This is a genomic window from Amycolatopsis sp. NPDC004747 (assembly GCF_053601335.1).
In genome coordinates this window covers 1-41,910 of the sequence record NZ_JBSGBQ010000055.1, presented here as the reverse complement: position 1 = coordinate 41,910, position 41,910 = coordinate 1, and the positions used below count along the sequence as shown (strand labels likewise).

General features: G+C 71.0%; 46 protein-coding genes, 1 rRNA gene and 1 pseudogene. 20 read left to right on the top strand and 28 right to left on the bottom strand.

Going from position 1 to position 41,910, the window contains the following annotated elements:
- Positions 1 to 92 (top strand): 5S ribosomal RNA (gene rrf, locus ACWEGE_RS45215); the annotation flags it as partial.
- A gap of 483 nt (positions 93 to 575) precedes the next feature.
- Here rrf and ACWEGE_RS45210 read toward each other — a convergent pair.
- From ACWEGE_RS45210 to ACWEGE_RS45185, 6 genes are all read right to left on the bottom strand, one after another.
- A complete protein-coding gene (locus ACWEGE_RS45210) occupies positions 576 to 1,787 on the bottom strand; it encodes a L,D-transpeptidase (protein ID WP_449666690.1) in 1,212 nt (403 codons plus the stop codon).
- Positions 1,788 to 1,890: 103 nt separating this feature from the next.
- The gene (locus ACWEGE_RS45205; protein WP_449666689.1) at positions 1,891 to 2,760 is read right to left on the bottom strand and encodes a patatin-like phospholipase family protein; all 870 of its coding nucleotides are present in this window, start codon (positions 2,758 to 2,760) and stop codon (positions 1,891 to 1,893) included.
- Between the two features lie 16 nt (positions 2,761 to 2,776).
- Entirely contained in the window at positions 2,777 to 3,424 is a 648-nt protein-coding gene (locus ACWEGE_RS45200) for a DedA family protein (protein ID WP_449666688.1), read from the bottom strand.
- A gap of 44 nt (positions 3,425 to 3,468) precedes the next feature.
- Positions 3,469 to 4,470, bottom strand: a complete 1,002-nt coding sequence (gene lipA / locus ACWEGE_RS45195; RefSeq protein WP_449666687.1) for a lipoyl synthase — start codon at positions 4,468 to 4,470, stop codon at positions 3,469 to 3,471.
- 25 nt (positions 4,471 to 4,495) lie between these two features.
- Positions 4,496 to 5,446 (bottom strand): oxidoreductase, encoded by a 951-nt coding sequence (locus ACWEGE_RS45190; protein WP_449666686.1) that lies wholly within the window; start codon positions 5,444 to 5,446, stop codon positions 4,496 to 4,498.
- A gap of 73 nt (positions 5,447 to 5,519) precedes the next feature.
- Positions 5,520 to 6,041, bottom strand: a complete 522-nt coding sequence (locus tag ACWEGE_RS45185) for a hypothetical protein (RefSeq protein WP_449666685.1) — start codon at positions 6,039 to 6,041, stop codon at positions 5,520 to 5,522.
- Positions 6,042 to 6,171: 130 nt separating this feature from the next.
- Here ACWEGE_RS45185 and ACWEGE_RS45180 point away from each other — a divergent pair, with 130 nt between their 5' ends.
- Positions 6,172 to 6,783, top strand: coding sequence for a TetR/AcrR family transcriptional regulator (locus ACWEGE_RS45180; protein ID WP_449666684.1), 612 nt, complete (start codon positions 6,172 to 6,174; stop codon positions 6,781 to 6,783).
- 5 nt (positions 6,784 to 6,788) lie between these two features.
- The gene (locus ACWEGE_RS45175) at positions 6,789 to 7,724 is read left to right on the top strand and encodes an LLM class F420-dependent oxidoreductase (protein WP_449666683.1); all 936 of its coding nucleotides are present in this window, start codon (positions 6,789 to 6,791) and stop codon (positions 7,722 to 7,724) included.
- 115 nt (positions 7,725 to 7,839) lie between these two features.
- On the opposite strand, the gene lipB is transcribed toward ACWEGE_RS45175, so the two are convergent.
- From lipB to lpdA, 6 genes are all read right to left on the bottom strand, one after another.
- On the bottom strand, positions 7,840 to 8,583 hold the full coding sequence (lipB, locus tag ACWEGE_RS45170) for a lipoyl(octanoyl) transferase LipB (RefSeq protein WP_449666682.1): 744 nt from the start codon (positions 8,581 to 8,583) through the stop codon (positions 7,840 to 7,842).
- Positions 8,580 to 9,203 carry a phosphatase PAP2 family protein gene (locus ACWEGE_RS45165; protein WP_449666681.1) on the bottom strand — a complete coding sequence of 208 codons (624 nt, stop codon included), beginning with the start codon at positions 9,201 to 9,203 and terminating at the stop codon, positions 8,580 to 8,582. The genes lipB and ACWEGE_RS45165 overlap by 4 nt, the downstream gene beginning before the upstream one ends.
- Positions 9,200 to 10,075, bottom strand: coding sequence for a TIGR01777 family oxidoreductase (locus ACWEGE_RS45160; RefSeq protein WP_449666680.1), 876 nt, complete (start codon positions 10,073 to 10,075; stop codon positions 9,200 to 9,202). The genes ACWEGE_RS45165 and ACWEGE_RS45160 overlap by 4 nt, the downstream gene beginning before the upstream one ends.
- Entirely contained in the window at positions 10,063 to 10,209 is a 147-nt protein-coding gene (locus ACWEGE_RS45155) for a hypothetical protein (RefSeq protein WP_449666679.1), read from the bottom strand. Before ACWEGE_RS45155 ends, ACWEGE_RS45160 begins: the two co-directional genes overlap by 13 nt.
- A 67-nt stretch (positions 10,210 to 10,276) precedes the next feature.
- Positions 10,277 to 12,022, bottom strand: a complete 1,746-nt coding sequence (sucB, locus tag ACWEGE_RS45150; protein ID WP_449666678.1) for a 2-oxoglutarate dehydrogenase, E2 component, dihydrolipoamide succinyltransferase — start codon at positions 12,020 to 12,022, stop codon at positions 10,277 to 10,279.
- A gap of 55 nt (positions 12,023 to 12,077) precedes the next feature.
- Positions 12,078 to 13,451: a dihydrolipoyl dehydrogenase gene (gene lpdA, locus ACWEGE_RS45145; RefSeq protein WP_449666677.1), complete on the bottom strand. Its 1,374-nt coding sequence runs from the start codon at positions 13,449 to 13,451 to the stop codon at positions 12,078 to 12,080.
- Between the two features lie 183 nt (positions 13,452 to 13,634).
- On the opposite strand from lpdA, the gene ACWEGE_RS45140 reads away from it, so the two are divergent.
- Positions 13,635 to 13,979, top strand: a complete 345-nt coding sequence (locus ACWEGE_RS45140) for a hypothetical protein (protein WP_003071911.1) — start codon at positions 13,635 to 13,637, stop codon at positions 13,977 to 13,979.
- Here ACWEGE_RS45140 and ACWEGE_RS45135 read toward each other — a convergent pair.
- The 5 genes from ACWEGE_RS45135 to ACWEGE_RS45115 form a co-directional block, all read right to left on the bottom strand.
- Positions 13,976 to 14,428, bottom strand: coding sequence for a GNAT family N-acetyltransferase (locus ACWEGE_RS45135; RefSeq protein ID WP_449666676.1), 453 nt, complete (start codon positions 14,426 to 14,428; stop codon positions 13,976 to 13,978). The two genes, ACWEGE_RS45140 and ACWEGE_RS45135, sit on opposite strands and share 4 nt — an antisense overlap.
- Before the next feature lie 10 nt (positions 14,429 to 14,438).
- Positions 14,439 to 15,548, bottom strand: a complete 1,110-nt coding sequence (locus tag ACWEGE_RS45130; protein ID WP_449666675.1) for an SMI1/KNR4 family protein — start codon at positions 15,546 to 15,548, stop codon at positions 14,439 to 14,441.
- Positions 15,549 to 15,558: 10 nt separating this feature from the next.
- Positions 15,559 to 16,536 carry a TAXI family TRAP transporter solute-binding subunit gene (locus ACWEGE_RS45125; protein WP_449666674.1) on the bottom strand — a complete coding sequence of 326 codons (978 nt, stop codon included), beginning with the start codon at positions 16,534 to 16,536 and terminating at the stop codon, positions 15,559 to 15,561.
- On the bottom strand, positions 16,533 to 18,494 hold the full coding sequence (locus ACWEGE_RS45120) for a TRAP transporter permease (protein WP_449666673.1): 1,962 nt from the start codon (positions 18,492 to 18,494) through the stop codon (positions 16,533 to 16,535). Before ACWEGE_RS45120 ends, ACWEGE_RS45125 begins: the two co-directional genes overlap by 4 nt.
- Before the next feature lie 124 nt (positions 18,495 to 18,618).
- Positions 18,619 to 20,118: a leucyl aminopeptidase gene (locus tag ACWEGE_RS45115; RefSeq protein ID WP_449666672.1), complete on the bottom strand. Its 1,500-nt coding sequence runs from the start codon at positions 20,116 to 20,118 to the stop codon at positions 18,619 to 18,621.
- Positions 20,119 to 20,229: 111 nt separating this feature from the next.
- Between ACWEGE_RS45115 and ACWEGE_RS45110 the strand changes: the two genes are divergently transcribed.
- A complete protein-coding gene (locus ACWEGE_RS45110; protein ID WP_449666671.1) occupies positions 20,230 to 21,078 on the top strand; it encodes a hypothetical protein in 849 nt (282 codons plus the stop codon).
- Complete coding sequence (locus ACWEGE_RS45105) at positions 21,071 to 21,733, top strand: DUF402 domain-containing protein (protein WP_449666670.1); 663 nt, start codon at positions 21,071 to 21,073, stop codon at positions 21,731 to 21,733. Before ACWEGE_RS45110 ends, ACWEGE_RS45105 begins: the two co-directional genes overlap by 8 nt.
- Here ACWEGE_RS45105 and ACWEGE_RS45100 read toward each other — a convergent pair.
- On the bottom strand, positions 21,690 to 21,989 hold the full coding sequence (locus ACWEGE_RS45100) for a hypothetical protein (RefSeq protein WP_449666669.1): 300 nt from the start codon (positions 21,987 to 21,989) through the stop codon (positions 21,690 to 21,692). The two genes, ACWEGE_RS45105 and ACWEGE_RS45100, sit on opposite strands and share 44 nt — an antisense overlap.
- 96 nt (positions 21,990 to 22,085) lie before the next feature.
- On the opposite strand from ACWEGE_RS45100, the gene ACWEGE_RS45095 reads away from it, so the two are divergent.
- Entirely contained in the window at positions 22,086 to 23,189 is a 1,104-nt protein-coding gene (locus ACWEGE_RS45095) for a branched-chain amino acid aminotransferase (protein ID WP_449666668.1), read from the top strand.
- A 48-nt stretch (positions 23,190 to 23,237) separates the two neighbouring features.
- On the opposite strand, the gene cobT is transcribed toward ACWEGE_RS45095, so the two are convergent.
- Positions 23,238 to 24,314 carry a nicotinate-nucleotide--dimethylbenzimidazole phosphoribosyltransferase gene (gene cobT, locus ACWEGE_RS45090; protein WP_449666667.1) on the bottom strand — a complete coding sequence of 359 codons (1,077 nt, stop codon included), beginning with the start codon at positions 24,312 to 24,314 and terminating at the stop codon, positions 23,238 to 23,240.
- A gap of 74 nt (positions 24,315 to 24,388) precedes the next feature.
- Between cobT and ACWEGE_RS45085 the strand changes: the two genes are divergently transcribed.
- A complete protein-coding gene (locus ACWEGE_RS45085) occupies positions 24,389 to 25,066 on the top strand; it encodes an IspD/TarI family cytidylyltransferase (protein WP_449666666.1) in 678 nt (225 codons plus the stop codon).
- 3 nt (positions 25,067 to 25,069) lie between these two features.
- Here the strand turns inward: ACWEGE_RS45085 and ACWEGE_RS45080 are convergent, their stop codons facing one another.
- Positions 25,070 to 25,519 carry a hypothetical protein gene (locus tag ACWEGE_RS45080; RefSeq protein WP_449666665.1) on the bottom strand — a complete coding sequence of 150 codons (450 nt, stop codon included), beginning with the start codon at positions 25,517 to 25,519 and terminating at the stop codon, positions 25,070 to 25,072.
- Positions 25,520 to 25,658: 139 nt separating this feature from the next.
- On the opposite strand from ACWEGE_RS45080, the gene ACWEGE_RS45075 reads away from it, so the two are divergent.
- From ACWEGE_RS45075 to ACWEGE_RS45065, 3 genes are read left to right on the top strand one after another with little or no spacing between them, the layout of a single operon-like run.
- Entirely contained in the window at positions 25,659 to 26,408 is a 750-nt protein-coding gene (locus ACWEGE_RS45075; RefSeq protein WP_449666664.1) for a GntR family transcriptional regulator, read from the top strand.
- On the top strand, positions 26,405 to 27,247 hold the full coding sequence (locus ACWEGE_RS45070; RefSeq protein ID WP_449666663.1) for a phosphoribosylaminoimidazolesuccinocarboxamide synthase: 843 nt from the start codon (positions 26,405 to 26,407) through the stop codon (positions 27,245 to 27,247). The genes ACWEGE_RS45075 and ACWEGE_RS45070 overlap by 4 nt, the downstream gene beginning before the upstream one ends.
- Complete coding sequence (locus tag ACWEGE_RS45065) at positions 27,240 to 27,467, top strand: hypothetical protein (RefSeq protein WP_449666662.1); 228 nt, start codon at positions 27,240 to 27,242, stop codon at positions 27,465 to 27,467. Before ACWEGE_RS45070 ends, ACWEGE_RS45065 begins: the two co-directional genes overlap by 8 nt.
- Here ACWEGE_RS45065 and ACWEGE_RS45060 read toward each other — a convergent pair.
- Positions 27,464 to 28,453 (bottom strand): aldo/keto reductase family protein, encoded by a 990-nt coding sequence (locus ACWEGE_RS45060; protein WP_449666661.1) that lies wholly within the window; start codon positions 28,451 to 28,453, stop codon positions 27,464 to 27,466. The genes ACWEGE_RS45065 and ACWEGE_RS45060 overlap by 4 nt on opposite strands.
- A gap of 127 nt (positions 28,454 to 28,580) precedes the next feature.
- The gene (locus tag ACWEGE_RS45055; RefSeq protein ID WP_449666660.1) at positions 28,581 to 29,228 is read right to left on the bottom strand and encodes a DUF3043 domain-containing protein; all 648 of its coding nucleotides are present in this window, start codon (positions 29,226 to 29,228) and stop codon (positions 28,581 to 28,583) included.
- A 146-nt stretch (positions 29,229 to 29,374) separates the two neighbouring features.
- Here ACWEGE_RS45055 and ACWEGE_RS45050 point away from each other — a divergent pair, with 146 nt between their 5' ends.
- Positions 29,375 to 29,752 carry a HesB/IscA family protein gene (locus tag ACWEGE_RS45050; RefSeq protein WP_449666659.1) on the top strand — a complete coding sequence of 126 codons (378 nt, stop codon included), beginning with the start codon at positions 29,375 to 29,377 and terminating at the stop codon, positions 29,750 to 29,752.
- A gap of 77 nt (positions 29,753 to 29,829) precedes the next feature.
- Here the strand turns inward: ACWEGE_RS45050 and ACWEGE_RS45045 are convergent, their stop codons facing one another.
- Entirely contained in the window at positions 29,830 to 30,000 is a 171-nt protein-coding gene (locus ACWEGE_RS45045; protein ID WP_449666658.1) for a hypothetical protein, read from the bottom strand.
- 151 nt (positions 30,001 to 30,151) lie between these two features.
- On the opposite strand from ACWEGE_RS45045, the gene ACWEGE_RS45040 reads away from it, so the two are divergent.
- The gene (locus ACWEGE_RS45040) at positions 30,152 to 31,144 is read left to right on the top strand and encodes a carbohydrate kinase family protein (protein ID WP_449666657.1); all 993 of its coding nucleotides are present in this window, start codon (positions 30,152 to 30,154) and stop codon (positions 31,142 to 31,144) included.
- 58 nt (positions 31,145 to 31,202) lie between these two features.
- On the opposite strand, the gene asnB is transcribed toward ACWEGE_RS45040, so the two are convergent.
- Complete coding sequence (gene asnB, locus ACWEGE_RS45035; protein ID WP_449666656.1) at positions 31,203 to 33,137, bottom strand: asparagine synthase (glutamine-hydrolyzing); 1,935 nt, start codon at positions 33,135 to 33,137, stop codon at positions 31,203 to 31,205.
- Positions 33,138 to 33,322: 185 nt separating this feature from the next.
- Here asnB and ctaC point away from each other — a divergent pair, with 185 nt between their 5' ends.
- Both ctaC and ACWEGE_RS45025 read left to right on the top strand, forming a co-directional pair.
- Positions 33,323 to 34,264, top strand: coding sequence for an aa3-type cytochrome oxidase subunit II (ctaC, locus tag ACWEGE_RS45030; RefSeq protein WP_449666655.1), 942 nt, complete (start codon positions 33,323 to 33,325; stop codon positions 34,262 to 34,264).
- 32 nt (positions 34,265 to 34,296) lie between these two features.
- The gene (locus ACWEGE_RS45025) at positions 34,297 to 34,716 is read left to right on the top strand and encodes a cytochrome c oxidase subunit 4 (RefSeq protein WP_449666654.1); all 420 of its coding nucleotides are present in this window, start codon (positions 34,297 to 34,299) and stop codon (positions 34,714 to 34,716) included.
- A 51-nt stretch (positions 34,717 to 34,767) separates the two neighbouring features.
- On the opposite strand, the gene ACWEGE_RS45020 is transcribed toward ACWEGE_RS45025, so the two are convergent.
- On the bottom strand, positions 34,768 to 35,727 hold the full coding sequence (locus ACWEGE_RS45020) for a GlxA family transcriptional regulator (protein ID WP_449666653.1): 960 nt from the start codon (positions 35,725 to 35,727) through the stop codon (positions 34,768 to 34,770).
- Positions 35,728 to 35,810: 83 nt separating this feature from the next.
- Between ACWEGE_RS45020 and ACWEGE_RS45015 the strand changes: the two genes are divergently transcribed.
- A complete protein-coding gene (locus ACWEGE_RS45015; protein WP_449666652.1) occupies positions 35,811 to 36,758 on the top strand; it encodes a DMT family transporter in 948 nt (315 codons plus the stop codon).
- 131 nt (positions 36,759 to 36,889) lie between these two features.
- Here ACWEGE_RS45015 and trpD read toward each other — a convergent pair whose 3' ends face one another.
- The 3 genes from trpD to ACWEGE_RS45000 form a co-directional block, all read right to left on the bottom strand.
- A complete protein-coding gene (gene trpD, locus ACWEGE_RS45010; protein ID WP_449666651.1) occupies positions 36,890 to 37,924 on the bottom strand; it encodes an anthranilate phosphoribosyltransferase in 1,035 nt (344 codons plus the stop codon).
- A gap of 5 nt (positions 37,925 to 37,929) precedes the next feature.
- Entirely contained in the window at positions 37,930 to 38,340 is a 411-nt protein-coding gene (locus ACWEGE_RS45005) for a hypothetical protein (protein WP_449666650.1), read from the bottom strand.
- A 62-nt stretch (positions 38,341 to 38,402) separates the two neighbouring features.
- On the bottom strand, positions 38,403 to 38,816 hold the full coding sequence (locus tag ACWEGE_RS45000; RefSeq protein WP_449666649.1) for a hypothetical protein: 414 nt from the start codon (positions 38,814 to 38,816) through the stop codon (positions 38,403 to 38,405).
- Positions 38,817 to 38,911: 95 nt separating this feature from the next.
- On the opposite strand from ACWEGE_RS45000, the gene ctaE reads away from it, so the two are divergent.
- From ctaE to ACWEGE_RS44980, 4 genes and pseudogenes are all read left to right on the top strand, one after another.
- Positions 38,912 to 39,535: an aa3-type cytochrome oxidase subunit III gene (ctaE, locus tag ACWEGE_RS44995; RefSeq protein ID WP_364582535.1), complete on the top strand. Its 624-nt coding sequence runs from the start codon at positions 38,912 to 38,914 to the stop codon at positions 39,533 to 39,535.
- Positions 39,536 to 39,597: 62 nt separating this feature from the next.
- Positions 39,598 to 40,416, top strand: coding sequence for a cytochrome bc1 complex diheme cytochrome c subunit (gene qcrC / locus ACWEGE_RS44990; RefSeq protein WP_449666648.1), 819 nt, complete (start codon positions 39,598 to 39,600; stop codon positions 40,414 to 40,416).
- Positions 40,413 to 41,579, top strand: coding sequence for a cytochrome bc1 complex Rieske iron-sulfur subunit (gene qcrA / locus ACWEGE_RS44985; protein WP_449666647.1), 1,167 nt, complete (start codon positions 40,413 to 40,415; stop codon positions 41,577 to 41,579). Before qcrC ends, qcrA begins: the two co-directional genes overlap by 4 nt.
- Positions 41,576 to 41,910, top strand: a pseudogene (locus tag ACWEGE_RS44980) (cytochrome b); the annotation flags it as partial. The gene qcrA and the pseudogene ACWEGE_RS44980, both read left to right, overlap by 4 nt.

The window sequence follows — 41,910 nt, the reverse complement described above, 5'->3', positions numbered from 1 at the left end:
CGCCCGGTCCCATTCCGAACCCGGAAGCTAAGCCTGACAGCGCCGATGGTACTGCAACCGAAGGGTTGTGGGAGAGTAGGACACCGCCGAACTTAACCAAGGGAAGGCCCCGGTCGAGAACCTCACGGTTCTCCCGGGGCCTTTTCGCATGCCCGAAACCCTGCTTCCGCCTCTGATCACACGAGATCCGGCCCCAGTCACGCGGATCCCGCCCCGGGTCACGCGGGTCCCGCCGAGCCGGCCGCCGTGATGCCTCCCCAATCACGCGAGATGCCCCGCCAGACACGCATGATGCCCCTCGGATCACCCGTGAGCCTCCCGTCGCACGCCGTCACCGGAGCCGGGGGACTGTCCCTGACGCGGGCCGGACTCGAATGATCAGACCCACATCTCGCGTGATTGGAGGCGGAACTCGCGTGATGGGAAGGGCATCTTGGGTGATTGGAGGGGCATCTCGTGTGTCTGGCGGGGCATCACGCGTGCCGGGACCGTCGGGTGGCGTGGCTGGAGGGGTGGGTGGGCATGAAGAAGGGGGTCAGGAGCGGAGCTCCTGACCCCCTTCGAGGTGTGGCGGGTTACTTGATGGCGGAGCCGGCCTGCCAGTCGGCCCAGGACTTGGACCAGTCGCCGTACAGATCCCAGACCGGGAGCTGGGGGCCTCCGGAATTGGTGACCTCCACGACGTCGCCCAGGCCCATGTTCTGGAAGAACCACTGGGCGTTCGCGTCGTTCAGGTTGATGCACCCGTGCGACACGTTCGAACTACCCTGCTGGCCCACGCTGTTCGGGTTCTCGTGGACGAATTCGCCGTCGTTGGAAATGCGCTCCGACCACTTCTCGTTCGAGCGGTACGCCTTCGGGTCCGGCGGGCAGACGCCGTACGTGCAGGAATCCATCGTGTAGTTGGCCTGCTTGTCCGAAATCACGTGCGCGCCCAGGTGGGTCGGCGTGGCGTCCTTGCCCATCGAAATCGGCATCGACTTCACCATCTCGCCGTTGTGGAAGATCTGCATCTGCTCGCTGTTCCCATCCGCCTTGGCGATCCAGGAATCGTGCACCTTGTACGTTTCCGTGCGGTCTTCCGCGCCGAACACGCCGCCGCCGAAATCGACGCCGTAGATCTTCGCCGTCACCTTCAGCGTTGTTCCGGCCTTCCAGTACTCCTTCGGCCGGTAGTGGACGTTCGAGTCGTCGATCCAGTACCAGCCGCCGTCCTGCTTCGGGGTCGACTCCACCGTCAGCGCCTTCTCGACCGCCGCCTTGTTCTTGACCGCGACCTTGCCGAAGCTGAACACGATCGGCTGGCCGACGCCGACACCCGTGCTCGCCACCGCGGACGGCGCCGGGATCAGGTTGGCGTTCGCCTGCTTCTTCGGCGACAGCGTCGTGATCTGGTTGTCCTGCTCGACCGGCTTCCCGTTGCTGCCCTGGGCGTGCGCGACGATTTTGTACGTCGACCCGTAGCCGAGCGGCTCGCTCGACGTCCAGCTCGACCCGTCGGGCGCCAGCTTGCCCGCGACCGTCTTTCCCTTGGCCGCGTTGGTCACCGTGACGTCGAGCAGTTTCCCGTTGGCCGCCTTGACGACGATCGGCGTCGCCGGGTTCACCGATGTGCCGCCCGCGGGATCGAACGTCACCGCGACCGACGTGTCGGACGCCGAGGGGGATCCCGACGCCGGCGCCCCACCGGCGGGCGACCCACCGTCGTCACCGGACGAGCAGGCGGAAAGCAGCAGTGCTCCGGCGAGGATTCCGGCCACCGAAAGTAAAATCTTCTTGGGGAGCATATTGTCTCTTTTTGGGAATCGGGATCGGCGGGCATTCGTCATCAAAAGTACGCGATATCGATGACGTTCTTACCAGCGGATCGGTGCATCGGCGTGACGTGGATCACGTGATGACGAGCCCGGGTGCGCCGTAAAGCCCCGGCCCCGACACCGTGAGCGCGCCGAGGTACTCGCGCGCCGCCGTGTACGCCTCTTCCGCCAGTGCTTCCGTGTGCCCGAAATCCAAGGGGTTCACTCGTACGGGAGCCGGACCGGGCAGATAAACCACCGGTACCGACGCCGCGGCCAGCGGTGCCTCCAGCACGGCCTGGTTCCGCATGCTGATCATCGCGGTGAACATCATCACCTCGGCGAACGTCCGCGGCGCGCCCGGCAGCTTCCCGGGGAACGCGCAGTCGAGCACCACCAGCGACTTCGCACCCATGGCCAGCGCCTGCCGCATCGGCACGTTCGCGACGAGCCCGCCGTCGTACAGCAGCTGCCCGTCGTGCTCCACCGGCGGGAAGATGCCGGGGATCGCGCAGCTCGCCAGCAGCGGCTCGAGCAGGCGCCCGGACCGGATCAGCAGCGGCTCGGCCGTGTCGACCTGCGTGGTGACGACGCCGAGCGGCAGCGCCAGGTCCTCGAAGCGGGTCGAAGCGCCGAGGTGGTCGGCGATGATGCCGGCCAGCCCGGTGTTGGGGAACAGGTGCGTCTTGCTCTGCGTCAGCGTCCGGACGCGGCTCAGCACGCCGCCGGGGAACGCCTCGGCGCGCGTCATGTGCGCCCAGATTTCGTGCAGCCGCGCGAGCGCGTCCTCACCCGAGCGGGCCAGCACGGCCGCGTTGAGCGAACCGACCGACGTCCCGGTCACGACGTCCGGCGCCAGCCCGGCCTCGGTCAGGGCGCGCAGCATGCCCACCTGCATGGCGCCGAGGCTGCCGCCCCCGCCGAGCACGAACCCGATCGGCCGGGGAAGATCCGCGAGACTCATACGCCGAATGTAGTACTCAGGGCACGCGTTCGGGCTCCGGCTCCGGCGTGGCCAGTACCTTGCGCTTCTTCAACCGCAGCAAGAAGAACACCGCGACGGCGGCGAGCACGGCGACCACGATCAGGCCGCCGGTGTTCAGGGCGCCTTCGATGCGCTTGGCGGCCTCGCCGAGGGCCGCGCCGATGCCGATGTGGACCAGCGACCAGCAGAACGCGCCCGCCGCGGCCGCCGGCAGGAACTTGCGGAACGGCAGGCCGGACGTCCCGGCCGCGGCCGGGGTCAGCGTCCGGATCACCGGCAGGAACCGGGCGAAGAACACGGCCCAGGCGCCCCGGCGCTCGAGCACGCCGGTGGCCTTGTCCCAGGCCTCCAGGCCGTACTTGCGGATCAGCTTCGTCTCACGCAGGCGCGGCCCGAACCGGCGGCCGATGACGTAGCCGAGCGCGTCGCCCGCCGTCGCGCAGACGGTGACGACCAGCCACAGGGACAGGAACCTCGGCACGGTGTTCGCCGTCGTCGCGGCGATGAGCAGCCCCGATTCGCCGGGGGCCAGGAAGCCCAGCCCGATCGTGCACTCGGCGAACACCAGGCCGCCGGTCGCGGCGACGAGCCCCGGTTCCGGGAGGCCTTGCAACCAGCTGAGGAGGTCCGAAACCAGGGCCATGCCGCCACTTTACCGATCCTTTAAGGATGGTGGGGTGACGTGCGTCACCGCGCGAGGAGCGACGCGGCTTCCTGAGCTGCGGGTCCTTCGGCGGCGAGGTGCTGCAGGTTCTCGGGCAGCTCCTCGCCGCGGTGCGCCTTGGTCTGGGCGTAAAGCCGTCCCGCGCGATACGACGAGCGCACCAGCGGCCCGGCCATGACACCGGCGAAGCCCATCGCCTCCGCCGCCTTCGAATGCTCGACGAACTCCTCCGGCTTCACCCACCGATCCACCGGGTGGTGCCGCGGCGACGGACGCAGGTACTGCGTGATCGTCAAGATCTCACACCCCGCATCGACCAGGTCCTGCATTGCGGGGGCGACCTCTTCCGGAGTTTCGCCCATACCCAGGATCAGATTCGACTTCGTCACCAAACCGGCCTCACGCGCCGCCGTGATGACGTCCAAAGAGCGCGCATACCGGAACCCAGGGCGGATCCGCTTGAAGATCCGCGGAACAGTTTCCACGTTGTGCGCCAGCACCTCCGGCCGCGACCCGAACACCTCAGCCAGCTGAGCCGGATCCGCGTTGAAATCCGGGATCAGCAACTCCACCCCGGTACCCGGGTTCAACGCGTGGATCTGCCGCACGGTTTCGGCGTACAGCCACGCGCCGCCATCATCCAAGTCATCGCGAGCGACGCCCGTGACCGTCGAGTACCGCAGCCCCATCGCCTGAACCGACTCCGCGACCTTCCGCGGCTCAGTCCGATCCAAAGCAGCGGGCTTACCCGTGTCGATCTGACAGAAATCACACCGACGCGTGCACTGATCGCCGCCGATCAGGAACGTCGCTTCACGGTCTTCCCAGCACTCGTAGATGTTGGGACAACCAGCCTCCTCGCACACCGTGTGGAGGCCTTCGCGACGAACCAGACCCTTGAGCTCGGTGAACTCCGGCCCCATCCGCACCCGCGTCTTGATCCACGACGGCTTCTTCTCGATCGGCGTCTCACTGTTGCGAACCTCGAGACGCAGCAGCTTCCGGCCTTCTGGCGCAGCACTCACACCCTCAACCGTACGCCCGTCCGGGCTACGCGGGATCCGGGGTGACGCCGGTCAGCTTCGCGGTGACGTCCCACAACGCGGCCCCCAGCGACTCGCTGCGCGCGGCGGTCAGGGGACGTCCCTTGACCGGATAGCCGCGCGTGCCGCCGAGGCCGCCGGGGACGATGTAGTCGCCGCCTTCGACGCCGTCCGCCGTGGCCGCGTACAGCTGCGGCAGCGCGCCCTGGCGGACGTTCTGCGCGAAGAGGGCCTCACCGATCTTGTGGCCGCCGGCGATCACCGAGCGGACGATGGGGTTGCGGTACGAGCGCGCCATGCCGCTACCCAGGCCGGTCGCGGTGTAGCCGGGGTGGGCGGCGACGCCGATGACGTCGTCGCCCGCCGCGCGCAGCCGCCGGTCGAGTTCCATGGCGAACACCTGGTTGGCCAGCTTCGACTGCCCGTACGCGGTCGCCGGGTTGTAGCGGCGGTGCTCGAAGTTGGGGTCTTCGACGTCGATGCGGGCGCCGACGGCGGCGATGCTCGACAGCGCGACGACGCGGGCGTGCCGTCCGCCGCGCAAAGCGGGCAGCAGCAGCCAGGTCAGCGCCGCGTGCCCGAGGTGGTTGGTGCCGAACTGCAGCTCGAAGCCGTCGGCCGTGCGGCCGCGGGCGGTCGCCATCACGCCGGCGTTGTTGACCAGCACGTCGAGGGCGTCGCCGGTGCGCTCCCGCACCGACACGGCCGCCGCGCGCACCGACGCGAGCTCGCTCAGGTCCAATGGGACGAGCTCGGGTTCGGCGCCCGCGGCGGCCGTTTTCACGAGGTCGAGTGCCTTCGCGCCGCGCTCGGCGGAGCGGCAGGCGAGGAGCACGCGGGCCCCCTTGCCCGCGAGCACCTGTGACGTGCGCAGCCCGAGCCCGGAGTTCGCTCCGGTGACCAGGACGGTCCGGCCGCTCTGATCGGCGATGTCGGCTTCGGTCCAGCGCTGTGTCATGGGTGACACTTAACTCCATCCATGCCCCCGCCGCCGCCCTCAACGGAGGCGCTGCGCGCCGCTGGTTGAATTGTTACGCACTCGGCGCGAGCAGTCGCCTCAGGTGTCCGATCATCGGACGGCGACGCGTGGTCTCCGAGCGGTTCGCGCGCAGCAGCGCCTCGAACGCGTGCCCCACCTTGACGATCTCGGCGGCGGGCTCGCGCGGGTCGGCCAGCCCGGCCGTGACGGCGAGCATCCGCAGCTCGCCTTCGTGCATCCGGCGCAGCGACGCGTGCCGCTCGTAGGCGCCGTCGAGGACCGCACGCAGCTCGGCGTGCTCGTCGACGGCGGCGCGCCAGGCGCGGGTGACCGCGTCGACGTGGTCACCGAGGCCGTCGGCGTCGTCCGGGTCGATGACCTCGGAGCGCAGCCGGCCGCTCAGCGTGCGCGTCCACTGGTACTGCAGGGCGGTGAGGACGTTTTCCTCGGTGCCGAAGTGCTCTTCGGCACCGGGCACCTCCTCGAGCGGCAGCGGCTCGCCCGGGTTCCGGGCGGCCAGGCGGACGGTCGCTTCGAGGATTTCCTGACGTCGGTAGAAGTCGGTCCAGCTCATCTGTGGCTCCCCTTCCGTGGCCCGGGTCATACCGCGGGTCTGCGGCATACTCCCGGTACGGACCTGACGCGCCGAACATACCATGAGTATGGAGAGCCGTTCCCGGCGTAAAGTTGTGAAGGTGGCGACAATGAGGTCCAGACGACTCGACTACTCCGAGTCGACGCGGTCCGCGCTGGTCGACAGCGCGGTCGAACTGTTCACCAAACGCGGATACGCGGGTACCTCGCTCGACGAGATCGCCAAACGCGCTCGGGTGACCAAGGGAGCGCTGTACCACCACTTCAGCGGTAAGCAGGCGCTGTTCGAAGCCGCGTTCGACCAGGTCGAAAGCCTCGTCTACGACCGGCTCGACAAGATCATGACCGGCGAGGGCACGCCGTGGGAGCGGGCGCTGGCCGGGCTGAACGCGTTCTTCCGCGCCTGCCTCGACCCCTCCTACCAGCGGATCGCCATCCACGAGGCGCCGGTCGTGATGGGCTGGGAGCGCTGGCGCGAGGCCGAGGAGCGGTGCAGCTTCGGGCTCGTGCGGTCCGGCCTGCAGTCGCTGATCGACGCCGGCGAGGTCGAGCCGGTGCCGGTCGAGGTCACCGCGCGGCTGCTGTTCGGCGCGCTGTCCAGCGCGGCGACCGAAATCGCCGGTTCGCCGGACCCGAAGAAGGTCGGCGCCGAAATCGAGGACGTCATCGTCCGCATGCTGGTACGGCTGCGGCGCACGGAGCCCGACGTCTCTATAGGCTGATCTTCGTGGACTTGAGGATCTTCACCGAGCCCCAGCAGGGGGCCAGCTACGACGACCTGCTGCGCGTGGCCAAGGCGACCGAAGCCGCCGGGTACGACGCGTTCTTCCGCAGCGACCACTACCTGAAGATGGGCTCGGCCGACGGCCTGCCCGGCCCGACCGACGCGTGGATCACCCTCGCCGGCCTGGCCAGGGAGACCAGCCGCATCCGGCTGGGCACGCTGGTCACCGCGGCGACCTTCCGCCACCCCGGGCCGCTGGCCATCTCCGTGGCGCAGGTCGACCAGATGTCCGGCGGCCGGGTCGAATTCGGCATCGGCGCCGGCTGGTACGACGCCGAACACGAGGCGTACGGCCTGACGCTGCCGCCGCTGAAGGAGCGGTTCGACCGCTACGCCGAGCAGCTCGAGGTCATCACCGGGCTGTGGAAGACGCCGGCGGGCTCGACGTATTCGTTCGACGGGCAGTACTACCGGCTGTCCGAGTCGCCGGCCCTGCCGAAGCCGGCGCAGTCCCCGGCCCCGCCGGTGATCATCGGGGGCGGGGGCAAGAAGCGCACGCCGGCACTGGCCGCGCGGTTCGCGGACGAGTTCAACCTGCCCTTCACCGACGCCGAGACGGCGGCCGCCCAGTTCGCCCGCGTCGAGGCCGCGGCGACGGAGATCGGGCGGGACCCGAAGGAGATCCTCCGCTCGGTGGCGCTGGTGATCGGGGTCGGGCGCTCCGACGCGGAAGTCGCGCAACGGGCGTCGGTCATCGGGCGGGACGTCGACGAGCTGCGGGCCAACGGCCTGGCGGGGTCGCCGGCGGAGGTCGTCGACCGGATCGGGCAGTGGCGGGAGAAGACCGGGATCACGCGGGTCTACCTGCAGCTGCTGGACCTCACCGACCTGGACCAGATCGATCTGGTCGCCGCCGAGGTGGCGCCGCAGCTGGACTGAGCAGCCCCCGGTTTCCACGCTAGCGGAAGGGGCCGACGGTTTCGGCCGCCGAAGCAGGGCCGGCCTCCTGTTGTCCACAGGAGGCCGGCCGTTTCGGTTCTGGAGGCGAGTGCTCTCAGTTCTGGAGGGCGAAGGTGACGCCGGGGGCCTGCGGGGCCTCCGTGCGCGGGAGCCAGCGGTCCTCGCTCACCGGGAGCTCCCCTTCGAGGGCCGCCAGGACCGCGTCGCGGGCCAGGGGGAGGACCGCCTCGACCGTGACGTCCCGCTGCAGCTCGTACGACAGCGACGTCACGCCCGCGTCGCGGATGCCGCACGGGACGATGGTGTCGAACGCGGCCAGGTCGGCGTTGCAGTTCAGCTCGAAGCCGTGCATCGTCACGCCCCGCTGGACGCGGATGCCGATCGCCGCGATCTTGCGCTCGATGCCGCGGTCGTCGGCCGGGATCCACACGCCGCTGCGGCCCTCCACCCGGCCGCTCGCCACGCCGAGCTGGTCGCACACGTGGATCAGCGCCTCCTCCAGGCGCCGCACGTAGTGGACCACGTCGATCGGGTCGCCGAGCTTGACGATCGGGTAGCCGACCAGCTGGCCCGGGCCGTGCCAGGTGATCTTGCCGCCGCGGTCGACGTCGATCACCGGCGTGCCGTCCGTGGGGCGGTCGGCCTCCTCGGTGCGCTTGCCCGCCGTGTACACCGACGGGTGCTGCAGCAGGAGCATCGTGTCCGGCGCCGTGCCGTCCGCCCGGGCCGTCAGGAAACTCCGCTGGAGCTCCCAGGCTTCGGTGTAGTCGATCGTGCCGAGTTCGCGGACGTCGACGGGCTCGGTGCCGGCGCGGCAGGAAGTGCGGGAAGAACTCACTCGTCGAGGCTACGCCCGTCACCCGGGGGAAGCAGCCGCAAGGCGCACGCTGAGAGCAGCCCGACACCGGACACCGCGAGCACTGCGCCGATCGTGTCGGTGACCCAGTGCACCCCGAGCACCACCCGGCAGGCCGCGGACAGCACCACCGCGACCGCGACGGCCACCGCGACGCGCCGGACGAGCCGCGGCCACAGCCACGCGCACAGCAGGAGCAGGACGAACCCGGTGCTCGCCACCGACACCACGTGCCCGCTCGGGTAGCTCAGGTCCGGGTAGTCGCGCGGCCGCTCCCGCAGGAAGACCGGCTTGAACACCAGGCTGGTCAGCCGGCACAACAGCAGCACGACGGCCAGCCGGACACACAGGCCGAGGTGCGCACGCCGCCGCAGCGCCAGCGCCAGCAGCGCCGTTCCGAGGACGTAGGGGAGCACGGGGCCGAGGACGTCGCTCCCGGCCTGCGCGACCCGCCCGGGCGGCTCCGCGTAGACGCCGTGCAGCGCGTTCGAGACCGTGACGTCGAGGGCCAGCGGCTGCCGGGCCACGCTCAGCCCGAGCAGCACGAACGCGGCCGACAGCACCCCGCCCACGACGAGCCAGCGCTGCCGCGGAACGCTCATGCCGCGGCGAGCGCGCTGTCCAGGGTCCGGTGCCGGAACTCGTACCCGGACCGCTCCAGGACGGCCGGCACGGCCCGCTGCCCGAACAAGGCCATCTCCTCGCCGGCCTGGCCGAGCACGGCCTTGAGCGCGAACCCGGGCACCCACCACGGCGCGGGCCGGTGCAGCGCGCGGCCAACGGCCCGGGTGAACTCGGCGTTGGTGACCGGCTCGGGACCGGTCAGGTTCACCGGCCCGGAGACGTCGTCGTGGGTCAGGACGTGGACGATGGCGCCGACCTCGTCCGCCAGGGAAATCCACGGCATGTACTGGCTCCCGTCGCCGAGGCGGCCGCCCAGGCACAGCGCGAAGAGCGGCCGCAGCGTGCCGTACAGGCCGCCCTTGGCCGAAAGCACCAGCCCGGTCCGGATCTTGACGACCCGCGCGTCCCCGGCGGCCGCCGTCGCCGCTTCCCACGCTTCGCACAGCTCGGCGAGGAACCCCCGGCCACGCGGCGCCGACTCGTCCACAGTGGACGCGCCGGCGTTTCCGTAGAACCCGACGGCGGAGGCGTTGACGAGCACGCCGACGCCGTGTTCGGCCACGGCTTCGGCGAGCACCTCGGTGGGCTCGACCCGGCTGTCGGTGAGCTGCTGCTTGCGCATCGCGCTCCACCGGCCGGGGAACAGCCGCTGGCCGCCCAGGTTCACCACGGCGTCGACGCCTTCGAAGGCACCGCTCGCGATGGTGCCCGACGGCGGGTCCCAGCGGAATTCGCCGCCTTCCCGGGCTTCGCGCCGCACCAGCCGGCGGACTTCGTGGCCCTCGCGCCGCAGGCGTTCGCCCAGCGCCGACCCGATCAAGCCGCTCGCTCCGGCGATCAGTACTCGCATGCCTCGATCGTTGCGCATTCGCTCCGCTCCCGCACGTCCAGGTCCCGGGCGAACGCGGGGAGGCCGGAGAGGATCGCCGGGCCGAACTGCCGGAGCGGGACGCCGGGGAAGCCCGTGCCGGAGAACCAGGTCATCGCGCCCGCTCCCGGATGCGGCGAAGGCCGCCACGGGAATCCCGTGGCGGCCTTCGCCGGAGGTTGCTCAGAGACCGAGTTCGCTCTCGAAGTTGCCCTCTTCCAGGCGCTGCTTGATCGTCGTCAGGAAGCGGCCCGCGTCGGCCCCGTCCACCAGGCGGTGGTCGTAGGTCAGCGGCAGGTACGCCATCGACCGGACGGCGATCGTGTCGTTGCCGTCGGCGTCCGCGATCACCACCGGGCGCTTGACGACCGCGCCGGTGCCGAGGATGCCCGACTGCGGCTGCACGATGATCGGCGTGTCGAACAGCGCGCCGACGCTGCCGATGTTCGTGATCGAGAACGTGCCGCCCGACAGCTCGTCCGGCTTGATCTGGCCCGCGCGCGCCCGGCCCGCCAGGTCGGCGATCCGGTGCGCGAGACCGGCCAGGCTCAGCTCGCCCGCGTCGTGGATCACGACCGAGAGCAGCCCGCGCTCGGTGTCCACCGCGATGCCCAGGTGCACGGCGCCGTGGTAGGTGATCTCCTTCGTGTCCTCGTTGTAGGACGCGTTGACGTTCGGGTGCTGCTTGAGCGCCTCGACCGTGGCCTTCGCGAAGAACGGCAGGAACGTCAGGTTGACGCCCTCGCGCTCCTTGAAGCCCGCCTTCGCCCGCTGGCGCAGCTTGGCGATCTTCGTGACGTCGACCTCCTGGACCTGCGTGAGCTGCGCGGCGATCTGCAGCGACTCGCGGGTCTTGGTGGCCGTGATCTGGCGGATCCGGCTGGCCTTCTGGACCGTGCCGCGCAGCGCGGCGAGCTCCGGCGACACCGCGGCCGCGGGACGCGCGGCGGGCGCCGACGGGGCGGCGGCGGCCTTCTGCTTCTCCTCGGCCGCGGCCAGGACGTCCTGCTTGCGGATCCGGCCGCCGACGCCGCTGCCGGTCAGCGACACGAGGTCGATGCCGTGCTCGGACGCGAGCTTGCGGACCAGCGGCGTGACGTACGGGCCGTCCGCCGAGCCGTCCTTCGCCGCGGCGGCCGGGGCCGACTGTGTGGCGGCCGAGGCCGGGGCGGCCTGCGGCTTCGGTTCCGGCTTGGGCTCGGGCTTCGGTTCGGGCTTCGACTCCTGGACCGGCTCGGGCTTCGGCTCCGGCTTGGGTTCCGGCTTCGGCTCGGGCTCGGGCTCCGGCTTGGCCTCGGCCTTCGGCGCCGCTCCGGCGTCGCCGATCACGGCCAGGACGCCGCCGACCTCGACGGTCTCGTCCTCGCCCGCGCGGATCTCCAGCACCGTGCCGGCCACCGGGGAGGGCACCTCGGTGTCGACCTTGTCGGTGGAGATCTCGAGCAGCGGCTCGTCGACCTCGACCGAGTCGCCGACCGCCTTCAGCCAGCGGGTGACGGTGCCCTCGGTGACGCTCTCGCCCAGCTCGGGCAGCTTCACCTCGGTGCCTTCGCCGCCCGACGCCGGCGCGGTGTCCGGCTTGCTCGGCGCGCTGTCCTCGGCCGGCGGCGCGGACTCCTCCTGCTGCGGCTCGGGCTGCGCGGGCGCCTCTTCCCGCGCCGGGGCGGAGGAGGACTCGGGCGCGCCGCCGGACCCGTCGTCGATGACGGCGAGCTCGCCGCCGACCTCGACGGTCTCGTCTTCCTGGGCGCTGATCTTCACGACCGTGCCCGCCACCGGGGAGGGCACCTCGGTGTCGACCTTGTCGGTCGAGATCTCGAGCAACGGCTCGTCGACCTCGACGGTGTCGCCCTCCTGCTTAAGCCACCGGGTGACGGTGCCTTCGGTGACGCTCTCCCCGAGCTCCGGCAATGTGACGGAGTAGGCCATCGTTCGCTGACTCCTCTTCCAAGTTCTGCGTGGTCTGGATTCTGCTGGTGGGACGTCAGCTGTGCACGTGCAGCGGCTTCCCCGCGAGGGCGAGGAACGCTTCACCGAGGGCCTCGGTCTGGGTGGGGTGCGCGTGGATCAGCGGGGCGACGTCCTCGGGGAACGCCTCCCAGCTGTAGATCAGCTGCGCTTCGCCGATCAGCTCGCCGACGCGGTCGCCGACCATGTGCACGCCGACGACCGGGCCGTCCGGCGCCTTGACCAGCTTGACCCCGCCGGAAGTCTTGAGGATCTGGCTCTTGCCGTTGCCGCCCAGGTCGTAGGTGAACGTCGTGACGCCGGACCCGTACTTGTCCTTCGCCTGCGACTCGGTCAGCCCGACCGACGCGACCTCCGGGTGCGAGTAGGTGACCCGCGGGATGCCGCTCTCGTCGATCACGCGCGGGTTCTGCCCGGCGATCTCCTCGGCGACGAAGATGCCCTGCTGGAAGCCGCGGTGCGCGAGCTGCAGGCCGGGGACGATGTCGCCGACGGCGTAGACTCCTCGCAGGTTGGTGCGCAGCCGCTCGTCGGTGAGGACGAAGCCGCGCTCGATCTTGACGCCGGCCTCCTCGTAGCCGTGGCCGGCCGAGTTCGGCCCGCGGCCGACGGCGACCAGCAGCAGGTCGGCCTCGATGGTCTCGCCGGACTCCAGCGAGACGCTCACGCCGTTGTCGTCCTGCTTCGCGCCGGTGAACTTCACGCCGGTCTTGAAGGCGATCTTGCGGCGGCGGAAGGCGCGCTCGAGCTGCTTCGACGCGAACTCGTCCTCGTTCGGGACCAGCCGCGGCAGGGCTTCGACGATGGTGACGTCGACGCCGAAGGAGGCCCACACGCTGGCGAACTCGACGCCGATGACGCCGCCGCCGAGCACCACGACCTTCTTCGGGACGTAGTCGAGGGCGAGGGCCTGCTCGCTGGCGATGATGCGGCCGCCGAGCTCCAGGCCGGGCAGCGTGCGCGAGTACGAGCCGGTGGCGAGGATGACGTTCTTGCCGGTGTAGCGGGTGCCGTCCACCTCGACGGTCGTGCCGCCGACGAACGTGCCGCTGCCCTCGACGAGGTTCACCTTGTGCGCCTTGGCCAGGCCCTGCAGGCCCTTGTACAGGCGGGCGACGATCCCGTCCTTGTACTTGTTGACCCCGGCGATGTCGATGCCCTCGAAGGCGGCCTTGACGCCGACCGCTTCGGCTTCACGGGTCTCGTCGGCGACCTCGGCGGCGTGCAGCAGGGCCTTGGTCGGGATGCAGCCCCGGTGGAGGCACGTCCCGCCCAGCTTGTCCTTCTCGATCAGCGTGACGGAAAGGCCCAGCTCGGCCGCGCGGAACGCCGCGGCGTAGCCGCCCGATCCGCCTCCCAGGATCACGAGGTCGGCGGAGGTGTCGGTCACTTCATTAACTCCTCGGCAAGCAGTGGGGTGTTGCTCTGTCGTCGCGCCCGCGCCCGGTATAACCGCGCGCGCGACACCGCCATCTTGTCACTACGCCGGACGGGGCTGCGAGCTAGCCGGGTGTGCGACGCCGACCACACGCGGAGTCCGGGATAATGAGTGGGGTAGGTCTCGGGAGGAGAGGTGGTCGAGGTGGGGCTCTTCGACTCGCTGCGGAGGCGGGCCAAGGGTGGGCAGCGGGCCGGTACGCTGCGGAAAGCCAGCTCAGAGGACACCCGTCACCTCGACGAGTGGGCCGCCACCCGAAGGGGTGTCGAGGCCTTCGTGGAGCCGAAGACCAACGTCACCGAGACCACTGTGGTGTTGATCGCCCATGACGGAGAGTGGACGCGGCGGCGCATCGGCAGCCTGGAGGCCGCGCAGCAGTTCGGCCACCGCCGCTCGATCCCGGTGTACGAGGTCGCCCGCGTGGGCTACCCGAAGCGGATGCGCGAGTACACCGAGCGGAAGAAGCGCGGCCAGGTCTAGAGCTCGATCCGGCCGACGACCTCGCCGTTGAACGTCTGGCCGGTCGGGCGGAAGCCGAGCTTGAGGTAGAACTCCTCGGGGCCGCCCTCGGCGGGCAGCCACAGGACGGTCGCCGAGGTGTGGCCGCGTCTTCGGGCTTCTTCCAGGACGGTTTCGACGGCGAACCGGCCGTGGCCGCGGCCCTGCACACCGGCGCCGACGTTCAGGCGCCAGATCCCGCAGCGGAAGAAGTCCAGCTCGGCGTCCGGGTTGAAGCCGCCCATCACGAACGCGACGGGTTCGCCGTCGTCGAGGATCAGGCGTGGCCAGGCGATGTCCGGTTGCGTGTACGCCTCGGCCAGCGAGACGGCGACGGGCGCGACGAAGTCCTTCTGGTGGGGTTCGACGGCCAGCTGGCACGCGGCGGCGACGTTCTCGGGGGTGATCTTCTCCACGGTGAGGGTGGTCACCCGGTCCAAGCTAGCCTGCCTGGGCGAGCAGGGCGGCGTGGTTGACCAGCGCCGCGCGGAACGACGGGTGGACGGTCGTGCCGAGAACCGGGTCGACCTCGACAACGTGCCCGGCCGAGAGCAGCAGCACCGCGGGTTCGCTGAGGACCACCACGCCGTTCTCGGCGCGGAGGTCGGCCGTGCCGAGCAGGCGCGGGAAGACCACGTCGGCCGGGAGGCCGTCGCAGGTGCGGAGGAAGTCGCGGTGGTCGGCGGGCAGCTCGACGCCCAGGCGCAGCTCGGCCGAGCGGATCGCCGCTTCGGACGCCGGGGGCGGGAGGGTGGTCCGGCCGCGCAGGATCGGGGCGGCCTGCGGTTTCGCTGCCGCTTCGCCGTGGCGGGAGGCGGGGTTTGGTGCGGTGCCGTCGTGCAGGGCCATGGTGGCCTGCGGTTTCGCTGCCGCCCCGCTCTGGCGGGAGGCGGGTTCCGGTGCGGTGCCGCCGCGCAGGCGCACGATCTCGCTGATCAGCTCGGGCCAGGAGCCGAGCGTGAGCGGGTACCGCTCGTGCAGCGCCGCGACCAGCGCGCCCGCGCAGGCCGGCGCCCAGTCGCCCAGCCCGAGCGGGTCGGCGCCCGCCACCAGCGCCGGCGCCAGCGCTCGGGTCGCCGCCAGTGTCGCCACGTCCGGGTGCGGCCCCGCCGACACCGCCCACGCGCCCAGATCCCCCTCGGCGAGAGCCGTGCGGACCCGGTCCGGGCGGGTCGGTGCCACGTGCTTGACCACCTCCGCGACCGGACCCGGCGGGAGGACACCTTCGACGTCCGAGACCGGACGGCGCAACAAAGCCGCGTGGGCGCGCTCTTCGTGATCCAGGTCGAGCGGTGCCAAGCCCTCGGCCCAGTCCGGCCGCGCGCCGCGGGCCTCGAAGAGCATCGCCCACGCGCGGGTGCGCACCGGGTCCGCGGCCAGCGCGGTCACCGGCCGCTCGGTCCGGGCCTGCCACTGCGTGACCAGCCGGTCGGCCTCGTCGAGTGCGCCGGCGGTCGCGAGCAGCAAGGCCGCGTACCCCACCTGGTCGTCGACGCGCGCTTCGGGCGCCGTCAGGATGTCGCGGACCGCCGCTTCGAGGTAGTCCTGCACCCCACCGACCCTAGCCGAGCGCCTGCTTCGCGCCCGGGTGCAGCGGGACCGGGTCGGTCCGCGTCGCCAGCTGCTTCGAGATCTCCTTCGCCGCCGGGTGCACCTTCGCCAGCTCCGCCTGCTTGTCGAAGATCAGCTTCGTGATCGCGCACGCGTTGCCCGCCGGGAAGTCCTCGCGCACCAGCAGCAGGTTCGGCACCACGACCGTCGGCACGTCCGCGGGCTGCCCGTACGCCGCCGCGGGGATCACGGCCTGGTCGTAGACCGGGTTCACCTTCTTCAGCGCGGGCAGCAGCGGCGTGATGTCGAGGAACTTGACCTTGTCCTTCAACGCCGTGGTGATGTCGGTGATCTGCGCGGTCGGCAGCCCGCCGGACCAGACGAGCCCGTCGAGCGTCCCGGCCTTCATGCCGTCCGCGGTCTTGGCCAGATCGAGCCGCTGGGCCTGGACGTCGGTGTCCGGCTTGAGCCCGGCCGCCTGCAGGAGGCGGTTCGCGATCACCTCGGTGCCCGACTTCGGAGAGCCGGTCGAGATGCGCTTGCCCTTCATGTCGGCCACGCTGCCGATCCCGGCGTCCGTGCGCACCAGGACCTGCGTCGAGTTCGGGTAGATCCGGGACAGGGCGCGGACCTTCTGCGGCTTGCCGTCGAAGGACCCCTTGCCGTTGACGGCGTCCGCCGCGGTGTCGGCCAGGGAGAACGCGACGTCGTAGTTGCCGGCCACCAGCTGCTGGATGTTCTGCACCGACGCCCCGGTTTCCGCGGCCGTCGCGCGCAGCTTCGTGTTGTTGCTGATCAGCTGGGCCAGCCCGCCGCCCAGCACGTAGTAGACGCCGCCGCTGTTGCCGGTGGCGATCGTGATCCGGCCTTCGCCCGCTTCGCAGGACTGCGGCCCGCCGCCGGGGGCGGCCTGGTCGGTCTGCTGCTTCCCGCCGCAGCCGGTGACGGCCAGAGCGAGCACCGCGGCGACGGCGACTGCGCGTTTCATGCTGTCCTCCTCTTGATCACGGCGTGGGTGGCCAGTGCGGCGGCGCCGCAGGCGGCACCGATCGCGATCGGTACCGGCTCCAGGTAGAGCAGGCAAAGGGCGGCAGGCACGAACAGCAGCCGCACCGGCAGGGTGACCGGCCCGAAGAGCCAGCCGCCGGTGACCACCGCCAGCGCGGCGACGGCGAGCGCGGACACCGCCGTCACCCACAGCACGGTGAGCACGTCGGACTCCAGCAGCAGCGCGGCGCCGTTGTCGGTCAGCACGAAGGCGATCGGCACCAGGAACGCCGGGAGCGTGTACTTCCAGCACTGCCACATGGTGCCGAGCACCGAGCCGCCGGTGATCGCCGCCGACGCCACCGCGGCGAGCGCGGTCGGCGGCGTCACCTCCGACAGCACCGCGTAGTAGAAGATGAACATCGCGCGCTCGGCGTCGGCCACCCCGAGCGTCTCCAGTGCCGGGCCGATCACCACCCAGGCGATGATGAAGCTGGCGGTGACCGGCACCGCGAGGCCCAGCACGCCGACGGCGACCGCCGAGAACAGCACGGTCAGGACGAGGATCAGCGTGCCGTTGCCGGTGAGCGCGCCGGCCAGTTCCACCAGCGCGTCGGCGAGTTCGAGGCCCAGCCCGGTCTTGGTGATGGTCGAGGTGATCACCCCGGCCGCCGCGCACACCGCGATCACCGGCAGCGCGCCGCGGACGCCGGCCGACAGCGCGTCGACCATGTCCTTCGCCCACCCGCGCAGGTCGTGGCGGCGGGCGATCAGCGCGAACAGCGCGGCGACCCCGGTGGCGTAGACGACCGCGGCGAACGGCGGGATGTCCAGGGCGAGGAACACGACGATGATCGCCAGCGACAGGAAGTGGTAACCACCGCGCCGCAACAGTTTCCCGGGAGCGTCGTGCGGCACGTCGACGGCTTCGGCCTTGAAGCGCCGTGCGTCCGCCTCCATCGCGAACACGATGCCGAGGTAGTAGAGCAGCGTCGGGACGGTCGCCCAGATCAGCACCTTCAGGTACGACGTCTGCAGGTATTCCGCGATGATGAACGCGGCCGCGCCCAGCGTCGGCGGCGAGAGGATGGCGCCGATGCCGGACGCGGCGAGCAGCCCGCCCGCGTTTTCCTTGGGGTAGCGGGCTTTCTCGAGGATCGGCCAGGTGATCGAGCCGAGGCTGACGGCGGTCGCGGTGCCCGAACCCGAGACCGTGCCGAGCAGGAAGCCCGACAGGACGGTGGTCCGGCCCGGCGCCGTCCGCGACCTGCGGAAGGCGGCGAAGGAGATGTCCACGAAGAACTGCCCGGCGCCGGAGGCGTTGAGCACCGCGCCGTAGAGGGTGAACAGCACGATGTAGCTCGCCGCGACGTCCAGCGGCGTGCCGTAGAAGCCGCTGGCGTCGTTGAAGAGCGCGTTGACGATCTGGCCGAAGTCGATGCCCGCGTGGGCGATGCCCCAGTTCTGCGGGAGGAAACCCCCGTAGTAGGCGTAGGCCAGGAACAGCAGGCAGACGATCGGCAGCACCAGCCCGGTGGTGCGGCGGGTCGCTTCGAGGACCAGCACCAGCAGCAGCGCACCGGCCACGACGTCCAGCGGCGACAGGATGCCTTGGCGGTTCAGGAAATCGTCGTAGCCGACGAGGACCGGGTACAGCCCGGCGGCCACCGCGAGAACGGCCAGCGCCCAGTCGGTCCGGCCTGGGTCGTCCCGGCCGCGCAGCCGCGGGCGGTAGCAGAGGAAGACCAGCGGCAACGTGACGCCGAGGAACAGCACGAGGTAGAACTGGTTGCCCTTGGCGAAGGGGAAGAACACCTGCTTGAGCACCAGGATCGCGACGGCCAGCGCCACGAAGTGGACGACCCGGTCCGGGACGCGGGAGAGCGTGCGCGCCGGGCGCTCTTCGTCGTGCTCGGCGGCGATCGCGGTGGCGGTGTCCCCTTCGACCGGTTGGGTCATCACTGCCCCCTTCGCGATGGTGCCACGGTACGGCGTCGGGCCGCCCATCGAAAGGGATCTTCCGGCCGAAAACGCTCCGAAGGGCCTCCGCCGGTGGCGGAGGCCCTTCGGAGGACGAACGCGGTCAGCCGTTGGCGGCGATGTCCGCCAGCACCGCGGCGAGCGAGCGCACCGGGACGCCGGTGCCGCCCTTGCCGGTGTAGCCCCACGGGGCGCCCGAGTTGAACGACGGGCCCGCGATGTCGATGTGGACCCAGTCGAGGCCGTCGGCGACGAACTCGCGCAGGAAGATCCCGGCCGCGAGCATGCCGCCCCAGCGGTGGCCGGCCACGTTGGCCAGGTCGGCCAGGCGGGAGTCGAGGTCGGCGCGCAGCTCCTCCGGCAGCGGCATGGGCCAGCCGTTTTCGCCGGTGGCCTGCATGATCGCGGCGACGCGGTCGCGGAAGTCGTCCGAGCCCATCACGCCGGCGGTGCGGTTGCCGAGCGCGACGACCTGCGCGCCGGTCAGCGTCGAGGTCTCGATCAGGTAGTCCGGGTTCTCCTCGGCCGCCCGCACCATGGCGTCCACCAGCACGAGCCGTCCTTCGGCGTCGGTGTTGAGCACCTCGACGGTCTTGCCGCCGTACATGGTCAGCACGTCACCCGGGCGGTACGACGTCCCGGACGGCAGGTTCTCCGCCAGCGGGATGTGCGCGACGACCTCGAGCGGGTACTTCAGCTTCGCGGCCAGGACGACCGCGACGAGCACGCCGGCCGCGCCGGACATGTCCGAGGTCATGTGGTCCATGTTCGCGGCGGGCTTGAGCGAAATGCCGCCCGAGTCGAACGTGATGCCCTTGCCGACCAGCGCGACCTTCTTGACCGCCTTAGCGGGCTTATAGCCGATGCGCACCAGGCGCGGCTGGCGGGACGAGCCGCCGCCGACGCCGAGGATGCCGCCGAAGCCCTTGCGCTTGAGGGCCTTCTCGTCCAGCACCTCGAACTCGAGACCGTTGTCCTCGGCCAGCTTCTTCGCGCGCTCGGCGAAGGAGGCCGGGTAGAGGTCGTTCGGCGGGGTGTTGATCAGGTCGCGGGCGGCGACGACGGCCTCGGCGATGAGGCCGGCCGCCTTCAGCGTCGCCTTGTGCTCGCGGGCGGTGCCTTCGGCCGGGCTCGTGAAGTCCGCCTTGGCCAGCGGGGCGTCGCCCTTCTCCGAACGGTAGGCGGTGAAGACGTAGGAGCCGAGGACGAGGCCCTCGACGGCGGCCTGCAGGTCGAGCTCGGACAGCGTGACCAGCGCGCGGTCGGTGCCGGCCAGCGCGCGGCCGGCGGCGCCCGCGGCGCGGCGGACCTGCTCGGGGGTGACGGTGCCGTCCGCCTTGCCCAGGCCGACGGCGAGCACCACGCCCGCCGGGAGCTTGCCCAGCGTCGGGACCTTCACGACCTCTTCGGCCTTGCCGCTCGCCCCGAGCGTGGCCAGCAGTCCGGCGAGCCGGCCGTCGAAGGCGGCGTCCACGGCGGCGGCGCCGGGAGCGAGCACGGGACCGTCCTCGCCGGCCAGGGTGCCGATGACGACAACGTCGGCGCGCGTCTTGGCCAGTGCCTCCCCGGTGTTGTCGGACAGGGCGAGCTTAGGCACGGTCACTTCTGGCTCCTCGCGCGTTCTCGTGTTGCACCGGGCACCGGCCCGGTCGGGATCGTGAGCCATGCTAATGACGACTTGACCACGGACGAACAGAGGGCGAGGGAGGGCCGCGTGCGGCTGGGCGGTGGGCTGCTGGTGGCGCTGGCGGCGGCAGCGGCGGGCGCGGGCTGGTGGCTGCTCGCCGGCCTGGTGGCGGCCGCGATCGCCGCGGGCGTGACGGCGCGGGTGCCGGAACCGGGGGATGCCCTGGTCGACCGCGTGGTGATCGCTGTCGCGCGACTGTCCGAAGTGGCCGTCTACGCGATCGCGTTCGGGTGCTACGTCTTCCCGGAACACCGGGCGGCGGCCGCCGCGGCGTTCGTCGTCGTGGTGGCCGGCGCCGGGTTCGCCGGGCTGGAGGTCCCGACGATCGTCGTACGGATCACCGGCGCGCTGCTGCTCCTCGCCGGGCTCGCGCTGGTCGCGGTGTGCGTCGCGGTGCCGCCGGTGGCGACCGTCGGCGGCGGCCTGGCGCCCCCGGACTTCGCGGGCGTGCTCGTCGCCGCGGTGGTCTTCCTCCCGTTCCTGCGCGCCTGGCGACGCGAGAACGCGGGCCGGCGGGTGCTGCTGCTCGGTGCGGTCGCCGTGCTGGTGGCCTTCGCCGCGCTCTACCAGCTCGGCCCGGTCCGGCTGGGGCTGTCCGCGACCTCGCTGCGGGACCTGCTGTCCGCCGCCGACGCGGACGCCCTGCAGCCGCTGCTCACGGTCGTCGCGGTGCTCGCGACCGTCGTTCCCGCGCTGGTCGCCGGCCGTGACGTCCGGGTGCGGACGGGGGTGCCCGGGATCGTGGCGTGCCTCGCCGCCGTCGTGGCCGCGTACCTGCTGCCGGTGCTGCCCGTGCTCGTCGTCGCCGGGCTGGCGACCGTGTTCGAGCTGCTACTGGGCGTACGCGCGCGCAGGTACAGTGAGACCCGTGAGTGATCGACGCTGGCGGCCGGGGGAGACCGTGGCCGAACGGTTCCACCGCCCGGACGGCTCGATCGGCCAGGTGCACCCGCTGCGCGTCCTCGAAGACGACGGCCGGGTGCTGCTCGCCTGGCTCCCGGCGGGCACGCCGATCATCGGCAGCAGGCTCGCCGACGGCCGCCTGATGCGGGACGCCCCGCTGGAGCAGCGGTTCCGCATCCCGCGGGTGCCGGTGCCGGACTTCTGGCACGGCGCGTCGACCCTGCGCCGGATCGCCGAGGACGAGTGGTCCTCGGTCTGGTGGTTCTTCGACCTCGAAGGCCGGTTCAAGAACTGGTACGTCAACCTGGAGATCCCGCTGGGCCGCACGCCGGGCGCGGTCGACCGGATCGACGGCGTGCTCGACGTCGTCGTCGAGCGCGACGGCAGCTGGCGCTGGGACGACGAGGACGAGGCCGAGGCCGCCATCGAGGTCGGCCGCCTGACGCTCGAGCAGTTCGACCGGCTGCGCGCGGAAGGCGAGCGGATCGGCGCGCTGGCCGAACGCGGCGCGTACCCGTTCGACGGCACGGACACCGACTTCCGCCCGGATCCGGGCTGGCCGGCGCCGCAGCTGCCGGCCGGCCTCAGCCCGCGGTCAGGAGAAGGATCAGCGCCAGCACGGCGTTGACGATCGCGAGGATCACGACCGACTTGGTCGGCAGCACCGCCGGGAACGCCTTGCCGTGGATCTTCCGCCACCACACGACGCCGAAGACACCGCCGACCAGGCCGAGGAAGCCGCCGAACCCGCTGTCCAGCACGGCCCAGCCGACCATGCCGAGCAGGCCGACGCCGAAGGTGAGCAGCGTCGCGGCGACAAAGGTCTTGATGTCGGCGCCGGTGGTCTTGGGCCGGGGGACCGGCTCAGTGGAGTGGTAGGTCACAGCGTCATCCTAGAGCCGTCGCGGCCGGAGCGCGGGGAACCCGGAACAGATGGACATCCGACTAACGCGCGTCCGAGCAAGCGGTATCGTCTAGCCATGACGACCACGACACAGTTCGCCCATGTCCCGCACCCGAGTCCTGCGAGCGCGGACCGTGTCGCGGAGGTACTCGAGACGCCCGGGTTCGGGCTGCACTTCACCGACCACATGGTCACCGTCAAGTGGTCGAAGGCCGAAGGCTGGCACGATGCCCAGGTCGGCCCGTACGCGCCCTTCACCCTCGACCCGGCGACGTCGGTGCTGCACTACGGCCAGGCCATCTTCGAGGGTCTCAAGGCCTACCGCCAGCCGGACGGCACGATCGCGTCGTTTCGCCCGGACGCCAACGCCGCGCGCTTCCGCCAGTCGGCCGAGCGGCTCGCCATGCCGCAGCTGCCCGAGGAGGTCTTCGTCGAGTCGCTGCGGGAGCTCATCGCCGTCGACGGCCGGTGGGTGCCCACCCGGCAGGGTGATTCGCTGTACCTGCGGCCGTTCATGATCTCGACGTCCACCGGGCTCGGCGTCAACAGCCCGGCCGCCGACTACGTGTACACGGTGATCGCGTCCCCGGCCGGTTCGTACTTCGCGGGCGGCGTGAAGCCGGTCAGCGTCTGGCTGTCGACGGAGTACGTCCGGGCGGCGCCCGGCGGCACCGGCGCGGCCAAGTGCGCCGGCAACTACGCGGCGTCGTTCGTGGCGCAGGCGCAGGCCGTCGAGAAGGGCTGCGACCAGGTGGTGTGGCTCGACGCGGTCGAGCGGCGCTGGGTCGAGGAGATGGGCGGGATGAACCTGTTCTTCGTCTTCGGCTCGGGCGAGAACGCCCGCCTGGTGACCCCGGAGCTGACGGGGTCGCTGCTGCCCGGCGTCACCCGCAAGTCGCTGCTGCAGCTGGCTTCCCGGCTCGGGTACAAGATCGAGGAGCGCCGGATTTCCACCGAGGAGTGGGAGAAGGCGTCGGCCTCGGGTGAGCTGACGGAGACGTTCGCCTGCGGCACGGCGGCGGTGATCACCCCGGTCGGCCACGTCAAGCACGCGGGCGGCGAGTTCACCATCGCCGACGGCCGGCCGGGCGCGCTGACGATGAAGCTGCGCGAAGAGCTGACCGGCATCCAGGAGGGCACCCGCCCCGACCCGGACCACTGGATGGTCAAGCTCGGCTGACGCGTCGTGGAAGCGGCCCCCGGTTCCGCCGGGGGCCGCTTCCGCCGTTCAGGAAGCCGGAGCGGCGATCACCGGACCGGACACGCCGGCCTGCTCGTGCGTCGCGGTCTCGGCAAGCACCCGGGCGGCCATCATCAACAGCGGCAGCGCGGTGACCGCCCCGGTCCCCTCGCCGAGCCGCACGTCCAGCTCCAGCAACGGCCCCAGGTCCAGGTGCTCCAGCGCGAGGGCGTGCGCCGGCTCGGCGGTCCGCTGCCCGGCCACCCACCACCGGCGAGCCCCCGGCGCGAGGTCCTCCGCGACGAGCGCCGCGGCGCACGCGACCAGCCCGTCCAGCACCACCGGCGTCCGCCGGACCGCGGCCTGGGCGAGGAACCCGGCCATCGCGGCGATGTCCGCGCCGGCCGCGGTGCGCAGCAGGTCGACCGGGTCGGCCAGCACGGCGCGAGCCCGGCGCAGGGCGTCGCGCACGGCGACGGCCTTCCGCATCCAGGCGTCGTCGTCGATGCCGGAGCCGCGGCCGACGACGGCGACCGGCTCGCTGCCGGTCAGCGCCGCCACCAGCACCGACGCCGGCGTGCTGTTCCCGATCCCGAGGTCGCCGGGGATGAGCAGGTCCGCCCCGCCGTCGACCTCGGCGTCGGCGATCGCGATCCCGGCCCGGATCGCCTTCCGCACCTCGTCGGCGGTCAGCGCGTCCTCGACGTCGATGGAGCCGGAGCCGCGGCGGACCTTGAACTCGCCGATCGAACGGGTCGCCGGAGCTTCGGTGTCCACGGCGAGGTCGACCACGCGCACGCTCGCGCCCGCGGCGGCGGCCAGCACGTTGATCGCGGCGCCGCCGGTCAGCATGGTGCCCAGCAGCTGCGCGGTGACCTCGGCGGGGTAGGCGGAGACGCCCTTGGCGGCAATGCCGTGGTCCCCGGCGAAGACGACGACCCGCGGCCGGGTGAACGGCCGCGGCGGCGACTGTCCCTGGCAGGCCGCGATCCAGACGCCCAGCTCTTCGAGCCGCCCGAGCGAACCGGCGGGCTTGACGAGCTTGTCGTGCAGCGCGATGGCGGCGGACCGGGCGTGGTCGTCGGGCGGGGTGATCTCGGGGAACTCGATGTTTTCCGGCTCCACACCAGGCCCTTTCTTCAGCACGGCATCGCTGCGGCCAACCTACCGGGAAGGGCGGGCCGGTAGTCTCGCGGCTCGTGGAGACGACGGCGGCCGCGGTGGTGCTGGCCAGTGGCGCGGGCACCCGCGTCGGCGCGAAGCTGAACAAGGTCTACCTGCCGCTGGCCGGCCGGCGGGTGGTGGCCTGGTCGCTCGACGCCTTCCGGAACGTTCCCGGCATCGGCGTGCTGGTGCTGGTGATCCGGCCGCAGGACCGCGAACTGGCCGAGGAGGTGGCCGGCGACGGCGTCGAGGTCGTGCACGGCGGCGACACACGCCAGGCCTCCGAGCTGAACGCGTTGCGCCACCTCGCGCCCCGAATCAAGGGCGGCCGGGTCGACGCCGTGCTGCTGCACGACGCGGCCCGGCCGCTGGTCCACCCCGAACTGGTCGGTGCGGTGCTGGCCCGGACACGCGAGGACGGGGGGGCTGTGCCGGGCCTGGCCGCGGACGACGTCGTCGAGGTGGATGCCGGGCACCTGGTCGCCCAGGTGCCCGGCGCGATCCGCGTCCAGACGCCTCAGGGCTTCCGGGCCGGACCGCTGCTCGAGGCCTATGAGAAGGCCGAGCGCGAAGGCTTCGTGGGTACGGACACTTCGTCGTGCATGGAGCGCTTCTCCTCCCTGCCGATCCGCTGGGTCCCGGGGGCTCCCGAGAACCTCAAGATCACCTACCCCCACGACCTCGTCGTCGCGGAGCGGCTGCTCGCCCGGTGACCGCTAGGCGCACGCGGGCGGGCCGCCACCGTCGTCTCCTTCCCGGTGCGTCCCGGTCGGCCGGATCGTGACGTCGTGGCGCAGTTCCGGCGGGATCCGGCAGTCCGGCTGTGGCCGGAGTGCCTGCAGCGGGGCGCCCGGGGTGCCGGGCTCCGCCAGGGTGAGCACCGCGCGCAGCGTCCACACCGGGGTGGCGTGGTACTGCCAGGTGACGACCCGCGGGCTGAACACGTCCGTGCCCGGGAAGGTCGGCACGCGGTAGGCGCTGGCCCGGTGCTCGTCGCGGAGGATGATGACGTCCACGCAGGTGGGCCAGCGGTGCACGGCCGCGTAGATCTCCGGCGCCTCACGGCCGCCGAACAGGTGCAGCACCCATTTGCGGCGCCGGAGCTCCTCGAGGAGTTCCTCGAGGCCCTGGCCGCTCGAACCGGAGTGTGCTGTGGGCGGGGACACACTTTCGAGGGTAACTTGCGTACTAGAGCACAGTCCAGTGCGTGTACTAGTACACCTGGGTGGTTCTGAACAGGCCTTTGTGGGACACCCCCCGGCGTGCTAGAACACTTGTGCGTGATTTCCGGCGTGAGGAGCCACCTTGCCCACCCTCGATCGCCCTGAGCCGCCGTACCTGCAGATCGCGGGCCGGATCCGTGACGACATCCTGTCCGGCCGGCTGCAGGAGGGCGACGCGGTGCCGTCCGCCCGCGAGATCGCGCGCACCTGGGCCGTCGCCATGGCGACGGCCACGAAGGTGCTGGCCACGCTCCGCTCGCAGGGGCTCGTGCGGCCGGTGCGCGGCGTCGGCACGGTCGTCGACCGCGGCGGCCTGCACCGCACGGCCCGCGATCGCACCGCCGCCACGGTGCGGACGGGCCGGATCTACCCGCCCGGCCACTACGCGGTGATCCGCTCGGCCGGCCTCGAGCCGGCGTCGGAACGCGCCGCGGCCGCACTCGGCCTGGAGGAGGGTGCCCCGGTGATCCGGCGGCGGCGGACCACGTACGGTCCCGATTCGCGGCCGCTGTCGACGTCGACGTCGTGGTTCGACGGCGCGCTGTCGGCGAAGGCGCCGGCGCTGCTGGTGGCGGAGCGGATCGTCGAGGGCACCGCGGCCCACGCGGCCGCCCGGCTGGGCACGAGGATCGCGACGACGCAGGAACGGCACGCGGCGGGCCGCGCGGGCGAGGAGGAGGCGGCCGAGCTGGGGCTGCCCGCCGGGTCGCCGGTGCTGCTCGGCCGGAGCACCTTCCTGGCGGCCGACGGGACGGTCGTCGAGTACGGTGAGTCCGCCGCCTTGCCCGACCACTGGGTTTTCTACGAGTACACGACTGAGGACGGCGAATGAAGCACATCCACGCGGGCAAGGTCCGTGACCTGTACGAACTCGACGGCGGGGACATCCTGCTGGTCGCGTCCGACCGCGTCTCGGTCTACGACGTCTCGCTGCCGACGCCGATCCCGGACAAGGGCAAGCTGCTCAACCAGCTGTCGGCCTGGTGGTTCGACCGGATGGCCGACGTCGTCCCGAACCACGTCGTGTCGACCACCGACGTGCCGGCGGAGTTCGCCGGGCGGGCGATGCGCTGCAAGCCGCTGAAGATGGTCCAGGTCGAGTGCATCGCGCGGGGCTACCTGGCGGGCCTGGGCCTGCGCGAGTACCAGCGCGACGGCAAGATCTCCGGCGTCGCGCTGCCGCCGGGCCTGGTCGAGGGCGACAAGCTGCCGGAGCCGATCTTCACGCCGACGACGAAGATCTCCGACACCGGCCACGACGAGTTCATGACCTTCGACGAGGTGATGAACGAGATCGGCGAAGACACCGCGAAGCGGCTTCGCGAGCTGACGCTGGAGATCTACACGAAGGGCGCGGAGCACGCCGCGGCCCAGGGCGTCATCATCGCCGACACGAAGCTGGAGTTCGGCTTCGACACCGAGGGCACGCTGACCCTCGGCGACGAGGTCCTGACGTCGGACTCGTCGCGGTTCTGGCCGGCCGACGAATGGGAGCCGGGCCGCCCGCAGCACGCGTTCGACAAGCAGTTCGTCCGCGACTGGTCGCGGACGACGGGCTGGGACCAGACCCCGCCCGGGCCGGAGATCCCGGCGGACATCGTCGAGCAGACGAGGCAGCGCTACACCGAGGTCTACGAGCGGATCACGGGGAAGACCTGGGTCCGTGGGTGAGTACGACCCGTACAAGCTGATCGACGAAGTCGAAACGCTGCTGGTTTCGCACGGCCTCACGCCTTCGCGCGTGCCCGGGCGCGGCGGCGACCGGCTGGCCGGCGCCGGCCGCCTGCTGCGCGGGTTCGGCCTGGAGCCCCGGATGGCCCCCGAGGACGCGTTCGACCTCGGGGTGCCGTTCCAGGGCCGGATCAACCAGGCCGGAACCTTCGAAGACTAGGGGCTCTTGGTCAGGCTCGCGTCGCGCTCGACGACGTCACCGAGGACGTCGTCGATGGCCTTGAGCAGGTCGGCGTCGAGCTTCTGGCCGGCGGCCTTGACGTTCTCGTGCACCTGCTCCGGCCGTGAAGCCCCGATGATCGCCGAGGCGACGTTCGGGTTCTGCAGCACCCACGCCACGGCCAGCTGGGCGAGGCTGAGGCCGGCCTGCTCGGCGAGCGGTTCGAGCTGGGCGACGCGCTTGAGGACGTCTTCGTCGAGGAAGCGGGCGACCATGTCGGCGCCGCCCTTTTCGTCGGTGGCCCGCGAGCCTTCGGGGTAGGCCTGGCCGGGCTTGTACTTGCCGGTGAGCACGCCCTGCGCGATCGGCGACCAGACGATCTGGCTCAGGCCTTCGCGCTCGGAGGTGGGGATGACCTGCTCTTCGATGACGCGCCAGAGCATGTTGTACTGCGGCTGGTTCGACACGAGCGGGATGTGCAGCTCGCGGGCGAGGGCGGCACCGCGGGAGATCTGCTCGGCGGTCCATTCGGAGACGCCGACGTAGAGCACCTTGCCCTGCCGGACGAGGTCGGCGAAGGCGACCATGGTTTCTTCGAGCGGGGTGTGCCGGTCGAACCGGTGCGCCTGGTAGAGGTCGACGTAGTCGGTGCCGAGCCGCTTCAGGGACGCGTGCGCCGACTCCATGACGTGCTTGCGGGACAGGCCGCGGTCGTTGGGGCCCTTGGGGCCGGTGGGCCAGAAGACCTTGGTGAAGATCTCGAGGCTTTCCCGCCGCTGCCCCTTGAGCCCCCGCCCGAGCACGGCTTCGGCGGCGGTGTTCGCGTAGGCGTCGGCGGTGTCGAAGGTCGTGATGCCGGCGTCGAGGGCGGCGTTGATGCAGGCGTGGGCCCGGTCTTCCTCGACCTGGGAACCGTGGGTGAGCCAGTTCCCGTACGAGATCTCACTGACGTTGAGGCCACTGCGGCCGAGACGACGAAACTCCATGGGCCCGAGCTTAGGCGGTAATCGTTTGCTTTGCTAACGACCTGGGGTGACTCCGGCCACGCCCGCCTGGTTGCGGACAGCAAGAAGCCGGGTCGAGCAGCGCTGGGCCCGGCTTCTCGGAAACCGCTCAGTTCGGGATCGGGTCCCCGGGCTTCAGCCGCGGCTTCGGCATCCGCAGCCGCCGGATCTGGGAGGCCCGCACGAACGCGTACCAGCCGATCGACCGGCCGTTCACCGCTTCCTTCGGGAACTTCTCCCGGACCAGCTTCGCGATCTTCCGGCCGTTCACGAAGCCCTCGATCGCCATCACCAGCAGCATCGCCGTGCACAGCAGCGTGATGTACGACTGGACCTGGGGCAGCGGCACCAGCAGCGCCAGGAACACCACGATGGCCAGCGGCATGAACAGGCCGAGCAGGTTGCGCCGGCTGTCGACCAGGTCGCGGACGTACCGCTTGACCGGCCCCTTGTCGCGCGGGAGCAGGGCGCTGTCGTCGCCGCGCATCATCGCGTCGCGGCGGGCCTTGGCGGCCGCGCGGCGGTCTTCCTTGGTCTGCGGGTTCGCCTTGCGCAGCTCCTTGTTGCGCTTCATCGCCTCACGCATGGTGGTGGGCGGCGGCGCCACCGGGCCACGCTTCTTCGCCTCCGCGTCGCGGCGCTTCGGCGTAGCCTTGCCCTTACCGGGCGTGTACGCCTTGCCGGCGACGTCGACGGCTTCCGTCGTCTCCGGCTCTTCGGCGGCGGTGTCTGTGGTGCTTCGGCGCAGGAACCTCACCTCACCAGGGTATTGCAGGCGTCACGCCGCCGTTCACCAGGTCGATCCATGTGCGACCATGGTGGGGGAACAGAACGGACGTCCTGCGTGTTGAACACGTCAGCACGAGGAGTATCCGCAGCGAGTTCGACTTTAGAGGGAGTGCCATGACGACCGCTGAGCACGCCGGCGCGACGCAGGCCGAGACCGCCGAGGAGACGCACGGCGTCTCGGTGACCGACGCCGCGGTTGCCAAGGCGAAGGCCTTGCTCGAGCAGGAGGGCCGCGACGACATGCACCTGCGCATCGCCGTCCAGCCCGGTGGCTGCGCGGGCCTGCGCTACCAGCTGTTCTTCGACGAGCGCACGCTCGACGGCGACCTGTTCCGGGAGTTCGACGGCCTCAAGGTCGCCGTGGACCGGATGAGCGCGCCGTACGTGTCCGACGCCGTCATCGACTTCGTGGACACGATCGAGAAGTCCGGCTTCACGATCGACAACCCGAACGCCACCGGCTCCTGCGCCTGCGGCGACTCGTTCCACTGAGCCGACCGCCGGAAGAGCCACCGCGAGAAGGCCCCGTCGCCCGGAAGGGCGGCGGGGCCTTCTCCGTTGCTGCGGAGCTACACGTACGCGTCGAGCTCGGCCACCTGGGCGTGGCACGCTTCGTCGACCTGCCACGGCTTGGCCGTGACGCGGGGCAGCGGCAGGCGCTCGGCCTGGAGCGTTGCCGGGATGAGCGCGCAGTCGGCGATCAGCTCGGACAGGGTCTCGGGTTCGGTGACGGCGTTCACGATTCGTAACGCTATTGATCCGCTCTCGACTGGAGAAGGAGTACCAGCCGGTAGTGTCGGCTGGGCACGCGCGAACTACCCGGATGGGTCATGACCCGGAGGTAACTTCGCGCTTTTTGCCGTGAGGTCGAACACGACGAAGGAGCAGCCGGTGGCAGACAGGGCCAGGATCGCGGTGTCCGGCAGTATCGCGACCGACCACCTCATGCATTTCCCGGGCAGGTTCGCCGAGCAGCTGGTCGCCGAGCAGCTGCACCGGGTCTCGCTGAGCTTCCTCGCCGACGACCTGGTGGTCCGGCGCGGCGGCATCGGCGCCAACATCGCCTTCGGCCTCGGGGTGCTGGGCTTCCAGCCGGTCCTCGTGGGCGCCGTCGGTGCCGACTTCGCCGACTACCGCTCCTGGCTGGAGCGGCACGGCGTGGACACCTCGGGCGTGCACGTGTCCGAGGTCGCGCACACCGCGCGGTTCGTCTGCACCACCGACGAAGACCTCTGCCAGATCGCCACGTTCTACGCCGGCGCGATGGCCGAGTCCCGCAACATCGAGCTGCAGCCGATCGCCGAGCGCGCCGGCGGGCTGAGCCTGGTGCTGATCAGCCCGGACGACCCGGAGGGCATGATCCGCCACGCCGAGGAGTGCCGTCAGCGCGGGTACGCCTTCGCGGTCGACCCGTCGCAGCAGCTGGCCCGGATGACCGGTGAGCAGGCCCGTGCGTTCGTCGCGGGCGCGAAGTACCTGTTCAGCAACGACTACGAGTGGGAGCTGCTGCTCCAGAAGACCGGCTGGACCGAGGCCGACGTCCTCGACCAGGTCGGCCTGCGGATCACGACGCTGGGGGAGAAGGGCGTCGAGATCGTCGGCAAGGAAGGCGTCGCCCTGCAGATCGGCGCGGTCCCCGAGCGGGCGAAGGCCGACCCGACGGGTGTCGGCGACGGCTTCCGCGCGGGCTTCCTGGCCGGCCTCGACGGCGGTCTCGGCGTCGAGCGCGCGGCCCAGCTCGGCTCGCTGATCGCGGTGCTGGTCCTGGAGACGGTCGGCACGCAGGAGTGGACGTTCGACCGCACCGAAGCCCTGGCCCGCATCGGCGAGGCGTTCGGCCCGGACGCGGCCGAGGAGATCTCGGCGGTCCTGCCCGCGGCCTGACCCCCGGCACGGAGGAAGGCCCCGCACCGGTCCGGTGCGGGGCCTTCGTCACGTTCGCTCAGAGCTTGACCGGGTACACCGGCTCCGGGATCTCGGGCTTGATCCGGTGCTCGACGAAGATCCCGTGCCACAGCATGAACACGATCAGCGCCCACAGCTGGCGGCTGCGGTCCAGCTGGCCCGCCTTGTGCTCCTCGAGCAGCGCCAGGATCGCCTTCTTGTCCAGCAGCTCCTCGGTCTTCGAGTCCGAGATGATGCCCTTCGCCCAGTCGTACATCTCGTTGCGCAGCCACAGCCGGATCGGGACCGGGAAGCCGAGCTTGCGGCGGTTCAGCACGTGCGCCGGGATGATCTTGGCCAGGGCCTGGCGCAGCGCGTACTTCGTCGTCCCGTGGGCGAGCTTCTGGTCCAGCGGGATCGACGCCGCGACCTTGAACACCTCGGCGTCGAGGAACGGCACCCGCAGCTCCAGCGAGTTCGCCATCGTCACCTTGTCGGCCTTGACCAGGATGTCGCCGCGCAGCCACGTGTAGAGGTCGACGTGCTGCATGCGGGCCACCGGGTCCCAGCCGCGCGAGACGTCGTACCAGGGCGCCGTGACGTCCTTGAAGCCCACGCCTTCCTGGTAGGTCTTCAGCACGTTGCGCAGCTGGTCGTCGCGGAAGTTGCGGGCGTTGCCGTAGTAGCGGTCCTCCAGCGGCAGCGCGCCGCGGCGGAGCAGGTCCTTGCCGCGGGTGCCCTCGGGGATCTTCGTCGAGACCTTGCCGATCAGCTTGCGCATGCCGCCCGGGATCTTCTCGAACGGCGCCAGCGAGATCGGCTCGTTGTAGATCGTGTACCCGCCGAACAGCTCGTCCGCGCCTTCGCCCGAAAGCACCGCCTTGACGTGCTTGCGGGCTTCGCGGGCGATGAACCACAGCGGGACCAGCGCCGGGTCGGCCACCGGGTCGTCGAGGTACCAGACGATGAGCGGCAGCACCTCCATCATCTCGTCCGCCGATACCGTCCGGACCACGTGCTTCACGCCGATCGCCGCGGCCGACTCGGCGGCGACGTCGACCTCGGAGTAGCCCTCGCGCTCGAACCCGGTGGTGAACGCGATCAGGTTCGGGTTGTGCTCCTTGGCCAGCGTCGCGGTGGCCGTGGAGTCGATGCCGCCGGAGAGGAACGCACCGACCGTGACGTCCGGGTCGGAGATCATGTGCTTGCCGACCGAGTCGCGCATCACGTCGGCGATGCGCTGGTACAGCTCCTCGGCCTCGGCGGGCGAGTTGACCGGCTTCGCGCTGAACTGCGGGTGGAAGTAGCGGGTGAACTTCACCTCACCGCCGGGCACCACCTCGAACGACGTCCCGGACTCCACGCGGCGGATCGCCGTGTGCAGCGACTCGGGCTCGGGCACGTACTGCAGCACCAGGTAGTGCTGGAGCGCCTTGCGGTCCAGCTCCTGGGCGACGCCGAGGACGTCCGACAGCTCCAGCAGGCTCTTCTTCTCGCTGGAGAACGCCACGCCCTCGGGGCCGGCCGAGTAGAACAGCGGCTTGATGCCGAACGGGTCGCGCGCGCCGAAGACCCGCTTCTCCTGCGAGTCCCAGATCATGAAGGCGAACATGCCGCGCAGGCGCTTCACCCAGTCCGCGCCGAGGTAGTGGAAACCGGCGACGATGGCCTCGCCGTCACCCTCGGTCTCGAACTTCGCGCCGTGCTGCTCGGCGAGCTCCGCCCGCAGCTCCAGGTAGTTGTAGATCTCGCCGTTGAAGTTCATGGTGTAGCGGCCCGGCGCCTCGGGCGGGCCCCAGACCAGCGGCTGGTGCGCGTGCTCGACGTCGATGAAGGCGAGCCGGTTGAAGCCGTAGACGACCTCGGCGTCGGCCCAGGTGTCCTGCTCGTCGGGGCCGCGGTGGCGCTGGCAGCGCATGGCCGCGCCGACGGCGTCACGCGCGTTCGCCGCGCCGGTCTCGGTCGCGCAGATCAGTCCAAGCAGGCCGCACACGGGTACTCACACACCTTCAGGGTCTTCACCGGGCTGGGGGAAGGCCCCAGTATGCCGGGGCGGTCGTGGCGAGTACCACGCGCGTCGTTGGTTACCCCTTGGTCAGCGGGATGGGCCAACTCGGCTAGAGTCCGGCTGTCACAAAGATCGGTCGTAGGAGGCTCTGGGTGAAAGGGCGAGGCGCAGTGGGACAACCCGAGCGCACCCTGGGGAAGCGCACCGTGCAGGTCGCCGCGCTGGCCGTGCTGGTCGCGCTGACCGCGACGGGCTGCTCCGGCGACGAGATCCTGCGGTTCGGCTGGCCGGTCGGCGTCACGAAGCAGGCCGACGAAATGCGGACCCTCTGGACCTGGACCGTGGTCGCGGCGCTGGTCGTCGGCGTCATCGTGTGGGCCCTGATCTTCTGGACCGCGACGTTCCACCGCAAGAAGAAGACGGCCGACGGCGAGCCGGAGGAGCTGCCCCGGCAGTTCCAGTACAACATCCCGCTCGAGCTGTTCACCGTCGTCGTCCCGACGATCATGGTCTGCGTGCTGTTCTTCTTCACCGCGACGACCGAGTCGCGGGTGCTCGACAAGATCCCGAACCCGGACGTCAAGGTCCAGGTCGTGGCCTTCCAGTGGAACTGGGAGTTCAAGTACGAGGACGAGTCCGCGAAGAAGGCGGACGGGCAGCAGGTCAGCACCGTCGGCTCGTCCGGCGAGATCCCGCTCCTGGTGCTCCCGGTCGGCAAGACCATCCAGTACGACCTGGTCTCCACCGACGTCATCCACTCCTTCTGGGTGCCGGAGTTCCACTTCAAGCGGGACGTCATGCCGAACCCGGAGAAGAACAACCAGGACAGCTCCTTCCAGAACAAGATCGACCGCGAAGGCTCCTTCGTCGGCCGGTGCGCGGAGCTGTGCGGCACCTACCACTCGGTGATGAACTTCGAGGTCCGCGCGCTGTCGGCCGACAAGTACGACCAGTACATCGCGCTGCGCAAGCAGACGAACCCGTCGACCGGCCAGGGCTACACGGCGGCCGAGGCGCTGGCGAAGATGAACTGCGGCGAGCTGTGCACCCCGCACGCGGTCACCACCCAGCCGTTCAACACCGACCGCACGGCACGCACCGCGTCCAACTGACGCCCAGCGGACAACAGGAGTAGGAAAAGACCATGAAGGTCGAAGCCCGCATCTTCTTCATCGTGGCGATCTTCGCCGTGTTCATGGCGGCCGTGTACTGGGTGTGGACCGCGCTGGCCGCGACCCACGGCCCCGAGCCGGTGGGCATCGTCGCGCTGTTCCTCACCGGCGGTCTCGCGTTCCTGGCCGGCAGCTACATGCAGTTCGTCGCCCGCCGCATCGAGCCGCGTCCGGAAGACCGCGAGGACGCCGAGATCAGCGACGGCGCGGGCGAGCTGGGCTTCTTCAGCCCGGGCAGCTACTGGCCGATCGGCATGGCGGCCACCGCGGCGCTCGGTGCCGTGGCGCTGGCGTTCTTCCACATCTGGCTGCTGGTCATCGCGCTGGTCGCGCTGCTCATCACCATCGGCGGTCTGGTGTTCGAGTACCACACGGGCCCGTCGCACGACTGAACCCCGGTTCGGACCGGCCGTCGCACCTCGGTGTGGCGGCCGGTTTGCGTTTCAGCCTCGAAAAGCCGTCCGGTACGACGACGGGCTCGTGCCCCGCAGGCGGCTGAACTGGTGCCGCAGCGCGGCCGCCGACGCGTAGCCGCACGCCGCCGCGATGTCCTCCACCGACAGCCCGCCCTCCTCCAGCAGGGCCTGGGCGCGGTCCAGCCGCCGCTCGGTCAGCCAGCGGTGCGGGGTGGTGCCCGTCGCCGCCGAGAAGCGGCGCAGGAACGTCCGCTCGCCCAGGCCGCTGCGGCGGGCCAGCTCCGCCACCGTGAACGGCTGGTCCAGCCGCCGCTCCACCCACTCCAGCGCCTCCGCGACCACGGCGTCGTCGCCCGCCGCCGTCGCCGGGACCGGTGCCTGCACGAACTGCGCCTGGCCGCCCGCGCGGTGCGGGGCCGCCACCATCCGCCGGGCCAGCGCGGTGGCCGCCGCGACCCCGCGCAGCCGGCGGACCAGGTGCAGGCACAGGTCGACGGCCGCCACGGTGCCCGCGCTGGTCAAGATGCCGCCGTCGTCGGCGTACAGCGCCTGAGGGTCCACCTCCGCGGCCGGGAACCGCTGCCGGAACTCCGCCTCGTACACCCAGTGGACCGTGCAGCGGCGGCCGTCGAGCAGCCCCGCGTACCCCAGGGAGAACACCCCGGCGCAGAACCCCGCCACCCACGCGCCCCGCCCGGCCGCGTCGCGCAGGACGTCCAGGACCGGTGCCGGCGGCGGCGCGGTCCGGGGCGCGCACGTCGGCACGATCAGCAGGTCCGCCGACGCCGCGAAGTCCATGTCCCGCAGGCGGGACAGCCCGAACCCGGACCAGCTCTCGACCTCCGCCCCACCCGGCGAGCAGACGGCGAAGTCCCAGCCTTCGATGCCGTCGGCGCTGCGGTCGGTGCCGAACACCTCGCACGCGACACCCAGCTCGAACGGCGAAACGCGGTCGGCGAGCACCACGGCGACCCGGTTGACGTCCATGGCGGCCAGTGTGTCACAAGGTTTGCGGTCGTTGTCATCTCTGACACTGGTTGGCCGCGCCGATCGCGACGAACCTGGTCGGCATGACGAATTCGGAAACCCGCCCGCTGCTCCAGTGGTCCGCGGCGATGGCGATGTCCGGCACGATCGGCGCCGTCGTCCTCGAGAGCGGCGCGGCCGCCCCCGCCGTGGCCTTCGCCCGCTGCTTCGTCGGCGGTGCGCTGCTCGTGCTCTGGTGCCTGTCCCGCGGTTGGCTGCAGGCCTGGCGGCCGTCGCGCCGCGACCTCGGCCTCGCCGTGCTGGGCGGGCTGTTCCTGGTCGGCAACTGGGTGCTGCTGTTCGCTTCGTACGCGCTGTCGTCGATCTCGGTCAGCACGGTGGTCTACCACACCCAGCCGCTGATCCTGGTCGGCCTGGCGGCGGCCTTCCTCGGCGAGAAGGTCGCCAAGAGCCACCTGGCCCGGGCCGGGATCGCCTTCGGCGGTGTGGCCCTGATCTCGCTGTCGGCCCACGGCGAGGACGGCAAGCCGGTGCAGCTCGCGGGCATCGCGCTGGCCCTGGGTGCGGCGGTGTTGTACGCCGGGGCGTCCTTCGTGGCGAAGCAGCTGAAGCACATCCGCCCGCACCTGCTGGCCGCGGTGCAGACGACGGTGGGCGCGCTGGTGCTGGCGCCCGCGCTGCTGCTCACGCCGCTGCCGTCGACGACCTCGGGGCTGCTCTGGCTGGTGCTGCTGGGGACCGTCCACACGGCCCTGATGTACGTGCTGATGTACGCGAGCATCGGCAAGCTGCCGACGACGACGGTGGCGTTGCTGTCCTACGTCTACCCGGTGGTCGCGGTCCTGGTCGACATCGCCTTCTACGGCCACCGCCCGAGCTGGCTCGAAGGGCTCGGCATGCTGGCGGTCCTGGCGGCCGCGCTGGCACCGCAGCGCAGCCGCAAGCCCGCCGCCGCACCGGCGAAGCCGGCCGGCCCGGCCCCGCGGTCACCGGCCCCGGCAACCAGCCCCGAACCGGCCTGCCGTTCGTGACCGGGCCCGGATCCCGCGTGATCAGGCCCGTGACCCGCGTGATCAGGGACGTAACCCACGTGATCGGGGCCGGAACCCACGAGTTGCGGCTTCGATCACGCGAGTTGCGGCCGCAGGCACGCGGGGCCGGGTCAGCTGAACGCGATCCAGCGGTCCAGCAGCGTGGCCGCGGCGCCCGAGTCGATCGCCTCGGCCGCGCGAGCCAGACCGGCCCGGAGGTCTTCCTCCAAGGACTCCGAGAAGCCCGTGAAGGCCGCCAGAGCCGCCGCGGCGTTCAGCAGGACGGCGTCGCGGACCGGGCCCGGCTTGCCGCCCACCAGGTCGCGGACCACCTCGGCGTTCGCCGCAGCGTCGCCGCCGCGCAGGTCCTCCGCCGTCGCGCGGGGGATGCCCACCGACGCCGGGTCGAAGCTGCGCTCGGTGACCGTGCCTGCGGAAACCACCCACACGGTCGACGTCGTCGTGGTGGTGATCTCGTCGAGGCCGTCGTCGCCGCGGACCACCAGGGCGCGGGTGCCGCGGCGGGCGAACGTCTCCGCCAGCACCCGCGTCTTGTCCGCGTACGCGCAGCCGATCAGCGCCGCGCCAGGCTGGGCCGGGTTGGTCAGCGGGCCGAGCAGGTTGAACGTCGTCGGGATGCCGAGCTCGCTGCGCACCGGGCCCGCGTGCCGCAGCGCCGGGTGGAACGCCGAGGCCAGGAAGAACCCGATGCCGACCTCGGTGAGGCTGCGCCGGACGTCTTCCGGCGGCAGGCTGATGGTGACGCCGAGCGCCTCCAGGACGTCCGCCGCGCCGGACTTCGACGACGCGCTGCGGTTGCCGTGCTTGGCCACCGGCGCGCCCGCCGCCGCCGTGACGATCGTCGCCATCGTCGAGATGTTCACCGAGTTGGAGCCGTCGCCGCCGGTGCCGACGATGTCGACCGCCGGGCGGTCCAGCTCGACCCGCCGGGCGTGCGCCAGCATCGTGGCCACCATGCCGGCGATCTCCTCGGGCGTTTCGCCCTTGGCGCGCAGCGCCACCGCGAACCCGGCGATCCGGGCCGGGCTCGCCGCGCCGCTCATGATCTGGTCCATCGCCCACGCCGTGTCCTCCGCGGAGAGGTCGGCGCCCGCGACGAGCTGCTTGAGCAGGGGTGGCCAGGTGCGGGGGACCGGGGCGGTCACCGGGCTCAGCCGTTCACGACGGGGACCCGCCGCGCGCGCAGCACGTCGGCGACGGTCTCCGCGGCGGTCAGCGGGTCCAGCGGGTGCACCAGCACGGCGTCCGCTTGCGACCAGGTGGCCAGCCACCGGTCGTCCTTGCGCCGCACGGCGACCACGATCGGGGGACAGTCGGCGATTTCGCTCTTCAGCTGCCGGCACAGGCCGATGCCGCCGGTCGGCTGCGCTTCGCCGTCCAGGATGGCCAGGTCGACGTTCCCCGCGTCCACCTCGGACAGCACGTCGGCGATGCCGGCCGCCTCGACGTAGTCCACGCGCGCCAGGTCGGCGGCGGGCCGCCGGCCGACCGCGTTCACGATCGCTTCGCGCACCTCCGCCTTGTGGCTGAACACCAGGACCCGCATGGACTGCTCGGCCATTGAGCTGCCTCCCTCTCGTCACCGCGCCACTCGCGCCCCGATCGTATCGGCCGAGACCGACATCACGCGGTGGGCTCCGGCTGTTGCGCGTCCCAGCCCAGCGCGTCGCCGCCCAATCGTTGCGCGAGACCCGCCATCCGGGACCGTTCCTGCGCGCAGTGCAGGGCGTCGAGCAGCTGGACGCGGACCGCGAGCACCCGCGTCAGAGCGCCGTCCGAAGCGGGTTCTCGCAGCTCATAGCCGTCCTGGGCGAGGATCGAGGCCGCCTCGGCGAGCCGGTCCGGCGGCAGCAGCAGGTGGTGCCGCAGAACGGCCGGTGCCGTGCTGACCCAGGCGGGTGAACCGGCGAGGACGGCCGAGTCCGCGACGACCGGGTCGAAGGCCTCGGCGACGATCTTCAGGCCGGGCGCGTCGACGCTCAGACCGGGCGTTTCCCGCTTCTTGACCAGGTCAAGCAGGCGGTCGAGTAAACCCATGAGTAGCTCTCACCTTCCCGGGCATCCGGTGTGATCGGTTACGCAGACGGCTCGCCGTGGACCCACCCGGCGGAGCGGTGGTGCGAGAGGACATAATGCGACGCGTGACAACGGCAGCTCCCACCATCAGTCAGCGGGTCCACTCGCTGAACCGGCCGAACATGGTCAGTGTCGGCACCATCGTGTGGCTTTCCAGCGAGCTGATGTTCTTCGCCGGACTGTTCGCGATGTTCTTCACCGTCAAGGCGCAGAACTCGTCCGGCCAGTGGCCGCCGCCGCTGCACGGCGAGGAGTTCAAGCTCAACGTGGCGTACGCGATCCCGTTCACGGTGATCCTCGTGCTGTCCTCGCTGACCTGCCAGTTCGGTGTGTTCGCGGCCGAGCGCGGCGACGTCTACGGGCTGCGCCGCTGGTACATCATCACGTTGATCATGGGCGCCATCTTCGTCGGCGGCCAGGCCAACGAGTACCACAACCTGGTCGAAGAGGGGATGACGATCCCGTCCGGCCCGTTCGGCACGGTCTTCTACCTCGCCACCGGGTTCCACGGCCTGCACGTCATCGGCGGGCTCATCGCCTTCGTGTACCTGCTCATCCGCACGAAACTGAGCAAGTTCACGCCCGCCCAGGCCACGTCGGCGATCGTCGTGTCCTACTACTGGCACTTCGTCGACATCGTGTGGGTCGGCCTCTTCGGTGTGATCTACCTCCTTCCGTAGGTCCGCCTCAGCCGCCACCACCTTCACCATCGGCCTGAACTGACAGCAAGGGTTGCCGCAAGATGACCACCAGCACGAAATCCTCGGAGCGCCGCTACCGCGCGCGGTCGAAGCTGCGGAGGCGGTTCGCCGGCCTGCTCGCGCTCGGCATCGCGCTGGTGGGCGTCGGCTTCCTCTACTCCGCGTTCGCCCCGGAGCCGCAGACCGCGCAGGCCCAGGGCACGCCGGCGCAGCTGCGTCTCGGCGAGCAGGTCTACAACAACACCTGCATCGCCTGCCACGGCGCGAACCTCGAGGGCGTGCAGGACCGCGGCCCGAGCCTGATCGGCATCGGCGACGCCGCGGTGTACTTCCAGACTTCTTCGGGCCGCATGCCGGCCGCGCGCCAGGAGGCGCAGGCCGCGCGGAAGCCGCCGAAGCTGACCGAGGCCGAGATCGACGCGGTCGGCGCCTACATCCAGGCGCACGGCGGCGGCGTCCAGCGTCCCGCCGAGAAGGGCGAGGCCCTGCGCGGCGACGACCCGGCCCGCGGTGGCGAGCTGTTCCGCCTCAACTGCGCTTCGTGCCACAACTTCACCGGCCGCGGTGGTGCGCTGTCCGCCGGCAAGTACGCGCCGAACCTGGACCCGGCCAGCGAAGAGCAGATCTACACGGCCATGCTCACCGGCCCGCAGAACATGCCGAAGTTCTCCGACCGGCAGCTGTCGCCGGAGGAGAAGAAGGACATCGTCGCCTACGTGAAGTCGGTGTCGGACGGCAACAATGACCCGGGTGGTAACGGCCTCGGCGGGGTCGGCCCCGCTTCGGAGGGCGTCATCGCCTTTATCGTCGGGATCGCCGCGCTGATCGGCGTGACGTTGTGGATTGGATCGAAGGCATGAGTGCCGAGGGGCCGAAGCCGCCGTCGGAGGCGGAACTGGCTGAGATGGACCGGGACCAGCTGGTCAAGCTGGGCGGGCAGCTCGACGGCGTCGAGATCGTCGAGTACCCGACCCCGTGGCCCGTGGAGGGCACCCGCGCGGAGAAGCGGGCCGAGCGCCTGGTCGCGTTCTGGTTCGGCCTGTCCGCGCTGGCCGGGATCGGGTTCGTCGTTTCGCTGATCTGGTGGCCGTGGCAGTACGAGGCGCCGGACAACGAGAGCGGCCACTTCTGGTACAGCCTGTACACCCCGATGCTGGGGCTCACGCTCGGTCTGGCCATCCTCGGCCTGGGCATCGGCGTGATCCTGTACACGAAGAAGTTCGTGCCCGCCGAGGTCGCGGTGCAGCAGCGCAGCGACAACCAGGGCGAAGGGTCGGCCGAGGTCGACCGCCAGACGATCCTCGCGCACCTGGCCGACGCCGGGAACCGCAGCACCATCGCCCGCCGGTCGCTGATCAAGCGCTCGGCGATCGCCGGTGCCGGTGCGCTGGGCCTCGCCGCCGCGGCGCTGCCGGTCGCGTCCTTCATCAAGAACCCGTGGAAGGACAGCGAGTCCCGTGACTCGCTGTGGCACACCGGCTGGCAGCCGAACTTCCCCGGCGAGAAGGTCTACATGCGCCGCGCGACCGGCAAGCCGGTCGAGGTGGAGCACGACAAGCCGACCGAGATCTCGCTGGTCAAGGCCGAGGACCTCGACGCGGGCGCGATGGAGACGGTGTTCCCGTTCCGCGAGTCCGAGCGCAACGACGCCGAAGCGCTGGCCAAGGCGCTGACCCGGGTCGACAACCCGGTCATGCTGATCCGCCTGCGCCCGACCGACGCCGCCAAGGTGGTCAAGCGGGCCGGCCAGGAGGACTTCAACTTCGGCGACTACTACGCGTACACGAAGATCTGCAGCCACGTCGGCTGCCCGACCTCCCTGTACGAGCAGCGGACCAACCGCATCCTGTGCCCGTGCCACCAGTCGCAGTTCGACGCCCTCCACTACGCCAAGCCGATCTTCGGCCCGGCGACCCGGCCGCTGGCCCAGCTACCGATCACGGTGGACGAAGAGGGATACTTGATCGCGCGAGGCGACTTCATCGAGGCCATCGGTCCGGCCTTTTGGGAGCGTAAGTCATGAGTTCACTCACCACGCCGACCAAGGGGTCGAGCCCGGTCGAGAAGGCGCTGGGCGACGCGGCGAACAATGCCGACCAGCGGTATCACCTGGCCAAGGGCCTGCGGCACCAGATGAACAAGGTGTTCCCGACGCACTGGTCGTTCCTGCTGGGCGAGATCGCGCTCTACAGCTTCATCATCCTGCTGCTGACCGGTGTGTACCTGACGCTGTTCTTCGACCCCTCGATGCAGGAGGTGGTCTACCACGGCAGCTTCAAGAACATGCAGGGCCTGGAGATGTCGCAGGCGTTCCGCACGACGCTGGACATCTCCTTCGACGTCCGCGGTGGGCT

Excerpts from the sequence above, each read along its gene's own strand:
- ACWEGE_RS45020 (WP_449666653.1), bottom strand. The coding sequence starts at position 35,727 with ATGGACGTCAACCGGGTCGCCGTGGTGCTCGCCGACCGCGTTTCGCCG.
- qcrA (WP_449666647.1), top strand. The coding sequence starts at position 40,413 with ATGAGTGCCGAGGGGCCGAAGCCGCCGTCGGAGGCGGAACTGGCTGAG.
- ACWEGE_RS45205 (WP_449666689.1), bottom strand. The coding sequence starts at position 2,760 with ATGAGTCTCGCGGATCTTCCCCGGCCGATCGGGTTCGTGCTCGGCGGG.
- ACWEGE_RS45165 (WP_449666681.1), bottom strand. The coding sequence starts at position 9,203 with ATGAGCGTTCCGCGGCAGCGCTGGCTCGTCGTGGGCGGGGTGCTGTCG.
- ACWEGE_RS45180 (WP_449666684.1), top strand. The coding sequence starts at position 6,172 with ATGAGGTCCAGACGACTCGACTACTCCGAGTCGACGCGGTCCGCGCTG.
- qcrC (WP_449666648.1), top strand. The coding sequence starts at position 39,598 with ATGACCACCAGCACGAAATCCTCGGAGCGCCGCTACCGCGCGCGGTCG.
- ACWEGE_RS45185 (WP_449666685.1), bottom strand. The coding sequence starts at position 6,041 with ATGAGCTGGACCGACTTCTACCGACGTCAGGAAATCCTCGAAGCGACC.
- ACWEGE_RS45190 (WP_449666686.1), bottom strand. The coding sequence starts at position 5,446 with ATGACACAGCGCTGGACCGAAGCCGACATCGCCGATCAGAGCGGCCGG.
- ACWEGE_RS45125 (WP_449666674.1), bottom strand. The coding sequence starts at position 16,536 with ATGAAACGCGCAGTCGCCGTCGCCGCGGTGCTCGCTCTGGCCGTCACC.
- ACWEGE_RS45070 (WP_449666663.1), top strand. The coding sequence starts at position 26,405 with ATGAAGCACATCCACGCGGGCAAGGTCCGTGACCTGTACGAACTCGAC.
- ACWEGE_RS45200 (WP_449666688.1), bottom strand. The coding sequence starts at position 3,424 with ATGGCCCTGGTTTCGGACCTCCTCAGCTGGTTGCAAGGCCTCCCGGAA.
- ACWEGE_RS45025 (WP_449666654.1), top strand. The coding sequence starts at position 34,297 with ATGAAGGTCGAAGCCCGCATCTTCTTCATCGTGGCGATCTTCGCCGTG.
- ACWEGE_RS45095 (WP_449666668.1), top strand. The coding sequence starts at position 22,086 with ATGACGACCACGACACAGTTCGCCCATGTCCCGCACCCGAGTCCTGCG.
- ACWEGE_RS45015 (WP_449666652.1), top strand. The coding sequence starts at position 35,811 with ATGACGAATTCGGAAACCCGCCCGCTGCTCCAGTGGTCCGCGGCGATG.
- ACWEGE_RS45160 (WP_449666680.1), bottom strand. The coding sequence starts at position 10,075 with ATGCGAGTACTGATCGCCGGAGCGAGCGGCTTGATCGGGTCGGCGCTG.
- sucB (WP_449666678.1), bottom strand. The coding sequence starts at position 12,022 with ATGGCCTACTCCGTCACATTGCCGGAGCTCGGGGAGAGCGTCACCGAA.
- ACWEGE_RS45060 (WP_449666661.1), bottom strand. The coding sequence starts at position 28,453 with ATGGAGTTTCGTCGTCTCGGCCGCAGTGGCCTCAACGTCAGTGAGATC.
- ACWEGE_RS45050 (WP_449666659.1), top strand. The coding sequence starts at position 29,375 with ATGACGACCGCTGAGCACGCCGGCGCGACGCAGGCCGAGACCGCCGAG.
- ACWEGE_RS45005 (WP_449666650.1), bottom strand. The coding sequence starts at position 38,340 with ATGGCCGAGCAGTCCATGCGGGTCCTGGTGTTCAGCCACAAGGCGGAG.
- ACWEGE_RS45155 (WP_449666679.1), bottom strand. The coding sequence starts at position 10,209 with ATGACCTGGTTCTCCGGCACGGGCTTCCCCGGCGTCCCGCTCCGGCAG.
- ACWEGE_RS45120 (WP_449666673.1), bottom strand. The coding sequence starts at position 18,494 with ATGACCCAACCGGTCGAAGGGGACACCGCCACCGCGATCGCCGCCGAG.
- ctaE (WP_364582535.1), top strand. The coding sequence starts at position 38,912 with ATGCGACGCGTGACAACGGCAGCTCCCACCATCAGTCAGCGGGTCCAC.
- ACWEGE_RS45000 (WP_449666649.1), bottom strand. The coding sequence starts at position 38,816 with ATGGGTTTACTCGACCGCCTGCTTGACCTGGTCAAGAAGCGGGAAACG.
- ACWEGE_RS45210 (WP_449666690.1), bottom strand. The coding sequence starts at position 1,787 with ATGCTCCCCAAGAAGATTTTACTTTCGGTGGCCGGAATCCTCGCCGGA.